Raw genomic sequence first — 55,005 nt, forward strand, 5'->3', positions numbered from 1 at the left:
AGTCCAGCACCAGATCGGCCAGCACCGCGCGCATCAGGGGCTGGTCGATCAGCCGGCGCTGAAAGACCCTGCGATGGGCGGTCCAGTGATGCGCCTCGCGTAGCGCGGCCCGCATCAACCCCACCGGAGCCATGGCGGTATCGAGCCGGGTGTGATGCACCATCTGGAGGATGGTTCGGATACCGTCGCCCTCGCCGCCGATGCGCCACGCCAGGGCGCGGTGATACTCGATCTCGGCCGAGCCGTTCGAGCGGTTGCCGAGCTTGTCCTTGAGCCGCAGGATGCGGATCGCGTTGCGGTCCTTGTCCAGCCAGCGCGGCACCAGAAAACAGGTCAGCCCGCGCCCGGTCTGCGCCAGCGTCAGAAAGCCGTCCGACATCGGCGCCGAGCAGAACCATTTATGCCCGGTCAGCCGCCATGCCGTGCCGTCCGGTTCTGCCCGCGTCGTATTGGCGCGCACGTCCGAACCGCCCTGTTTTTCCGTCATCGCCATGCCCAGCGTCGCACCCGTCTTGCCGGCCAGCGGAAGCACGGACGGATCATAGCGCCGCGACAACAGCGCTCCGCGCCAGTCCCCGGGCAAGTCTTCGGCCGCGGAAACGACAGGAACCGAGGCATAGGTCATGGTCAGCGGGCAGCAATGCCCCGGCTCGACCTGACTGGCCAGATAGACCATCGCGGCATGGGTCAGATGACCGGCCTGCCCGCCCTCCCACGCGACCGAATGATAGCCGGCACCGATCGAATCGCGCATGAAACGATGGTAGGCGGGGTGAAAGCGCAGCTCATCCAGCCGCCTGCCACCGCTGTCGAACAAATCCAGTTCGGGCGAGTGGCGGTTTGCATCACGCGCGGCCTGACGCATTTCCGCCCGGCCCAGCAACGCTCCATAGCCGGCCAGCGCTTCGGTTTGCGCACCACCCGCCTGCATGATCGCCCGCAGCGCCGGATCGTCGCGCCACAGGTCGCGGTCGCCGGGGCTTTCGGGCTGGTTCATCACCTCATGCGTTTCCAGATCGGCCGTCGGATCAAGATGCATCACCCATCCCCTTTGCTGCATCGCTGCGCGATGTTAGCCCGGAACGGCGCCCTGCCGCGAATTCCGTTGCGGCAGGGCGTCAAGACACCGCCTATTCGGCGGCAATCTCGCTGCGGCCGGTATAGGCGTTGATCGCGGTCTGGAACGGCAGGTGGCCGATCACCTCGCCACCCTCGTTTTCGACACGCAGCGCCTGAACCTTGCCCTCGGCCATGCGCTTCAGCGCCTCGGCAATACTGGCCTCGGGGTCGATGGCGACATCCGGGACCGGCAGGGACGCACTGGCCGTGGCCATGATCGTGCCGACCTTCAGCACACGGCCCCGGTCCACATGCTGAACGAAATTCGCCACATAGTCGTCGGCCGGACGCAACACGATATCTTGCGCCGAGCCCTGCTGGATCACATCGCCGTCGCGCAAAAGCGCGATCCGGTCACCGATGCGCAGGGCCTCGTCAAGATCGTGGGTGATGAAGACGATGGTCTTCTTCACCTCGTTCTGAAGATCCAGCAGCACCGTCTGCATGTCATAGCGGATCAGCGGGTCCAGCGCCGAATAGGCCTCGTCCATCAACAGGATCGGCGCGTCGTTGACCAGCGCGCGCGCCAGCCCCACCCGCTGCTGCATGCCTCCCGAAAGCTGGCTGGGATAGCTTTTCTCATAGCCCAGAAGCCCCACCCGCTCGATCCAGCGCATGGCGGTGCGATAGCGCTCGGCCTCGGAAAGGCCCTGCACCTCAAGCCCGTAGGCGGCATTGTCCAGAACGGTGCGATGCGGCAGCAGGGCGAATTTCTGGAACACCATCGCGGTCCTGTGGCGGCGAAACTCGCGCAGGGCCTCGGGCGACATCTCCACGACATTCTGCCCCTCGATAATGATTTCGCCGGCGGTCGGCTCGATCAGGCGGTTGATGTGGCGGATCAGCGTCGATTTGCCCGACCCGGACAGCCCCATGATGACCTGGATGCTTCCCGGCGCGATCGAGATGTTGATGTCGCGCAAGCCCAGCACATGATGGTGACGCGCCTGCAGTTCCGCCTTGGTCATGCCGGCCCGGACCGCCTCGACATGCTTGGCGGGATATGGGCCGAAAATCTTGTAAAGATTGCGGATCTCGATACCGATTGGATCAGCCATGGCTTACCTCGCGATGCTTTTGCAGCCGCTTGCCCCATGCCTGACTGATGCGGTCGAACAGGATGGCGATACCGACGATGGCAAAGCCGTTGAACACGCCAAGCGTGAAATACTGGTTCGAGATCGCCTTCAGCACCGGCTGACCCAGCCCCTGCACCCCGATCATCGAGGCGATCACCACCATGGCCAGCGCCATCATGATCGTCTGGTTGATCCCCGCCATGATCGTCGGCAAGGCCAACGGCAGCTCGGCCTTCACAAGCTTTTGCCATGTGGATGAGCCAAAGGCGTCCGCAGCCTCCAGCACCTCGGGATCGACTTGCCGGATGCCCAGATTGGTCAGGCGGATCATCGGCGGGATGGCGTAGATCACCACGGCGATCAGCCCCGGCACACGACCGATGCCCAGAAGCATGACCACCGGGATCAGATAGACAAAGCTGGGCATGGTCTGCATGACGTCCAGCACCGGGTTCAGGATCGACTGCACCCGGCGCGACCGCGCCATCAGAATGCCCAGCGGCAGCCCGACGGCGATGGAAATCAGCGTCGCGGCAAAGATCATCGACACCGTCTTCATCGTGTCGTCCCACATGCCGAACAGACCGATCAGCACCAGCGTCACCACGCTGCCGATGACGATCCGCAGGCTGCGGCTGGCGCCCCACGCCAGAACAGCGACGACCAGCAGGATGATCGGCCATGGCGTATTGGTCAGCAGTCTTTCGGACCAGATCAGGAAACTCTGCAGCGGACTGAAAAAGCCCTCGATCATGTCGCCGTAGCTTCGGGTGAAGTTTCGAAAGCCTTCGTCGATGACCTTCTTGAGGTCGCGAAGATAGCCGTCATTTAGCTGGGGAAAGGAGGTTAACCATGTCATGGTGATCTCGTCCGCGCTGGTTCGGAAAGATAGGGGCAGGCAGCAAGAGCCGCCCGCCCGCCGGACAGGCTGCGCTTACAGCGCGGCCTTGATGCGTTCCGCCGCCTCGGGCGTGACCCACTGGGTCCACATCTCTTCGTTGTTGCGCAGGAACTCACGCGCCCCGTCTTCGCCGGTGGCCTGATTGTCGGTCATCCAGGCCATGAGCTTGTTGACCGTATCGTTGCTCCAGCTGCGTTTCGACAGATATTCGATGACGCCGGCATCGGCCTCATCCGCGAATTTCTTGGACACCAGCGTAAAGACGTTGTCGACCGGAAAGGCGTTCGGCTTGGGGTCCGAGCAATCCGCGACCGAGGTGCAGCGTTTCCATTCCTCGACATCAAGCGGCACGCCGAAATCCACCGCGACCATGTCATACTTGCCCAGAAGCGAGGTCGGCTCCCAATAAAAGCCCAGCCACGGGGCTTTTTGCTCGTAAGCGCGAGAGATCGAACCATCAAGGCCCGCGGCCGAGCCGGTATCGACCAGCGTGAAGCCATGCCCCTCGATATCAAAGCCTTTTGCAAGCTGCGTGGTCACGACCGTGCCACCCCAGCCCTGCGGTCCGTTGTATACCGCGCCTTTGGACGAATCCTCAGGGGCGGGGAACAATTCGGGATGGGCCAGGATTTCCTCGATCTTGTTCAGGTTCGGATGTTCATCCAGCATATAGCGTGGGATGAACCAGCCCTGCTGGCCGCCATCCGTCAGCGAGCGGCTGAGCGAGACGATCTTTTCATCCTTCAGCCCGGCATCGACGATCTCGGGCATCAGGTCGACCCAAGCCTCGGGCACAACTTCGGGCTGACCCTTTTCCACCAGCGAGGTGATGCTGGGCACGGTGTCGCCGACGATGATCTCGGCGCTGCAGCCATAGCCCTGATTCAGGATGAACTGGTCCAGATTGGCCAGAACCTCGGCGCTTTGCCAGTTCATGCTGGCAATGGTCAGGTTGCCGCAATCCGCCGACGCGCTTCCAGCCAATGCCATGAAGGGCAAAGCGAATGCGGTGCCAAGAAGTAATGATTTTTTCATGTTTTGTTTCCCTGTCGCGAACATTGGTGGTGGCAGCCCGTCCCGTCGCGTGAGGTTGGGCGCCTGTTTGGGTCAGGAAGTTCCTCCTGCCGGTTGTCGCCTCAGCATGCGGCCGCGTTCGACCGCCGCGTCCAAGGCAATTCGCATCGAGGATGAGAAACCCGCCGCATCCGCAGCATCAAGACCGGCGGCAGTCATCCCACGATAATCACGATAATCATGTAGCACCTGACACGCTTGGGCTATGCGCCCCTCAAGAAGCTGCGCGGCATTGCAGATCACGCCCTCGACGGCGCGGCAGGCGGTTTCGGGCGCAACCCCGGCCTGGGTCAGCCAGTCCAGCATGGCTTGCGCCATCAGCGCAGGATAGGCCGAGCCCGAGCCGGGAACCGCCGCCATAAGCTCCAGATGCGCCTCGTCATGCAATCGCTCGACGCTGCCAAGAACCGACAGGACGTTTTCAAGCGTGGCCGCATCTCCGGCCGTGACCAGCCCGTCGCCAATCCATGGCGTATAGGATTTCCCCAGCTCGGCCGCCGCGTTCGGCATGGCGCGGGCGCAACGGGCTCCTGTCTGGGCGAGATCGGACAATGTGATGCCTGCCATAAAGGAAATCAGCAGGCGGCCGGGGGCCGCCAATATGACATCTTCCCAGTCGTGCGGGCGCACCGATACGACAATAACGTCACATCTTGCGACAATATCGTCAGCGTCGCGCGCCCATGTCACCCCAGCATATCCTGAATAGAGCGGCTGGGAACGCGCGTCCCGGGTCAGCACCGCCAACCGATCCGGGGTCACGACACCGCTGTCCAGCAACCGCCTGCCCAGAATCGCCCCCAGCCATCCGTTCGCGCCGATGATCCCGACCCTCATGCCACCTGCCCCCCTGCCGGGGCCCCGGTGACGGGGATGAAGCGGGCATTGAAACGGGCGATCTCGCGCGGCTCCGGGCTCTGACCGGTATAGATCTCGACATAGGTCGGGATGCGCTCCAGCCGGGTTGGAATATCCTCTCGGGCCTGCATCGAGATATAGCCGATCTGCACCAGATAGACCGTCCGTGCCCGGACATCCGCCACGGCGGGGTCATGACCCCAGGCCACCAGCATCTCGACCAGCGCTTGCAGCCGCGCTGCATCCGCCACCTCGATCCGCTCGGCGACCTTACGGTCCTGCAAGGCCCAACTGCGGACCGCGAATTCCAGCCGGGAATCGAAGGCATCCGACAGCAAGCAGGTCAGGACGTTCAGCATCGCCTCGGTCTGGGTCTCGGCATATTGGCGGGTCGCGGCGACCAGCGGCTGGGTCGTCCGCGCCTCCCACCCTTCCAAAAGCGCGTTAAGCAGCGCCTCGCGATCTCCGAAAAACCAGTAAAAGCTTGTGCGCGACAGGTTCAACTGCTTGGCAAGCGGCTGAATTTTCACCGCATCGACACCGCTGTCGATCAGCGCCTTATAGCCGGCCTCCAGCCATCCCTCACGAGATCCGCGCCAGCCGGTTTCGGGGGCAACATTGTTATCCATGCCTCCATGATTAACCACAGGCCCGATTCGGCTCAACTTAATTGTTCATGGATGCATATCAAAGGATCATTGGTGTTTTTTTTATTGACACAAGTGAACATTCCTTACTTTCATATAGTAGCGACTCCACCGTCACAGGCAGATCCATGTCGAACGATCCTCTTTTGCAGCCCTATCAGTTGAAGCACCTGACACTTCGCAACCGGATCATGATCACCAGTCATGAGCCCGCCTACCCCGAGGACGGCATGCCGAAAGAGCGCTACCGCGCCTATCATGTCGAACGCGCCAAGGCGGGCGTGGCGCTGACCATGACGGCGGGATCGGCGGCGGTGTCGCGCGACAGCCCCCCGGTCTTCAACAATATCCTGGCATGGAAAGATGAGGTCGTCGGCTGGATGAAGCAACTGGTCGACGAATGCCACGACCATGGCGCGGCGGTAATGATCCAGTTGACGCATCTGGGCCGGCGCACGCGCTGGGACAAGGCGGACTGGCTGCCGGTGGTCGCGCCAAGCCACGAACGCGAGGCCGCGCACCGCGCCTTTCCCAAGCGGATGGAAGACTGGGACATGGCCCGCATCACCAGCGATTTCGCCGATGCGGCCGAGCGGATGAAGGCAGCCGGCGTCGACGGGATCGAGCTTGAAGCCTACGGCCATCTGCTGGAACAGTTCTGGTCGCCGCTGACCAACGACCTTGACGCGCCCTATGGTGGCAACCTTGAAAACCGCCTGCGCTTTACCTTTCAGGTGCTGAAAGCCATCCGTGATCGCTGCGGGCCCGAATTCATCACCGGCCTGCGCTATACCGGCGACCAGATGCAACCCGGCGGCATGATGGCGGATGAGGGCCTGCAGGTCTCGCGCATGCTCAAGGACAGCGGGCTGGTGGATTTCCTGAACGTGGTGCGCGGCCATATCGACACCGACGCCGGGCTGACCGACGTGATCCCGGTGCAAGGTATGCGCAACGCCCCGCATCTGGAGTTTGCCGGCCAGATCCGCAAGGCGACGAATTTCCCCACCTTCCACGCGGCCAAGATCCCGGACGTGCCCACCGCGCGCCATGCCATCGCCTCGGGGCTTTTGGACATGGTCGGCATGACGCGGGCGCATATGGCCGACCCGCATCTGGTGCGCAAGGTGATCGAGGGACGCGAGGATGACATCCGCCCCTGCGTCGGCGCGAACTATTGCCTTGACCGCATCTATCAGGGCGGCCTTGCCTTTTGCCTGCATAACGCGGCGACGGGGCGCGAGCAGACCATGCCCCATACCATTCCCGCCGCGCCCGCGAAAAAGCGCATCACCATCGTCGGCGCAGGCCCTGCCGGTATGGAGGCCGCCCGCGTCGCCGCCGAACGCGGCCATGAGGTCACCGTATTCGAGGCGGCGGATGCTCCGGGCGGCCAGATCCGCCTGACCGCGCTGGACGAGCGGCGGCGCGAGATGATCTCGATCATCGCATGGCGTATGGCTCAGTGCGAAAAGCGGGGCGTGAGTTTCAACTTCAACAGCTATGCCGAACCCGAGGACGTGTTGGCCACCAATCCCGACGATGTCATCATCGCCACGGGCGGCCTGCCCCATGTCGAGGTGCTGGCACAGGGCAACGACCTTGTCTGCTCGGCCTGGGACATCCTGTCGGGTGATGTGAAGCCGGGCCGCAACGTGCTGATCTTCGACGATGCCGGCGACCATGCAGCCTTACAAGCAGCCGACCTGATTTCGGCCAGCGGCGCGGCGGTCGAGATCGTGACCCCCGACCGCAGCTTTTCGCCCGAGGTCATGGCGATGAATCTTGTGCCCTATATGCGCAACCTGCAAAAGCGCGACACGACCTTTACCGTGACCTGGAGGCTGATGGCGGTGGCGCGCGACGGCAACCACTTGCGCGCCACCCTTGGCAGCGATTACGGCGATTTTACCCGCGAACGCATCGTCGATCAGGTTGTCGTCAACCATGGCACCAGACCGCTGGACGAGCTTTACTTCACACTCAAACCGCAATCGTCCAATCTGGGCGAGGTGGACTATGACGCCCTGATCGCAGGCGAAGCGCAGGGGATTCACAAGAACCCAAGCGGGCGCTTTCGCCTGTTTCGCATCGGCGACGCGGTTGCCGCCCGCAATACCCATGCCGCCATCTATGATGCGTTGCGGCTGGTAAAGGACCTGTAACCCCGAGGAGATGCCATGACTCGCCCCGAAACTTTGCAACATCTGCTTGATGTGGCCCTGCCTGCGATGCAGGCCCGCGCCCACGACGGCGACTCGCCCGCCTCGTTGGCCCGCATCACCGAGGCCAGCCGGACGGTCGGCAACCCCGGGGCGACTCCGGCCAGCCTGCCGGTTTGCAACTGGCTGGACCGGGCACTGGCACGCGAACCCGACGCATCCGACCTGGCCGCACTGTTCGCGGCCTTCCGCACGCTGTCGCCGCTGCTGCGCTGGCGGACCCGCACAGGCGACTCCACAGCCAGCGAGGGTTTTGCGGACAACCACGCCAACGCCATGCTGCTGGGTCCCGGCGGTCTCGAAGAGCGTCGCGACCTCTGGCTGGGCATCAGCCTGCTGGCGCCCGGCACGCGCTATCCCGATCATCAACATGCGCCCGAGGAAACCTATCTGGTGCTCTCGCCCGGCCAGTTCCGCAGAAACGGCTCGGACTGGTTCGAGCCCGGCGTGGGCGGCAGTTTCTTCGTCGCGCCAAACTCGGTCCACGCCATGCGGGCGACCAAGGATGCGCCGCTTTTCGCGCTCTGGGCGCTTTGGGCCTAGAGGGCGGACAACAAGCAGCCTGCGCCGCATATCCGGCGTGGGCTATGGCCGAAACTGCCCCGCCCCCGTTCCCACAGGATCGGCGGCCCGGGCCAGCCCAAGCGCCCGGGAGGGCATCAGCGCGAACAGGCCAGAGGAAATCACGATCACCGAACCTAGGATGGTCCAAAGATCGGGACGCTCGTGAAACAGCACGATTCCCGCGATCATTGCAAAGACCAGCCGCGTATATCTGAACGGCGTCACCGCAGCGATTTCGCCAGTGCGCATGGCAATGGTAAGCGCAGTATAGGCAACGACCCCCGCCGCAGAACCGGCCAGCAGACCCAAGGCCACCTCGACCCGCGGCCATTCAGGGCCCGAGCCGAACGGCAATGCGATCAACCCCGAGACAATGAGCATCAGGAACCCCAAAACGCCAAGCTGACGGTAAGACATCGTGTGCGGGGCAGCTCGGGTCGCCAGATCCCGGCCCGCAAAACCCAGCGTCGCAATGACGGCAAGCAGCGACAGGATGCCAAAACCCTCGGCGCCCGGACGCAGGATCATCACGACGCCCGCAAAGCCCACCAGCACGGAAATCCAGCGGCGAAGGCTTACCTTTTCGCCGAAAAAGATGCCCGCCCCGGCAATCACGACCAGCGGCGCGGCCTGAAGTATCGCCGAAGCCGTTGAAAGGGGCGTAAGCGCGATGGCCAGCATGAAAAACAGCCGGCCCGTCACCTCGAACGCCGAACGCGACAGCATCACCGGCGATACCATGGCCTTGGAAACCGGGGGTTCACCGGCATGCAGGGCAAGCGCCGAGAAAACCAGCACGCCAAACAGGCCGAATGACACAAGCACCTGCCCCACCGGCAGACTGGTCGCCGCGTACTTTAGCAGCGCATCCTCCATGGCAAAGCAGCCCATTGCCAGGATCATGAACATGGCGCCCCGAAGGTTCCAGGCAGAGCCACGCCTACCGTGCTGAGTGTTCATTCTACGTCTTCACCAATCTACGAGAGTTTTGCGGCTCTACCATCGTCGCTCGCGCGGCAGAAGACCAGCCATCGGTTTAGTGAAGTGGTTTCGCGGCTATCGTTGCCGATCCGCGAACATTTCTTGTTGCTTTCCTGCACTCTGAAAAGCGGCGAGGTTCCCCCCGCCGCCGGATCTGGTCGCTACCTGCCAAGGGCGTCGTATCGCTGCTCCCAAGACTGGACCCTGTGCGAAGCTGCCGCCAAGGGCAGGTCTTCGACTTCTGTCCTGTCGTCCAATACATCGGCCGCCCCTTTGAGCTTCTGGCGCTCATCGAACACGGCCCGCCTCACTTCGCGCATGCTAGGCTTGCTGGTCATAGCAGTTCCTCCATCGGGCGACGCGATATCCGCGCAGCAAGATAAAGATAACATAGCCGGTCCATTTTTTCACGATAAATTCTATCGTCATTTACAGATATTTAGGGTTTCGGCGATCTCATCTACCGCTTTCCCGCAACCTTCCCATGCGCAGCCAGCACCGTTTTAAACCGCAGAAGGCAGGCATTGCCCGCGCGGATCGCGGGCGGATCAACGCCATGCGGGAACCCGACAGCATTTTGCTCCTTTTATAACTGTCGCGAACGTTGGTAGTGAGTATCGGGGCCCCGGTTACAGCCCAACGCACGGAGTTCCCGAAAATCGGGAGCAATCATACGGTCACACTGGAGAAAAGGGGCCGGTGGCCAAGCAGGCGGTTCGTCCCGCGCCAAGGTGGCCACTAGGTCATCTTGTGACAGCGTGTGGAAAATCGTCTGGCCATGTTGGGATGGCCTCGCCGCAGAACTGGCCAATCCGCCCTCAAGGCGGCGTGGGTTTTAGGGAGGAAATGGTAGCGGAGGAGGGATTTGAACCCCCGACACAAGGATTATGATTCCTCTGCTCTAACCAGCTGAGCTACTCCGCCACGGGTGCGTGCGATTTACGGTGCGTGGCGGGGGGCGTCAAGGGGCCGAAAGCAGCTTTGCCAAAGTTTTTGACGCGCCGGGAAAACCTTGGTCGTGCAAACTACCGCCGCGCCTGCCATAGGCAAAAAATACCTGCCTATACCCCTTCGGGACCAAGGCGGATGCCGCGCGTCTTTCACAGTCACGCACCCCGGAAAAGGGCATCTTACCCGCCGCCGCTTTATGTGAATAAAAGCCCGGCTCTCGTCAGACAGAGATGCCGTTGCGTCCAGCCAGATCGGTAAAGAACTGCCACGCCACCCGGCCCGAGCGCGAACCCCGCGTCGCCTGCCATTCGATGGCTTCGGCGCGCAACTGCTCTTCCGGGATCTGCAAGTCATAAGCGTCGCAATAACCGCGCGCCATGGCCAGATATTCGTCCTGCGAACAGGGGTGAAAGCCCAGCCACAACCCGAAACGATCCGACAGCGAAACCTTTTCCTCGACTGCCTCGCCGGGATGGATGGCGGTCGAACGCTCGTTGTCGATCATGTCGCGCGGCATCAGGTGGCGCCGGTTCGAGGTGGCATATAGAATCACATTGGCGGGCCGGCCCGAGATGCCGCCGTCCAGCACCGCCTTGAGCGATTTATATTGCGTATCGTCGTGACTGAAGGACAGGTCGTCGGAAAACAGCACGAAACGGCGATCCGCAGCGCGACCCAAAATCGCCAGCAACCGCCCGACCGAGCCCAGATCCTCTCGCGCGATCTCGACCAGAACCAATGGCAGGCCCTGACGCACGGCCTCGGCGTGCACCGCCTTGACCAACGAGCTTTTGCCCATCCCGCGCGAACCCCAAAGCAGCGCGTTGTTCGCCGCATGGCCGCGCGCGAATTGCAACGTATTCGCCAGCAACGTGTCGCGCGCCCGGTCGATGCCGATCAGTTGCACCAGATCGACGCGGTTGACCTCTTCGACTGGCTCCAGCCGGTCAGGGTCGGGTTGCCAGACATAGGCGGTCGCCTCGGCAAATGTCGGCTCGGGCGCGGGGGCCGGAGACATCCGTTCCAGCGCCGCGGCGATACGCAGCAAGGCTTCTTCAGACATCGGCTTCCTGTTCTTCCAGTTCTCGTTTCTTCTCGATCCGGCGCACGAGGAAAATCGACACCTCGTAAAGCCCGTAGATCACCGAAAACAACACGACCTGGCTGATCACGTCCGGGGGCGTGATCATGGCGGCCAGCACCAGAATCACCACGACGGCATAGCGCCGAACACTGGCCAGCCCCTCGGAGGACACCAGCCCGGCCTTGCCCATCAGCGTCAAGGCCACCGGCAACTGGAAGGACAGGCCAAAGGCCAGAATGAACTTGGTGGTCAGCCGCAGGTATTCCTCGACCGAGCCTTGGAAGACGATGCCGGCCCAAGGCTGAGCCGCCGTGGCAGGCGGAACGGCGTCCCCCCCTGCTTGCGCCACCGCCTGTGCCGCCAAGGTCGGATCGTCGGGCAGCGCCAACGGCCCTTGCTGAAAGCCCAGGAAAAAGTCAAAGGCCCAAGGCAGAATGATGTAATAGGCGAAGGCCGCGCCGATCAGGAACATTACCGGCGACGCGATCAGGAACGGCAGCAAGGCGTTCTTTTCACTGCGGTAAAGCCCCGGTGCAACGAAACGCCACAGTTGATAGCCCACGACCGGAAAGGCCAGCACGAAGCCACCGAAAAAGGCAATGCGCATGGCGACAAAGAACCCCTCCTGCAATTTCAGCAGGATCAGCCCACAGGTCTGGCCGCGCTTTTCCAGCGCATTGCAGATCGGCTGGGTCAGGAAATCGAAGATCGGATTCCAGATGAAATAGCAGGCCACCATCGCCACGACAAAGGCCAGCACGGACCAAATCAGTCGCGTGCGCAACTCGGCCAGATGTTCGATCAGCGGGGCAGAGCTTTCGTCGATATCTTCCGGCTTGGCAGATTTCATCGCCACGGAACGACCTTTCCTGTCAGTCTTGTCAAGCGCGGTCCGAGCGGCGCACGGCATGCAGCCGGCGGCGGCCCTCGGCGGTGTCGAGCGGCTCGGCCTCTTCTGGGGCCGGCGGGGCAGCGACGCCCGGCGCGGGGGGGAGGGCTTCGGACGCATCGCCGCCATTTGCCACGGGTTCGGGCGGCAAGGGGGCCGAGGGATCGGATACGGGGGCCTTGCGACCGGCTTCGTCCTTGGGATTCAGCGGATCCCATTTCTCGAAACGTTCGGTCGCGCGCTCCAGCGCATCAAGGCCCAACGCACGCTTGGAAGTCAGCGCGTTCACGTCCTTGAGCGTCTTGGCCGCATCATCAAGTCCCGAGGCCTTCGCCGCATCCTCCATGGCGCCGCTGAATTCACGCGCCATTGACCGGGCACGCGCAGTGACCCGACCCAGCGTGTGAAACAGCTTGGGCAGGTCCTCGGGGCCGATGACGATCAACGCCACGACTCCGATCAGCAGTAGCTCACTCCAGCCGATATCGAACATGACCTTGGGGCCGGCGGATCAGAGCTTGGTCGTGTCGGTCGGCGTCACGTCACGCAGCGCGCCATCGGTCGCGGCGCGGGTGCGCTCGGCTTCCAGCTTGGCACGTTCGGCCGCGATTTCGGCGCGGGCGCGGTCGATATCGTCAGCGGTGCTCAGCGTCTCAAGTTCCTTGGTCTCGCTGCGGGCGGCGGTGTCGATATCCTCGGCACCCTCCTTTACGCCTTTCTTGAAGGCAGTGATTCCCTTGCCGACCTCGCCCATCAGGGACGAGACCTTGCCGCGACCGAAAAGAACCAGAACGACGATTGCGATAAGCAATAGCGCCATGGGTGAAGGTGCGTGCATCTGTTTACCTCCGTGGCAGGCCCCCCGGGCCTTGCGGTGCATCTATCCGTCCCGATATAGGTCGGGAACGCCACGTTCGAAACCCCCAAACGCGTGATTACACCGTTTGACACGCCGCCGCGCTTCCCCGCGCCAGATTTCCACGCAATACTGAAGGCAATGGAAAGCACTCAGATCATCAGCGCCTTCGTCACGCTGTTCGTCGTGATCGACCCGGTAGGGCTTGTACCGCTGTTCATCGCGCTGACACGCGGCATGTCGCCGCAGCGAACCCGGCGAATCGGCTGGCGGGCACTGGCCATCGCGGCAGTGCTGATGACCTTGTTCGGCCTTGCAGGCGAGGCAATCCTGACAGGCATCGGCATCTCGCTGTCCGCCTTCCGCGTCGCAGGCGGGCTGCTTTTGTTCCTGACCGCGCTCGACATGCTCTTCGAACGCCGCACCGAGCGGCGCGAAGGACAGCAGGCGCGCGACGAGGACGACGACCCATCGGTCTTTCCGCTGGCCACGCCGCTTCTGGCGGGTCCGGGGGCGCTGGCCTCGATGATCCTGCTGGTCGGGCAGGATCCGGGCCCGACCCATACGCTGATGATCCATCTGGTCATGCTGACTGTGCTGGGGATCGCGGCCGTGCTTTTCGCCATGGCCCGACCGATCGCCAATCTGCTGGGTCGCACCGGCACCATGGTGGTGACGCGCCTTTTCGGTATGCTGTTGGCAGCGCTGTCGATCCAGTTCGTCTTCGACGGGCTCAAGGGATCGGGATTGGTTGGATGAGCGAAGAATTCGGACGCGTCGCCTATCTGGTGCTGCTGCTGATCGCGGTCGGCGGCTTCCTGGTGGTGGAATTTCGGGTGCGACCGGGGCAAACGCTGCGGCAGGCGGCGGCCTGGGGATTGATCTTCCTGGGGGCCGTGGCGCTGGCCGGGCTCTGGGACGATATCCGAGGCGCGATCTCGCCCCAGGCGCGCATGCTCGAGGGCGGCCGGATCGAGGTGCCAATCGGGAATGACGGCCATTACCACCTGACGGCTCAGGTGAACGGGACACCGGTGCGCTTCGTCATCGACACCGGCGCAACCACCATCGCCCTAGGGCCGCGCGACGCCGCCCGCGTCGGCATCAACCCCGACGAACTCGTCTTTGCCGGTCAGGCTCGCACGGCGAACGGCATCGTTGAAACCGCCACCGTCCTGCTCGACTCCGTGGTCATCGGCGATATCCGCGACACCCGGGTTCCGGCGGTGGTGCTGCGCGCCGATCTGGACCAGTCGCTGATGGGCATGTCCTACCTGTCGCGCTTCGCCCGTGTCAGCATCGAGGGCAACCGCCTCATTCTTGAACGCTGATTCATTTCTTTCGTGTGGAAATATCCCGGGGGAGCGTGTTGCGCGCCCCGTCAAGGGGCGCGCAACAGGCGGGGGCAGAGCCCCCAATACGCGGCCCCGCGCTGCTACTGCTTGCGCTCCCAGCGCCCGCCGGCCTCGGACCAGTATTCCGCCGCCACACCCGCGGCCTTCAACGCGCGCCATTGCATCCGGGCGCGCTCCAGCGCCTCCGGATCATTGCCGTCAAAGACGATGCAGGCACGCTCCAGCGCCATGCATTCGGCCCCCGAAACCTCGGCGCCTTCCAGCGCGATCAGGCAGCGCGCGGTATTCCCCACCGCCTGTCCCTCGACGGTCAGCAGCACGGGTTGGCGCGCATCATGCGCGCCCCCGGCCAAACCGTGTGGCAGGAATCCTTCGCCCAGCCAAAGCCGCTCGTCCAAAGCCACTTGCCGCGCCCGGTCCCTGCCCCGCAGCTCGACCCGCCAACCCGCCTGCAAACTTTTGCCGATCAGCATCGGCAAAAGCTGCACCGGACCTGAACGGGTCAGGTGATAGAACAGGGCCGAACCCATCAGCCCCTCGTCTCGAAACGGTCGCGCACCAGCCGGTCCAGCGTCATCACGCCCCAGCCAGATGCCCCTTTGGGCGCCAGCCGGGTCTCCGAGGGCGGCAGGGCCACCCCGGCGATATCCAAATGCACCCAAGGCGTGTTGTCACGCACGAACCGCTGCAGGAACTGCGCCGCGGTGATCGAGCCCGCCGCACGTCCGCCGGTGTTCTTGATATCGGCCAGTCGCGAATCGATCAGCTTGTCGTATCCCGGCCCCAGCGGCAGGCGCCAGGCGCCCTCGCCCTCGGCCTTCGCAGCATCCAGAACCGCCGTGGCGAAGGCGTCGTCGTTCGAGAACACCCCGGCATTCTCGTGCCCCAGTGCGATAATGACGGCGCCGGTAAGCGTCGCCAGATCGACCATGGCCGCGGGCTTGAAGCGGTCCTGCGCATACCAAAGCACATCGGCCAGCACGAGCCGGCCTTCGGCATCGGTGTTGATGACCTCAATCGTGTCGCCTTTCATCGAGCGCACGATATCGCCGGGCCGCTGCGCCTTGCCGTCGGGCATGTTCTCGACCAGACCGACCAGCCCCACGACATTGGCCCGCGCCCGGCGCAAAGCCAAAGCACGCATGACACCGGCGACAACGCCCGCGCCGCCCATGTCCATGGTCATTTCCTCCATGCCGGCTGCGGGTTTGATCGAGATGCCGCCGGTGTCGAAGACGACGCCCTTGCCGATCAGCGCCAGCGGGGCGGCGTCGCCTCCGCCGTTCCAGCGCATGACGACCACCTTGGATGGGCTCTCCGAGCCCTGCCCCACGGCCAGAAGCGCGCGCATCCCCAGCTTGGCCAGTTCGTCCTGTTCCAGAACCTCGACCTCAAGACCCAGTTCGCGCATGGCCAGCAGGCGGTCGGCAAAATCGCTGGTGGTCAGCACGTTCGCCGGCTCGTTCACCAGATCGCGGGCAAAGAACACGCCCTCGGCCAGCGCAGCGCCATCCGCCGCCGCACGCGCCAGCGTCTCGGGGTTCTGGTGCATGAAGGTCACGCGCCCCCGTGGCGTGGCGCCCGGGGGCGCATCCTGCCCCGCCTCTACAGTGCCGGCCGCATCCGACAGTCGCGCATCCTCGGGCGCCCCGGTGTGGCTGGTGCTGGCGGCGGGTTCGGTCGGCGCCTCGTTTTCGACGGCCGTGCCGTTTTCGGATTTCTTCGTCTTATAGGCCGAGAAATCATAGGCCCGCAGCGCCAGCCCAAGCGCGACTTCGGCGGCGCGCGGGTGATTCCCGGCCAATACCAGCGTCTGCGCCTTGCCCAGCTTCGCACCGATGCTGGCGCCCGCGGTCCGGGCCGCCGTGACATCTGCATCTGCAGGCAGCAGCACCAGTTGCAGCGCCTCGGCCTTCAGCCCGGCGGGAAAGGCCAGTTCCAGCGCCTTGCCCGGCTTGACCGCCTTCCACGCATCCGAGGCGAGGGCGCGGGTCAGCGCCTCACGCGTCGGACGCGGCAGACCGGCCGGCAACCGCCCGGCCTTTGGCACCAGGATCGCGACGCGGCCGGGCCTTTCGGCCAGTCCCGCGACATCCGTCGCCGTAAAGGAAATTTCGACTGGATGAGTCATGCTCCTGCCCCTTCGCGTTGTCCTGTCATGGCGGAAACTAGTCACGCCCGCGCCGGTTGACCAGAGCCGGGGCTTTCCCAATGCCCGCACAGCAGCTAATCAGTCGATATCCGAGCCCCGCGAAAGCCCCAATGCCCCGCATCGATCGCTATATCCTGTCGCAGTTCATGACCCTGTTCGGGTTCTTTGCGCTGGTGCTGGTCTCGGTCTATTGGATCAACCGCGCCGTGTCGCTGTTCGAGCAGCTTATCTCGGACGGGCAGACGGCGCTGGTGGTGCTGGAATTCACTGCGCTGACGCTGCCCTTGGTGATCTCGGTCGTGCTGCCCATCGCGGCTTTCGCCGCCAGCGCCTATGGCACCAACCGGCTGTCCTCGGAATCCGAACTGGTGGCGATGCAGGCGACCGGCATGTCGCCTTGGCGGCTGGCGCGGCCGGTGCTGGTCTTTGGCGTGCTGGTGGGACTGATGGTCGCACTGCTGGTTCATGCCGTCGTGCCCATGGCGCGCGGCCGGCTGGCCGACCGGCAGGCCGAAATCGCCCAGAACGTCACGGCGCAATTCCTGCGCGCGGGTGCGTTCCAGTATCCCGTGTCCGGCGTGACGCTTTACATCCGCGACATAGCGGCGGACGGGCGGCTGATGGATTTCTTTCTCGAGGATGCCCGCGACCCGGACAACCAAAACATCTATACCGCGACCGAGGCGCTGTTGGTCAGGACCGACGAAGGCCCGCGTCTGGTGATGATGCAGGGCATGGTGCAGAACCTGCGCCATTCCGAAGGCCGGCAAAGCCTGTCGGTGACGCGGTTTTCCGAACTGGCCTATGACCTCGGCACGCTTATCGACGCGGGCGAAAGCCGCAAGCGCGACCTGCGCGCCTATTCGACGTTGCGCCTGCTGCAACCCGATGCCGAACTGCTGGAGGCGACCGGCGCCACCGCCGACCGCGCCCTGGCCGAGGCGCATGAGCGCTTGGCCAAACCCTTTCAGGCACCGGTCGCAGCCCTGCTGGGGTTCGGCATGCTGCTTTTGGGCGGGTTCAGCCGTTTTGGCGTCTGGCGGCAGGTGGTCTGGGCCGTGATCGCACTGATCGTCGTGCAATTCCTTAGCACCGCGGCCGAGAATCAGGTCGCCAGCAACGCCTCGCGCTGGCCGTTGATCTATGTCTCGCCCATGGTGGGGGCGGCGATCTGTCTGGCGGTATTGTGGCTGGCCACCAAGCCGCGCGGCCCCCGCAACAAGGCAACCACGGACACGGGGACGGGAACGGCGAAAGGGGGCGCGGCATGATCCTTTCCTTTTACGTCGCCCGGCGTTTCCTGCGCATGCTGCTGATGATCGCCGCGATCTTCGGCGCCATCCTGTTCCTGATCGACATTGTCGAGCAGATCCGACGGTTCTCGGACCAGAACATCGGCCTTACCGGCGCGGCTGCGTTGTCACTGCTGAACATCACCGCAAGCTTTTACTCCATCCTGCCGCTGATTACCGTGCTGGCGGGAATCGCGCTGTTTCTGAACCTGTCGCGCAGTTCCGAGCTGGTGGCGATCCGCGCCTCGGGACGATCGGGCATCCGGGTGCTTGCCGCCCCAGCGGTCACGGCGGCGCTGGCCGGCATACTGGCGGTCGCGGTGCTGAACCCGATCGTCGCGGCGACAACGAAACGCTATGACGACGCAGTCGCGCAGATGAAAACCGGCAGCAGCCAAACCGTCAGTGTCGGCGATGACGCGGTCTGGCTGCGTCAGGCGTTGCCGACACGGGACGAAAACGGTGACGAGACTTCGGGTCAGGTGGTGATCCGCGCCAATCGCGCCAGCCCCGACGCCACCACGCTTTACGATGCGACCTTCATGGTCTTTTCGCCCGAAACCGGACCAACCCGGCGCATCGACGCGGCCCGCGCACGCCTGACCGAAGGCGCGTGGGAGCTGACCGACACCAAGGAATGGCCGCTGACCCAGCCCAACCCCGAGGCGATGGCCCGCACCGCGCCGCGGCTGGAATTGCCGACCGACCTGACCGCGGCCCGCATCCGCGACAGTTTCGGCCGGCCCGAGGCGATTCCGGTCTGGCAATTGCCCGCCTTTATCCAAGGATTGGAGCGCGCGGGTTTTTCCGCCCAGCGGCATAAGGTCTGGTTCCATATGGAACTGGCGCGCCCACTGCTGATGGCGGCCATGATCGCCATCGCGGCGGTGTTCACCATGCGCCATATGCGCGGGCGCCGGATGGGGCTGCTGGTGCTGGGTGCGTTCGGCTGTGGCATCGGGCTGTTCTTTTTGCGCAACCTTGCGCAGGTGCTGGGCGACAATGGCGGCATCCCGCCGGCTTTGGCCGGTTGGGCGCCGCCCATCGTCGCGCTGCTCTTTGCCCTTGGGGCGCTCTTGCGGCTGGAGGACGGTTGATGGCGCGCAGGCACAACAAACGAGCGGCCGCAAAGGCGGCGCGTGCCGCGCTGCTGGCGGCCTTGCTGCCTAGCATGGCACTGGGTCAAAGCCTGACACCGGACGGCCAGACCCTGCCGGTCTATGACCAGCCCGAAGACGTGGTGCAGGGTCCGGCCGGCCCGGCGCTCGCCCCGACCGAAAGGCCCGATGGCAATGCCCGTTTTGCCGATGGCACCGAGGCATCGCACGCCCCCAGCCTGGCCAGCCGGCCCGGCGCGGTGCAGATCAACGGCAGCGGCGCGCCGGCCGAGGGCAGCCCGGCCACGCTTTTGGCCGATCAGGTCACGCTGGGCGGGGATAACCGGCTGGTCGCCTCGGGCGGGGTGGTGATCTGGTATCGCGGCGCCCGCCTGATCGCCTCGCGCGTGGTTTACGACAACCAGACCGGCGCGGCGGTGATCGAAGGGCCGATCCACCTGACCGAACCCTCGCGCACCGGCACCCAAAATGAAACCATCCTGATCGCCGACAGCGCGCAGTTGGACCCGAACATGCAGGACGGCATCCTGCACGGCGCCCGACTGGTGCTGGCACGCGAGATGCAGATGGCCGCACGCGAAATGCGCCGCAGCGAAAACGGCGCAGTCACGCGGCTGGACAATGTTGTCGCCTCAAGCTGCCAGATCTGTGCCGAGGACCCGATCCCGCTGTGGGAAATCCGCGCCCGCTCGATCACCCATGACGCCCGCACCAACAAGCTGCATTTCGACCGCCCGCAGTTCCGCGCGCTTGGCATGCCCATCGCCACCCTGCCCCGACTGACCGCGCCCGATCCCACGGTCGAGCGCATGACGGGCTTTTTGCGTCCGCAGTTCCGCACCACCTCGGGGTTGGGGTTCGGCATCAAGCTGCCCTATTTCGTGACGCTGGGCGATCATGCCGACATCACGCTGACACCCTATGTCGCCGCCTCGCGCACCCGGACGCTGGAACTGCGCTATCGTCAGGCCTTCAGCAACGGCGCGATGGAATGGAATGGCGCGATCAGCCGCGACGATATCGAGCAAGGTCGGACCCGCGGCTATCTGTTCGGCGGCGCGCGGTTCGAACTGCCGCGCGGCTATATGCTGGGCCTGCAGATCCAGATGGCCAGCAACCGCGCCTATCTGCTGGATTACGATATCTCGCAGGCCGACCGGCTGTGGAGCGGGCTGACGCTGGACCGCGTGCGTCGGGACCGCATGGTCATGGCGCGGCTTGGCAACTACGAATCCTTGCGTAACGACGAACCCGCAGGGTTTGCGCCCTCGGTCGTCGCCGATGCGCTGTGGAAGCGGCGCTGGACACCCAACCGGCTTGGCGGAATCGCCAGCATGGAATGGTCGCTGCACGCCCACCGCCGCTCATCCAGCGAGGATCGGCTGGGCCGGGACATGGCGCGCGGCTCGGTCATGCTGGGCTGGCAGCGCAGCGAGATCCTGCCCGGCGGTTTGGTGGGCGCCATCGATACGCAGGTGAACGCCGATTTCTATCGCATCAATCAGGACAGCGATTTCGAGGATTGGGTGCTGCGCGCCGATCCGGTGCTGGGGGCCGAACTGCGCTGGCCGCTGGCCCGCCATTCGGGCGGTGTCACCCATATCATCGAACCGGTGGCGCAGTTGATCTGGTCGCCCAAGCATGACGCGGAGGACGACGTCCCCAACGAAGACAGCCAGTTGATCGAATTCGACGAGGGCAATCTGTTCGCACTGAACCGTTTTCCCGGCAGGGACGCGCGCGAATCAGGCTTGCGGGCGAATCTGGGCATCGGCTGGACACGGATCGATCCGGCTGGCTGGTCCATCGGCCTGACTGCCGGGCGTGTGCTGCGCAGCAATGCCGACCCGGCATTTCAGGACAGCGGCCCCTTGGGCGGCAAGCGGTCGGACTGGCTGCTGGCGGCGCATTACTCGGGCGCGAACGGGCTGGCCATCGCCAACCGGGCATTGTTCGACGACAGTTTCTCGATCAGCCGCAACGAACTGCGGTTGGGCTGGTTCCGCCCGGACCTGCAGGTATCGGCCGGTTATCTATGGCTCGATTCGGACGAAAGCGAGAGCCGCGAGCAGGATGTCTCGGAACTGACCATGGCGGGGGGGTGGCAGATCGCAAGCGGCTGGTGGGCTACGACCGAAACGCGCTATGATTTCACCGCTGATCGCGCGCAAAAGGCGCAGTTGGGGTTGGAGTTCCGCAACGAATGCGTGACCGTGGAAATGTCGATCGAGCGACGCTTTACATCGCTGGGCGAGGTGCGGCCGGACACCCGCTTCGACCTGGGCATCCGGCTGGGCGGCTTTGGCCAGCAAAAGGCTGGTCCGGGAACGGTGGCGCGCCGCGCCTGCCTGCGCTAATGTCCGGCAAAACCATGCGGCGAGGGAGCTGATGCGGCGAATTCTTCTGGGGGCGGCCATGGCCGCAATGCTGGCGGGAAGCGGGGTTGCCCCGGCTTTTGCGCAGGGCAATCCGTTCCAGCCGTTGGTCTATGTCAACGATTCGGCCGTCACCCGTTACGAGCTGGAGCAGCGCATCCGCTTTCTGCAGATCCTGCGCGCACCCGACGGCGACCGCGCCTCGGCCGAACAGGCGCTAATCGACGACCGGTTGCGCATCTTTACCGCTGACCAGATGGGCATCACTGCCAGTGACGCACAGATCGACGCCGGCTTGGCCGAATTCGCCGGTCGCGCCAATCTGGGCGTCGAGGAATTCGTGCGCGCGCTGTCTCAGGCCGGGGTCGAACAGCAGACATTCCGCGACTTCATCGCCGCCGGCGTTGTGTGGCGCGAGGTCCTGCGCCAGCGCATCGTGCCGCAGGTCCGTGTCAGCGATGCCGAGGTCGATCAGGAATTGCAGCGCGTGATCGAGACGCCACGCATCACCCATATCGCGCTGTCCGAGCTGATCATCCCCGCCCCTCCCGGTCAGGAGGCGCAGGCCATGGGGCTGGCGGAATCGCTGGTGCAGAGCGTGCGCTCCGAAGCCGATTTCGCAGCGGCGGCGCGGCGCTATTCGGCGACACCTTCGGCCGAGGACAGCGGGCGACTGCCCTGGATGCCGCTGGAGAACCTGCCGCCCTCGCTGCGACCTATCATCCTGTCGATGAGCGCCGGCCAGATCAGCCAGCCGCTGAGCGTGGAGGGCGCGGTGGTGCTGTTTTTCCTGCGCGACACCCGTGGCTCGCTGCGGCCCGGTGCAAAGGAACAGGTACTGGACTATGTCCGCTTTCGCCTGGCCAGCACCGCCGACGCCAACCGGATCGCGGCACTTTCCGACACCTGCGCCGATCTTTTCGTCCATGCGCGCGGTTTGCCACCCGAGCAGATCCAGCGCCAGACCCTGTCGCAAAGCCAGATCCCAGCCGGCGACGCCATCCGGCTGGCATCGCTGGACGACAACGAAACCTCGGTCATCAACCTGGGCGGCACGGCCGACCTGCTGATGCTTTGCAGCCGCCAGCCAGCGCTGCTGGCAGGCACAGCCCAGAAACCGCCGGTCGCGGTGACCGCCGAGGGGGAAGAGGCGACCGCCCCGGATCCCAACGCGGTGCCCGATCGTGAAGAGATGCGTAACCAGATCTTCAGCCGCAAGGTCGGGCAAGCGGCCGACAACTATCTGGCCGAGTTGCGGGCCAATGCGATCATCCGGCGGCCGTAATTCTGAGGCGATGCGCCAGGGGCGCTTCGCCCCCCGGACCCCCAGAGGGTATTTGGAACAACGAAGAAGATGACTGAAGTTGGGCGGCCCATCATCCTGACCTGCGGAGAACCTGCGGGCATTGGACCGGAACTGGCGCCCAAGGCGTTAGCCTCGGCCGTGCCTTTCGTCTTTCTGGGCGATCCGCGTCACTTGCCCCCGGACACGGCCTGGACCGAGGTTACTACGCCAGATGAGCCGGTGGCGGACGGCGTTCTGGCAGTGCTGCGGCATGATTTTCCTGCACCCGCGACGCCGGGACGCCCCGATCCTGCCAATGCGCCGGCAGTGATCGAGGTGATCGCCCGCGCCGTCGATCTGGCCATGTCGGGCGCAGCCGGCGGCATCTGCACTTTGCCGATCAATAAAGAGGCGCTGAAGCGCGGCGCCGGTTTCCGCTTTCCGGGGCATACCGAATATCTGGCGCATCTGGCGGGCGATGTGCCAGTGGTGATGATGTTGGCCTCGACCTCGGTCGAACCGCCCTGTCGGGTGGTGCCGGTAACGATCCACATTCCGTTGGCCGAGGTGCCTCTGGCACTGACGCCGGCATTGCTGGAGCAGGCGATCCGCATCACCGATGCCGCCATGCGGCGTGATTTCGGCATCACCCGGCCTCGGCTGGCTGTAGCCGGGCTGAATCCCCATGCCGGCGAAAACGGCGTGATGGGCGACGAAGAAGCGAGCTGGATGGCCAAGCTGATCGAGCGGTTGCAGCGGGACGGTTTCGATCTGCGCGGGCCGCTGCCGGCGGACACCATGTTCCATCCGGCAGCACGAGCCCGCTATGACGCAGCGCTTTGCGCCTATCACGATCAGGCGCTGATTCCGATCAAGACGCTGGATTTCGCAGGCGGGGTTAATGTGACGCTGGGCCTGCCTTTCGTGCGCACCTCGCCCGATCACGGCACCGCCTTTGACATCGCGGGCGAGGGCGTGGCCGATGCAGCCAGCGTCATCGCGGCGTTGCGCATGGCCCATGAGATGGCGGGCCGGCGATGAGCGCAATCGACGGGCTGCCGCCGCTGCGCGAGGTGATCGCGCGGCATGATCTGCGCGCCAAGAAACAACTGGGCCAGAACTTCCTGTTGGATCTGAACCTGACCGCCAAGATTGCCCGTGCAGCGGGCGATCTGACGGGATGCGATGTGATCGAGGTTGGCCCGGGTCCCGGTGGCTTGACCCGCGGCCTGCTGGCAGAGGGCGCGCGGCATGTGCTGGCCATCGAAAAAGACGCCCGCGCCCTGCCAGCCCTGGCCGAGATCAGCGCCGCTTATCCGGGACGGCTGGAGGTCATCCACGGCGATGCGCTGGAAATCGATCCTCTGGCGCATCTGACGCCGCCGATCCGCATCGTCGCGAACCTGCCCTATAACGTCGGCACCGAGTTGCTGATCCGCTGGCTGACGCCGCCCGCATGGCCGCCCTTTTGGCAGTCGCTGACGCTGATGTTTCAGAAAGAGGTGGCCGAGCGGATCGTGGCGCAGCCGGGCGGCAAGGCCTATGGCCGGCTTGCGGTGCTGTCGCAATGGCGCACCGACGCGCGGATCGTCATGACCCTGCCCCCCGAGGCTTTCGTGCCCGCGCCCAAGGTGCATTCGTCGGTGGTGCATCTGACCGCACTCCCCGGTCCACGCTATCCGGCCGATCCAGCCGTGCTGAACCGGGTCGTGGCGGCGGGGTTCAATCAACGCCGCAAGATGCTGCGCGCCTCGCTGAAAGGGTTGCACCCCGAGATCGAGACGCTGCTGATTCAGGCCGGAATCGCCCCCACCGCGCGGGCCGAAGAGATCGGGCTGGAGCAGTTTTGCGCGCTGGCGCGGGGACTGGCCGCCGCGCCGCGCTGACATTCACTCGCCAGAAGCGTTTTCCGGCTGCGTTCCTGCGGCTTTGGCACCCTGTCCCCGGCCGGTCTTTTTCGCGGCAGGTGCGCTTGCACCTTCCTCGACGGGTTTTTTGCGGCTGCGCGGGGCTGCCGTGGTCGCGGTCGTCGTGCGGCTGCTACGGCGGCGAGGCGCCGGGGCAGGCTCAGCGACAGCCGGCGCTTCCGGAGCGGCGGCGGCAGGTTCAACTGGCGCCTCGGGCACAACGGCGGTGCTTTCAGGGGTCTCAATCGGGCCAGCAGCATCCTCGTCCCGGGCGATTACCGGCGGCAGGCCGGCTGCGACAGGCGCGGCGGGGGCAGGTTCAGCGCGCTCCTCGGTACGGGGGGCGGGCTGACGCTCTTCGCGGCGATCATCGCGACGTTCGTCACGGCGATCATCGCGCCGGTCCTGACGGTCATGACGTTCAGGGCGCTGGCCATTCTGGCCGTTCTGGCCACCGTTTTCAGTAGCGGAAAACTGGCCGTTGCCGTCCTGACCATCTTCGTCACGGTTAGGCTGCTGGTGGCTTTGACGCTCGGCCTGCTCGCGCTGCGCCTCGCCCAAAAGCCGGGTGTAGTGTTCGGCGTGTTGAAGAAAGCTCTGCTCGGCCACCCGGTCGTTGGAAAGCTGGGCGTCACGGGCGAGCGTGAGATATTTTTCGATGATCTGCTGGGGCGTGCCGCGCACCTTGCCCTCGGGTCCCGAGGAGTCGAAGACGCGGTTAACGATATTGCCCAGCGAACGCTGTCGGTTCGACTTGTTACGCGAACGGGATTTGGATGATCTCATCAGCTTGTTTGTCAGTTTATATCCAGCGAAGGCCGGCTGAGGTTGGGGTCATTCCTAAGGCGGATGTCAGCGCAGGTACGGCTATTCTTCCGCTTCCCGCGTTACCAGTGAAAATCTGGATTATCTGAGTATGATTGACCCGTGCGTGGGCGGCGCGCCCCCGTCACAAGAGCGAATAAACACGCCACAGCGTCGCTTACAAGCAAAAATTTCGTCAAAAGGCGCAAAAGACGCGGATCATTGCCGGATCAAAGCGGCTTGCGAGCGGTAACAACCCGATCCCGCCCATCCAGATCGGGCAGAATCCGAGGGGCGATCAGCCCGGCCGCGCACATCAGGGACACCACGGCAGCGCCTTGCGTGGGGCCGATTTCGACCATCAACCGCCCCCCCGGCAGCAGATGCGCAGGCGCGCCGGCGGCGATCACGCGATAGGCGGAAAGCCCGTCAGCGCCGTCGGTCAGGGCCTGATGCGGCTCCCATTCTCGAACCTCGGGGTTTAGCTGCGCCATCTCTTCCAGCGCAATATAGGGAGGGTTCGACACGATCAGATCGAACCGGCCCCGGACCGAGCTGAACCAGTCAGATTCCAGAAAATCTGCGCAAACACCTATTCTGCCTGAATTTTCCTGAGCCACCTTAAGGGCTGCAGACGAAATGTCAGTGCCTGTACCGCGCACGCCCGGCCGTTCCGCCAGCAGCGAGATCAGGATGGCCCCCGTCCCGGTGCCCAGGTCCAGCACCGAAGAAAACGGCTCGGCCAGCGCAGCCTCGACCAGCGTTTCCGTCTCGGGGCGTGGATCGAGCGTGTCGCGCGTCACGCAAAAATCGTGCTTCCAGAATGCGCGGCGGCCAAGGATCTGGCTGACCGGCTGGCGCGCGGCGCGTGCGACAAGCCCCGCGTCGAAACGTCGCAGGGCTTCGGGTGGCAGCGGCGCGGCCAAGGCGGCGGCAAGATGGTGGCGCGGCAGCTCCAGCGCATGGGCCAAAAGCAGCCGGGCATCATCGGCAGCGCCCGGCACACCCGCCGCGGCAAGTCGTGCGGCACCCTGACGCAGCGCCTCGGCCCCGGTCATCGGATCACTCTCCCTGTGCGGCCAGACGCGCGGCCTGGTCGTGGGCCGTCAGCGCATCGGCGATCTCGCCGATCTCACCCTGCATGATGCGGTCCAGCGAATAAAGCGTCAGGCCGATACGATGGTCCGTCATCCGGCCTTGCGGAAAATTGTAGGTACGGATGCGTTCGGACCGGTCGCCCGAGCCAACCTGGCTTTTGCGATCCGCCGCACGTTCGGCATCGGCGCGCGTGCGTTCCATGTCGTAAAGCCGCGCGCGCAGCACCGCCATGGCATTGGCCCGGTTCTGGTGCTGCGATTTTTCCGAACTCGTCACCACGATGCCGGTCGGCAGGTGGGTGATGCGCACTGCCGAATCGGTGGTGTTGACGTGCTGGCCGCCCGCCCCGCTGGCGCGCATGGTGTCGATGCGGATATCGCTGGCGGGGATGTCGATATCGACCCCCTCGGCCTCGGGCAGCACGGCGACGGTGGCGGCGCTGGTGTGGATGCGCCCGCCCGATTCCGTCTCGGGCACGCGCTGGACGCGGTGAACACCGGATTCATACTTCAGCCGCGCGAAAACCCCCTCGCCCTCGATTCGCGCCACGGCCTCGCGCACGCCGCCAAGATCGGATTCGGCCAGTTCCAGCAACTGGAACTGCCATCCCTGCGATTCGGCAAAGCGGCGATACATGTTGAGCAAATCGCCGGCGAAAAGCGCCGCCTCTTCGCCGCCGGTGCCGGGTCGGATTTCCAGAATCGCCGGGCGGGCGTCAGCCGCGTCACGCGGCAGCAGGGCGATGCGCAGCGCCTGTTCCTGATCGGGCATGGCGGCACGCAGGCGCAACAGCTCGTCCTGCGCAAGTTCGCGCATCTCGGGATCGGCCAGCATGGCCTCGGCTTCACGGATGCCGTCCTGTGCGGCGCGCCAATGGGCGATCTGCGCGACAACGGGCCTGAGTTCGGCATATTCGCGGCTGATGGGGGCGATTTCGTCGGCCGAAGGCCCGGCATTCAGCCGCGCCTCGAGATATTCGAAACGCTCGACGATCTGGGTAAGGCGGTCTTCCGGCAACATTCGATGGCATTAACCGTTGCGCCAACAGGCAGCAAGGCGGAACCTGGTGAAACATCTGACCCAGATCAAAGTGCGGTCGGACTGAACGGTGCAGAATAACGCATGACCAGCCACCTAGCCAAAGGAAGCACAACATGAAACTCGTCCCCATTCTGACCGCGACGAGTCTTGCCCTCTCCGCGCTGCCGGCCATGGCACAGACCGAGCCCCTCGACGACAGCGCCCTGCGCGCGGATGCCCAAGACGTGTTCGAGGCGATCCCCGAAAAGATGGTCGCGATCAAGCAGACCGAAGAGAACCCCGAGGGCGTTCTGCTGACCCCCGAGCAGATCGAACTGGGCAAGGCATTGTTCTTTGATCCGCGCATGTCCGCCTCGGGCCTGATTTCCTGCCAGACCTGCCATAACGTCGGGCTGGGTGGCGTTGATGGATTGCCGACCTCGATCGGGCACGGCTGGCAGAAAGGGCCGCGCAACGCGCCCACCATGCTTAACGCGATCTTCAACGCCGCACAGTTCTGGGACGGCCGCGCCCCCGATCTGGCCGAGCAGGCCAAGGGGCCGGTTCAGGCCGGCGTCGAGATGAGCAACACCCCCGACCAAGTGGTCAACACCATCAATTCGATGCCGGAATATGTCGAATCCTTCAAAGCGGCCTTCCCCGGTCAGGACGATCCGGTCACTTTCGACAACTTTGCCGCCGCTATCGAGCAGTTCGAGGCGACGCTGATCACCCCCAACAGCGCCTTCGACCGCTTCCTTGCAGGTGACGACGCGGCGATGAGCGAACAGGAAAAACGTGGGCTGCAGGCATTCATGGAGACCGGCTGCACAGCCTGCCATTACGGTGTGAACTTGGGCGGGCAGGACTATCATCCCTTCGGCCTGATCGCCAAACCGGGTGCCGAGGTGCTGCCTGAAGGTGATACCGGACGCTTCGAAATAACCCAAACCGTGGATGACGAATATGTCTTCCGCGCGGCACCGTTGCGCAACGTCGCGCTGACCGCGCCCTATTTCCACTCGGGCGTGGTCTGGAATCTGGCCGAAGCGGTCAAGATCATGTCCTCGGCACAGATCGGCACCGAACTGACCGATCAACAGGCGGAGGACATCACCGCCTTCCTCGGCACGCTGACTGGCGAGCAACCGCAGATCGTGCATCCGATCCTGCCGGTGCGCACCGCCACCACTCCGCTGCCGGCACCGATGTAAGCCAACGCGCGGCATTAGACGAGAAAGGGGCCCCGACGGGCCCCTTTTGCTTGTGATCTTTGGCAGTTCAGTCCGCTTTTACGGCTTCGATCGTAATATTGATCTCGACCTCGTCCGCGATGGCCGGGGCGAACTTGCCCAGATTGAACTCGGACCGCTTGATCTTGGCTTCCGCATCGAAACCGGCAGCTTCCTTGCCGGTCATCGGATGAACGCCGCGCTGGTTCAGATCAACATCCAGCACGACCTGCTTTGTCACGCCGTTCAGCGTCAGATCGCCCGTGACCTTGGCTTCATCATCGTCATCAGGTTCGACCTTGGTGGACGTAAAGGTCGCGACCGCGTCGCTCGCATCGGTGTTGAAGAAATCCGGCCCGAACAGATGCTGGTCCAGTTCTTCCGAGACCGTGCGAAGTCCCGACAGCGGAATGGTCGCCTCGACGCTGGAATTGGCCGGGTTTTCGGCATCCAGCGTCAGCTTGCCAGTGACACCGTTGATGATGCCGGTGCTGGTCGAAAAGCCAAGGTGATTATATTCGAAAACGACCTGGCTGTGCGAAGGGTCGAATTCATAGACCACCGGCTCGGCCCACACAGAGGTGGCACCAACCAAAGTAAATGCGGCGACAGAGGCAAAGATGGATTTCATGCTGAACTCCCGATTGAAAAGATAATGAATGGTTCTGTCAGAAAATGCCCCAGCATCAACAAAGGTTTCCGACAAATACCCTGACATTTTCGTGTTTCGCCGCAGCGCAGAAACTGTGTCGCCGCAGCGGCGACTATCCAGCGATTTCCGGCGTTTTCCCTTGCACTCTCGGGCATGACCGCTATAAGGCCGCATCCTTTCCGCAAATGCGAAACCGGTGCAGCCTCTCGTGGCGGGGCGCGGAAGGGTTGTCCCGCCGTTGAAGTGCGCCCTGAACATAAGGTGCAGACATGCCGCTTTACGAGCATGTGATGATCGCCCGTCAGGACCTGTCGAATACGCAGGCCGAAGGTTTGATCGAACATTTCTCGACCGTGATCGCCGACAACGGCGGTAAGGTTCTGGAAAACGAATACTGGGGCGTGCGCACGCTCGCCTATAAAATCAACAAGAACCGCAAGGGCCACTACGCCTTCCTGCGTTCGGACGCGCCCTCGGCCGCCGTGCAGGAAATGGAGCGTCTGGCCCGCCTGCATGACGACGTCATGCGTGTGCTGACCGTCCGCGTGGACGAGCACAAAGAAGGCCCCTCGGTTCAGATGCAAAAGCGCGACGAGCGCGAGCGCGGTGATCGTGGCGAACGCCGCGAGCGTCGTGACCGCGACGACCGGAACTAAGGGAAAGGAACCAGAACAATGGCCAACAAACCCTTCTTCCGTCGCCGGAAAGTCTGCCCCTTCTCGGGCGACAATGCCCCCGCCATCGACTACAAGGACACGCGTCTGCTGCAGCGTTACATCTCGGAACGCGGCAAGATCGTGCCCTCGCGCATCACCGCAGTCTCGGCCAAGAAGCAGCGCGAACTCGCGCGCGCCATCAAACGCGCCCGCTTCCTCGCCCTGCTGCCCTATGCCGTGAAGTAAGGAGAGACGATCATGCAAGTCATCCTGCTGGAACGCGTGGCCAGACTGGGCCAGATGGGCGAGGTCGTGCGTGTCAAGGACGGTTTCGCGCGCAACTACCTGCTGCCGCAAGGCAAGGCGCTGCGCGCTTCGGACGCCAATATCCAGGCGTTTGAGGCCCGCAAGGCGGAACTCGCCTCGCGCAACGACGAAACCCGCACCGACGCCGAAAAGATCGCCGAGAAACTCGACGGTCAGATCTTCGTCATCATCCGCTCTGCTTCGGATGCCGGCGCGCTCTATGGTTCGGTCACGCCGCGCGATGCCGCCGATGTCGCCAATGCCGAAGGCTTCGCGATCGAACGCCGTCAGGTCGTCCTGACCGCCCCGATCAAGGACCTGGGCCTGCACGAAGTCCGTGTGCACCTGCACCCGGAAGTCGACGTGACGATCAAGCTGAACGTGGCCCGCTCGCCTGAAGAGGCCGAGCTGCAAGCCTCGGGCAAATCGATCCAGGAACTCGCCGCCGAAGAAGAAGCCGCCGCGGAATTCGAAATCGCCGAGCTTTTCGACGATATCGGTTCGGCCGGCCGCGACGACGACGAAGCCGCGAACTGATCGCATCTTCATCGAAGCATCGAAAACGCGCCGTAACCCGGCGCGTTTTATCATGACCAAATGACAGCACCCCTTGCCCGCTACGACGTGTTGGCGGAACATTCGCCGGATTGCGGGGTTGAATCGTAAAGCGACCCTTCGCCAAAGGATTTTCCCGAATGCGCCACCAGGACGACCTGCCCCCCGTCACCCCCACATCCGTCGAGGAAACCAGCCAGACACGCTTTGGCCCCCGCCCTGCATCCAAGGACTATCGCCGCGCTCCGGGGCCAGTGGAATCGCGCCGAATCCCGCCGCATGGCGATGTCTCGCCCGATGGCGGCCGCCCGTGGCCACGGCCCTCGCGCCGGGCGAAATGGCTGGTGCTGGGCGGCACAGGTCTGGCGGCCGCAGCGCTTACCGCGGGGACGGTGATCGCTGTGCGCCATGTGCTCGACCTCGTGTCCAATGACGAACCCTCACCCAACCGCGATCCCGTGCCGCCCCGGCCCGCCAATCCCCACAGCCTGCAGTCGCCCCCCCGCCAGCAGGAACCGGAAACTCCCACGCCACCCAAGACAAAGCCGCAGCCGACGTCTCGCCCCTCCCGGGACCTCCCACGCCAAAACATACTGCAAGAGGTTGAAGCCAACACGGCCAGCCTCACCAACGCCGTGGAAAATGTGATGCACACATTCACCGCCGCCTTGACCGGCTTCCGCACCGTCGCGGGACAGGCCAGCACCATCGTGCAAGAATTCGGCGATGCTGCAGCCATGGTGCGCGACATTATCGACCGCAAACCCACGCGTCCTCAGCCTCCCAGCCGCTCGCAAGCGCCCTATCCCGACGACCGCCACGGCGCCCATATGCCAGACCTGCACGACGATCCGTTGCTGCATGACCCAATGGATGGCCCCGACCCCGGCGGCCCGGCCGACCACAACCCGCGCATACATCGCCTCTAAACCCGGATCTCCCTGTAAACAGGTGGCGCCAACAATATCCCACCTGCACGACTTCTGCGTTGCCCAAATACCCATCCGCAACCACTCCACCGGCCCATCCGGGCCAATCCCATCCGGGCAGCGCAACGAAAAAGGCCGCCCCGACGGGACGGCCCTTATCCTTTGATCGAGGTGGCGGATCAGAGCTGATCCAGCGCCTCGATGGCTTTTTCCAGCTCGTCCTTGGTCACGGTCTTCTCAGCAACCTTGGCGCCTTCGACGATATGGTCCACGACCTTGTCTTCGAAGATCGGCGCGCGCAGTTGCTGCTGCGCCTGCGGATTCTGCTGGATGAACTCGAAGAAGGCGCGTTCCTGGCCCGGGAACTGGCGGGCCTGACGCATCACCGCCTGGGTCATCTCCTGGTCGGAAACGGTGATCTCGGCTTTTTGGCCGATTTCAGCCAGAAGCAGGCCCAAGCGAACGCGACGCTCGGCCAGCGACTTGTGCTCGTCGGTCGTCTCGATCTCACCATGGTTATGGCCGTGCTCTTCCGGGTGCTCTTCGTGCCACAGTTGATGCGCGATCTGATTCGCCTCGGCCTCGACCAGCGATTCGGGCAGATCGAACTTGACCAACTCGTCCAGCTTGTCCAGCAGCGCGCGCTTGAGCACCTGACGCGAGGCGCCATTATACTCGGCTTCCAGCCGCTCGCGGATCTGGCCCTTCAGCGCGTCCAGGCTTTCGGCACCGAATTTCTTGGCCAGTTCGTCGTCAATCTCGGCCGGCTTCGGCGCTTTCACCGCTTTGACGGTGGTTTCAAAGATCGCGTCCTTGCCCGCAAGCGTGGGGTGACCGTAATCCTCGGGGAACTTCACCTCGACCTTGACCTCGTCACCGGCCTTGGCGCCAACAAGCTGCTCCTCGAAACCGGGGATGAAGCTTTTCGAGCCCAGCACCAGCGGATAATCCTCGGCGGTGCCGCCTTCGAATGCCTCGCCGTCGACCATGCCCTTGAAGTCGATCACGATCTGATCGCCGTCCTTGGCTTTGGTGCCCTTTTTGCGGTCTTCAAAGTTCTGGACGTTCTTGGCAAGATTTTCCAGCGCCTCGGTCACCTGCTCTTCGCTGGCCTCGACCACCAGCCGCTCCAGTTCGACACCTGACAGATCGGTTTCCGGGATGGCCGGCAGCGCCTCGTAGGCGACGGTCACGACGACATCGTCACCCTCTTTCCAGGACTCGCCATTGACCATTTCGATCTTGGGCTGGACAGCGGGACGGTCGCCGGATTTTTCCAGATGGTTGCGCAGCGCGGTATCGATCGCCTCTTGCATGGCATCGCCCAGCACGCGTTGGCCGAACTGCTTTTTCAGCAGCGCCATGGGCACCTTGCCCTTGCGGAAGCCCTTCATCTCGACTTCGGGCTGGGCCTCTTTCAGCTTCGCATCCACCTGCGCCGCCAGATCGGCCGCGGGCAGGGTGAACTCATAGCCCCGCTTCAGCCCTTCGTTCTGGGTTTCCTTGACCTGCATTTGTCTTCCTTCATCCACAAACCATCGCGCGGGCAGAGGCATTGCAGCCTCACCGACGCCCGAACCTGCCGTCCCGCGCCCCCGCCTGTTTCAGCGCGCTTGCTATGGGATTTCGCCCCCCATAGCAAGAACGAAGGCGGGATTCGTCACGTGGGACGCGCCTTTCACAGCCTGCTTTGCACAGCATCGCCAGCCCAGGCGTCCGATGCCCGCTTACCCTTCGGAAGCGAGAAGCGGCAGCCTTATCGCCCTTTGGTTGAAATGAACATTATAGTTTCATTTTCCTCAATGAGCCCGCCGGAACCCATGAGTTGCGATGAACTACGCTCGGCAATCTTTCGCTGATATACAATAACTTGCATCCGCAGGTTGTAGGTTCCGAAAAATCAAGGCACTGCCTTTATTAGGTCAGCAAATGCAACCTAACTTATGGACATATTCCCTTTCTCGTCACAGGGGTGCATACAGACAACGTTCCGTAAGCGGTTGTTTGTTAACCTTGGTAAGCGTTATTTTGGTTGTTTGTTCAAACCTGACCGGGCGGGTGCCCAGACTTGTTCTCGCCCGGTTGTGAATCTGCAAAATCCCCTCGGATTTTCTCCTGCCATCGCCATTCGTTCATAGGCAAGAACTGGCCGAACTCGCGTCTGGCGATTCCTTTGCGCCTGCATCTTTCAGACAAATTATCTAAATTCAGTCTTTGATGCAGCTATATGCCACACGGAAAAGGCCGCCTCTTGGGCGGCCTTTTCGCATCTTTCCCGCAGCCAAGGATCAGTCGCGCGCGCGCACGACCTGCAACAGCGGCATGACCTCGGACATATCCGGCCCATGAGCCTGCCCGGTCAAAGCCTTGCGCAGCGGCATGAACAGCCCCTTGCCCTTGCGTCCGGTCGCCTCCTTGACCTTGGCGGTAAACTCACCCCATGTCGCATCGGTATAGGGTGGAGGCGGCAACAGCTTCATTGCCTGTGCGATGAACTCGGCATCCTCGGGCTCGATCTGCGGCTCCGCACCATTCGCGAAGATCTGCCACCAATCGGCCAGGTCATCCAGCTTGGTGATGTTTTGCGAGGCGACGCGCCAGAACCGCTCGGCCAGTTCGTCGGGCACACCAAGCGCGGCGATACGATCCTTGACCGCCGCAAACGGCCGCGACTGGTTGGCCTCTCGCGTCAGGGGCCACAGATCCTCGGCGTCGAACTTGGTGGGCGAGGCACCGAATTGCGACAGATCGAAGCCCTCGGCCAGTTCGTCCAGCGACATCTTCAACTCAACCGGCTGCGACGAGCCCAGCCGCACCATCAGGGACAAAAGCGCCTGCGGCTCGACTCCGCTTTCGCGCAGATCCCGGATCGACAGGGTGCCAAGACGCTTGGAAAGCTCTTCGCCCTTAGCGCCCGTCAGAAGGCTGTGGTGGGCGAAAGCCGGCGGCTTGGCCCCCAGCGCGCGGATGATCTGGATCTGCGTCGCTGTATTGGTCACATGATCGGCGCCGCGCACGATATGGGTCACGCCCATGTCGGCGTCATCGACGGAACTGGCAAAGGTATACAGCACCTGCCCGTCGGCGCGGATCAGCACCGGGTCCGAAACGCTGGCCGCATCGATGGAGATATCGCCAAGGATTCCATCGGACCACTCGATCCGCTCCTGATCCAGTAGGAAACGCCAGTAGCCGGCCCGACCCTCGGCGCGCAGCTTGTCCTTTTCCTCGGCAGAGAGCTTCAGGCCAGCGCGGTCATAGACCGGCGGCTTGCCCATGTTCAGTTGCTTCTTGCGCTTGAGGTCCAACTCGGTCGGGGTTTCGAAGACCTCGTAAAGCCGGTTCGCGGCGCGCAGTCCGTCGGCCGCTTCGGCATAGCGGTCCAGCCGGTCCGACTGCCGCTCGATCCGGTCCCAGGTCAGGCCCAGCCACTCCAGGTCGCGCTGGATGCCGTCGGCATATTCCTGCTTCGACCGCTCGCGGTCGGTATCGTCCAGCCGCAGGATGAAGGTGCCGCCCGCCTTGCGCGCGATCAGATAGTTCATCAGCGCCGTGCGAAGGTTGCCGACATGGATATGGCCGGTGGGCGAAGGGGCGAAACGGGTGATGGTCATGGAAGTTCTCCTGTCGGCTTCGCTCTTTCACAAACGGCGGTTTTTGTCCATATCGGGACCAAAGCGAGGATTGCCGATGTTTGACTGGAAGAATGCGGAGGCGCCGGACGCGGCGTTGATCGAGGAACTGGCACGCGAGGCCATCGCCGGTCTGCCGCCGGAATTCGCCGGCCCCGCCGCGCAGGTCGTCCTGCGGGTCGAGGATTTTGCCAGCGAGGAATTCCTTGACGAACTGGAAATCGACGACCCGCTGGAGCTGACCGGGCTTTATGACGGCGTGCCGATGACCGAGAAATCGACCAGCGACCCGCAACATTTTCCCGATACGGTCTGGCTGTTCCGCCGCGCCATCCTGGACGAATGGGCCAGCCGTGGCGACGTGTCCCTAGGCGCACTGGTTGCCCATGTCGTGGTACATGAATTCGCCCATCATTTCGGCTGGTCCGACGACGATATTGCAGCCATCGATCGCTGGTGGGAATGATGGATCAGGCGCCGATCCTGACCATAACGCTGAACCCGGCGCTGGACCTTACCACCGCCTGCACCCGTGTGGTGCCCGACATCAAGCTGCGTTGCGAAGCGCCGCGTTTCGATCCCGGCGGCGGCGGCATCAACGTCAGCCGGGCGATCCGTGCCATGGGCGGGGAAAGCACGGCGCTGGTCGCCCTTGGCGGCGCAACCGGCCAGCGCATCTGCGAACTGCTGGCCGAAACGGGAATTCCGCTCCAGACGCTGCCTGCCCCGGGCGAGACACGGCAGTCCGTGACCGTGGACGACCAGACCATCCGCCAGCAATACCGTTTCGTCATGCCCGGCCCTGAATGGTCCAAGACCGATGTTCAGGCTGCGCTGGAGGCTACCGCCGATGCCGCCGCGCCCGGCGCGCTGGTGGTGCTGTCCGGCTCCAGCCCGCCGGGGGTGCCTGCCTGCTTTGCCGCCATGCTGGCTGACCGGCTGCGCGGAACCGGAGCGCGGCTGATCGTGGACACCTCGGGTCCGGCGCTGGCCGAGGTCGCCGCCGCCACCGACCGCCGCGTCGAAATCCTGCGCATGGACGACGAAGAGGCCGAAGGGCTGGCCGGCCGCCCCCTGCCCTATCGCGCCGATACGGCGGCTTTCGCCGCGGGGCTGGTCGCCTCGGGCGCTGCGCATGGAGTGATCGTGGCGCGCGGGCGCGACGGCAATATCATCGCCACAGACGATGGCATCTGGCATGCCGAGGCCGCGCGGGTGCAGATTGTCAGCAAGGTCGGCGCAGGCGACAGCTTTCTTGCGGGGTTCACGCTGGGCCATGCGCGTGACTGGCCGGTGGCCGATGCACTGGGGCTGGCAGCCGCAGCAGCCTCGGCCACGGTGCAGACCCCTGCGACAGAACTCTGCCACGGCCCGGATGTCGAGCGGCTGTTCGCCGCCCGCATGGTGACGCGGATGCAGGCTTAGTCGCGCCCGTCCATCCGCACGAAATCCAAGACGCTGCCCTGAGCCTGCCCCACGGCTGACCAATCACCGATCTGGAAATCGACGACCAGAGTCGCCGCCGTCGGATAACGGCGGAAATCCGGGTCCAGCGGCACGCGCGCCGGCAACATGGCCGCAAAGGCGGCGATACCGGGGTTGTGCCCGATCATCATCACCGTCGGGGCCGAGGCGCTGCGCAGGATCTCCAGCATCTTCTCGGGGCCGGCCTGGTAAAGCGCCGCCTCGTAACGGATATGCGGCCGCACCTCTAGGGGGGCCATGGCGATACGCTCCCAGGTTTCGCGCGTGCGCTCCGAGGTCGAGCACAGCACCTCTTCGGGCTCATAGCCGCGGCTGGCCAGCCAATCGCCCAGTTCGCGTGCCGAACGGCGGCCGCGCGCATTCAGCGGGCGGGCGTGATCGTCCTGCGCCGGGTCGTCCCAGGACGATTTGGCATGACGGGTCAGAATCAGACGGCAGTGTCCGAGTGGGGTCATAGAATTGCCTTTTCGGCCATGCGGTTAAATTGAGGCGGCGTCGCCGAGCCTGCCATAGCTTCTGGCGCGCGGGCAAGTCTTCTCTTTGTGGCGGGATGTCGCGCGCATCTCAAAGCCCGCTGTCACCCTGACGCAGGCCGCGCGGCTTGACCCGCGGATCGGTCGAGCGGATCAGCGATCCCGCGCCATGTTCGGTAAAAAGCTCCAACAGGCACGCGTTAGGCACCCGCCCGTCCAAGATCACGACCGCGCGCACGCCTTCGTCCAGCGCCTTCAGCGCGGTTTCGGTCTTGGGGATCATGCCCCCGGCGATGGTGCCATCGGCGATCATCGCGCGGACCTGATCGGGGTGGATCTGGGTCAGCACCTCGCCCGATCCGCCCTTCACGCCCGACACGTCGGTCAACAGCAGCAACCGGTCGGCCCTGAGCGCACCGGCAATTGCGCCCGCAGCGGTATCACCGTTGACGTTGAAGGTCTCGTTATCCTCCATCCCGGTGGCGACCGGGGCGATGACCGGGATCAGCCCGGCGTTATAGAGGTCGCGGATGATCTGCACGTTCATCTCGACCGGGCGGCCGACGAAGCCCAGTTCGGGATCGTCCGGTTCACAGACCATCAGGTCGTCGTCCTTGCCCGAAATGCCCACGGCGCGCCCGCCGGCGTCGTTGATCGCCTGCACGATCCGCTTGTTGACAAGGCCCGACAGCACCATCTCGACCACCTCGACGGTTTCGCGGGTGGTGACGCGCTTGCCACGAACGAAGCGGCTTTCGATGCCCAGCTTACCCAGCAGGTCGTTGATCATCGGGCCGCCGCCATGGCAAACTACCGGATGGATGCCGACCTGCTTCATCAGCACGATATCGCGGGCGAATTCGGCCATGGCATCGTCGTCGCCCATGGCATTGCCGCCGAATTTCACCACCACGACCGCCCCGGAGTAACGCTGCATATAAGGCAGGGCTTCCGAGAGGGTGCGGGCGGTGGCAATCCAGTCACGGTTCATTTTCTGCTTTCTCATCAGAAGCCCCTGTTCGTCGCGCCCGACCCTAGGACGCGGGCGCTAATCAGTCCAGACCGCCTTAGCCGAGACTGGCGATGATGGCGCGCAGGGTGGCAATGCCCTGTCCTTTTTCCGAACTTGTAATCACCAGCTCGGGATAGGCGGCGGGGTGCTTTTGCAGCGCCTCCCGCACCTGTTCGACCGTGTCGGCCATGGCTTGGGAACCGATCTTGTCGGCCTTGGTCAGCACGACCTGAAAAGGCACGGCCGAGCGGTCCAGCAGCCGCATGATCTCGTGATCCACGTCCTTCACGCCGTGGCGCGAATCGATCAGGGTAAAGGCGCGGCGCAGCGTCGGCCGGCCAGCCAGGTAGTTTTTCAAAAGCGCCTGCCATTTCGCCACCACCGCAACCGGCGCCTTGGCAAAACCATAACCCGGCAGGTCGACGAGGTAGGCGCGCTCGCCCAGTTCGAAATAGTTGATCTCTTGCGTGCGGCCCGGCGTATTCGAGGCCCGCGCCAGCCCTTTGCGCCCTGTAAGCGCATTGATAAGGCTAGATTTTCCTGCATTCGAGCGCCCGGCAAAGCAAACCTCCGGCCGGTCGGCGGGCGGCAACCCGTCCATGGCCACCACGCCTTTCAGGAAATCCACCGGGCCTGCGAAAAGCAGGCGCGCGGCCTCGGCGATTTCGGCTTCAGGCTCGGGGGCAAGTGGGAATGCGACTTTCATGCGAGCACCTCGTCACCTAATGCGATTTCACCGCCGGACACCACCTCGGCATAAATGCCGAAGTTGCGGTGGCCGAATTGCGCCTCAAGTGCCTTGGGCATGTCAATGTCGATGCGGCCGGTAACCGTGTCAGCACTTGTCGCCGGGCAACGACCGATGGATTCGGTCACGCGCAATTCGACCGCGCCCACGGTCAGGATACGACCGATGAGATCACGTTCGGCATAAGGCTCCCAACCGTCCAGCCAGATGTTTCCCCGCCAGCGTTCGATCCCAAGGGGCTTGCCAAGCCGCCCTTCAAGATCGGCAAGGCTCGACAAGGACAGGATCGAGACCCAAGGCTGGCTCACGTCGGTCCAGCCGGTCGGTCCCTGAACCAGCCGGGTCGGGGCAGGTTTGTCGGCGGACCACAGCGGGCGCAGCCAGTCGACCAGACGCGCACCTTCGGTCGCGGGATCAAAGTCAAGATCGGGCAGATCGGGATGAGTCAGACAGATGCGCCCGTCAGCCATCCCATCACCCCAACCGCCCTGCACGGCCTGCAGCCCGGCCGAGGCCGCGCCCCGAAGAAAGCAGGATTTCGGCAGCCAACGTTGCGGTATCTCGCCCGCATGCCGCTCACCCATCTCGGTCAGAAGTGCCCAGAGCCGGTCGCCCGGCAAGCGCCGCGCCGCATCCAACCGGGTGCGGCGCAGATCCTCGCCCCCGATCGCCTTGATCGGGTACCGGCGTATCCGGGCGACGCGGGCGGTCATTTTCCGCCCTTATCCTCGCCCTTGTCCTTTGCCTTGGTCCGCGTTGGCAGGCTGGCCCGGATATTGCCGAACATGTCCGGCCGGTGACCATGCATGCTCATGATAGTGTATTGCTGCATGATGGTGATGGTGTTGTTGGTGATCCAGTAGAGCACCAGCCCCGAGGCAAAACCGCCCAGCATCAGCATGAACACCCAAGGCATCCAGGCGAAGATCATCTTCTGTGCCGGATCGGCAGGAGCCGGGTTCAGCTTTTGCTGCATCCACATCGAAATACCCAGCAGGATCGCCAGCACCGGCAGGGTGAAGCTGTGCAGGAAGCTGCCCTGGCCCGGCGCCGCCCATGGCATGAGGCCGAACAGGTTCCACAAGCTGGACGGGTCGGGTGCCGCAAGGTCGCGGATCCAGCCGATCCAAGGCGCGTGACGCAACTCGATGGTGACAAAGATCACCTTGTAGAGCGCAAAAAAGATCGGGATCTGCAACAGCACCGGCAAACAGCCTGCTGCTGGGTTCACCTTCTCGCGCTTGTAAAGCTCCATCACCTCTTTTTGGAACTTAGTCCGGTCATCGCCCGTGCGCTGCTTCAGGGCCTCCATTTCTGGCTGGAGTTCCTTCATCTTCGCCATCGAGATGTAGGATTTGCGCGCCAGCGGGAAGACCAGCAGCTTCAGCACAAAGGTCAGCGCGATGATCGCCCAGCCCATGTTGCCGATCATGCCATGCAGCCAGTGCAGCAGGCGGAAGATGGGTTTGGTCAGGAAATAGAACCAGCCCCAGTCTATGGAGTCCACGAAACGGTCGATGCCGGGATCGGTCTGATAACCATCGATGATCTCCCACACCTTGGCACCGGCAAAGAGATAGCTGGCACTGGTGCCGGTCGCGCCAGCGGCGACAGTCTGCACCGGCATTCGCGTCTCTGTCTGGTAGATTTCGGCACCCGGTGCATATTTCACCACCGCGGTAAATGGTTGGCCGGGTGTCGGAGCCAGCGTTGTCATCCAGTACTTGTCGGTGAAGCCGATCCAGCCGTTCTCTTGCACCTCGATCAGTTGGGCCGGGCCTTCGCCCGCCAGCGGATCGAGCTTGGCCATATCCTTATATTTCTTTTCCAGAAGCTTGCCATCGGTCATGCCGACCGCGCCCTCGTGCAGGACGAAGAAGTTCTGGGTATCGGGCCGACCGTGGCGCGCCAGAATACCATAGGGCGCGGCCGAGAAAGGCGCGGCACCGGTATTTTCCAACGTCTGCGTCACGGTGAACAGGAACTTGTCGTCCAGTTCATATGTACGGCGGAAGATCTGGCCGGCGCCATTGTCCCAGCGCAGCGTGACCGGCTGACCGGGCGCGAGGGTTGAACCGGATTCGATCTCCCATACGGTTGCCGGGCCGGGGACCAGAGCGGGATCGGTCCCGGCAGCGGGCATCCAGCCATAGACCGCATAATAGGGCTTGTGTTGAGCAAGCTGCACCTCTCCTCCGGGCGCGACCGGAGTGCCCCCCGCACGGATCGTGGTTTGCGTCGTCGGCGACAGCAGGCGCACGAAGGGCGAGTCCGGATCTAACGTCTCGCGATAGCCGGTCAGCTCCAGATCGTCGATGCGTCCACCCGCCAGAGAGAGCGTGCCTGCCAGCGAAGGGGATTCGATCTGCACCCGTCCGGCATTGGCCGAAGGATCGCTGCTGGTCGCCGTCGCATCGAGTTCCGGTGCCGCGCCCTGCGACGCCGCACCTGGCGTAGCGGGGGCGCCCGTCTCGGGGGCGGCAGCGTTTTGCGTGCTGGCCGGCGCTGTATCCTGTGCGGAAGGCACCGGCTCGGGGGCGAAAAAGATCGACCAGACGAGCATGACGAGGGCGGAAAGCACCATCGCCAGGATGAGGTTGCGGTTGTTGTCTTGCATTCAGGACCAGCCCTTCGTCGTCACCCAGTCTGAGGGTTCGGGCCGCTTCAACAGAAGCGACCGGCAAAGGTCAAGGGAATTTGCCCGAAAACCGGCTCGGTTTCCTTCTGGAACCGACGCGCTGTCATGTCGCAACCCTGCTCTGCCAACCCCTTTCAAGTGCCTGGCGCACCAGAACCTATGCCCGATTTCATGCCTTACGACGCAGGTCAAGCGGCGCTGGCAGGAAATGGTCATGATGCAGCAGGAAGTCATCGACTGCGGCAGCATCCAGCGGCGGCGCCACGATCGGGCCCTGCACCGAATTGACGCCGATCTGTGCCAGAAAGGTGTTCTCATCTTGAGTCGCCACGCCATCGGCCAGGGTGGCAAGACGCAGATGTTCCGCCAGCGCCAGAATGGCCAGGATCATACGCTGCTGATCCGCGCAGTGGTCACAACCAGAGATGAATTCGGGCGCGATCCGAACCCGACCGATTCCGAAACGGCGCAGGTCGTCCAGCCCCGCACTACCGGCCCCGAATTCACCCAAGGCAACGGTGCAACCCGCCGCAATCAGACGCTGCAGGCTGGCAGTTACCGGTATCCGGCCGCCGCCACGACCAATCGGCTCGCTCACTTCGATTTCCAGCCGTTCCGGGGACAGGTCGTGGCGGTCCAGTTCCCACAAAACCGCATCGACCGTTGAGGCATCACCCAACACCCTCTCGGCCAGCGGCAACGACAGCCGGGGCACCCGCGCACCCATGCGATCCCAGCCACGCAGGTCGGCGAAGGCCTGACGCAGCACGTTCCCTACGATCCGTCCCAGCGTCGTATCATCAAGCCGGGGCTGTAGCTCGGCCAGATCGCAACCGTCGTGATCGTCCATGCCAATCCAAGGCAAAACCCGCAGCGCGGCCACTTGCCCCGTATCGCAGCAAAGCTGGGGCTGAAACAGCAGTCCGACCCGATCAAGCGCCAGAGCAGGCGGCACCAACGGCTGTGCCAAAGGCGCAATCTCGACAAAGCGAATCTGTCCTGTGGCCGAAAATGGACCGCAACCCCGCAAGGCGTCGCGCCCATGGGCGTAAAGCGTCGAAGGATCCTGCTGCCCTGTTTCGTCGCTGACGATCACCGCGTTCACCACCGGCCTGATGCGCAGATCCGCCAACTCGATCTGATCCGAGCAGATAGTCTGTAATCGCGCCAGCAGTCCGGGCACCGCCTGAGAACGCCCTATGGAGAAAAGACCACGGATTTCCCCGCACCCGCGGCTGCGCGCCTGCGGCAGCAGCCTGAGTTCCGACACCAGCCGCGACAAGAGCCGGTCCAGCATCTGCTCCAACGTCGTCGGGCCGATACTGGCGCGCAGCATATCGACATTTTCGACCCGCAGGACCAGCGCGAGCCTGACCCTGCCCTGCACCGCCCCTTTGTCCCTGACAAGCTTTGCCAGCCGTGACGCAGCCGCCGCGATTCCATAAGCCATTGCCTGATCCGAATCATGTTCCACGGATCGCAGCCTAAGCTTATGAAGCTTTTTGTTCCGTTAATGTTCGCGCAGAATCGGAACTTCTTTTTCACTAAAATCCAACATATTCGGCGCCAGCGCGGCGAAATCGAACAGTTTAGGATCCGGCAGATGCGAAGGGCGTACATTCATCAACGCCCGGAACATGACCTGGCGGCGTCCCGGGCTACGCGTTTCCCAGTCGTCGAGCAGCTTCTTGACCTGCATGCGCTGCAACCCTTCCTGACTGCCGCACAGGTCGCAGGGAATCACGGGGTATTTCATCGCACGGGCAAAACGCTCGCAATCGGCCTCGGACACGAAGGCCAAGGGGCGCAGGACGTTCAGGTCCCCCTCTTCGTTCAGCAGCTTGGGCGGCATCGTAGCCAGCCTGCCGCCGTGAAACAGGTTCATGAAAAACGTTTCCAGAATGTCGTCGCGGTGATGGCCCAGCACGATGGCCTGACACCCCTCTTCCCGCGCGATACGGTAAAGATTGCCCCGGCGCAAACGCGAACACAGGCTGCAATAGGTCCGGCCCTCGGGCACCTTTTCCTTCACGATGGAGTAGGTGTCCTGATATTCGATGCGATGCTGCACCTGCCGTTCGGTCAGGAATTCCGGCAGAACGGTCGCGGGAAAACCCGGCTGGCCCTGATCAAGATTGCAAGCCAGCAGCTCGACCGGCAACAGCCCGCGCCATTTCAATTCGTGCAACACCGCCAGCAAAGTATAGCTGTCCTTGCCGCCCGACAGGCAGATCAGCCAGCGATCGCCAGGGCGAACCATGTCATAGGTTTCGACCGCGGCGCGGGTCTCTCGCACCAAGCGCTTGCGCAGCTTGCGGAACTCGGTCGAGCTGGGCGCACCGTGGAACAGTGGATGGATGTCCTCTGCCTCGAACTCTCCGGTTTCGCCGATCTCATCCCGCATCTGTCGATCCTCGTTGCGCCTTTGGCACCCTGATTAGCATGAAAGCGCCGCCTTAGTCCTGCGGCGTTTGCTTGGCCCCGGGCACCGGGTCAAAGCCATGCCCGCCCCAGGGGTGGCAGCGGCAGACCCGACGCGCCGTCAGCCAACCGCCCTTGATCCCACCGTGCCGCTCCAGCGCCTCTAGCGCATAGGCCGAGCAGGTGGGCTGAAAGCGGCAACCATGCCCGACCCAAGGGCTGGCCACCATCCGATAGGCCCGGACCGGCAGCGCCAGAACATGCGCCAGCGGGCTCATTTCACATCGCCCCGCGAGGCATGGACCCGGACAAGAGCCGCGGCAAGGTCGGCACGCAGTTCGGCAAAGCCACGCTCGACCGTGGCACCGGGGCGTCCGACCAGCACATAATCCCAACCCGGCCGCGCGATGCCCGGCATGATCTCGCGCGCCAAGGCCCGCAACCGGCGCTTGGCACGGTTGCGCGTCACGGCATTGCCAAGTTTTTTCGAACAGGTGAAACCAACGCGAATCGCCTGGCCCGCCTCTGCCTCGGGCCGGCAGCGGGCCTGAAGCAGAAACCCCGGCATGCCTTGCCGGCGAGCCGATGCCGCGCGCAGAAAATCCGCCCGCTTGCACAGGGTTTCCAATCGCCCCCCCGAAACGGCAGAAGCCGCCCTTTCCGGCGTCGTGTTGGCGACGGCCCGGTCAGCGGCGGCGGCTTTGGTGGTGCTGTCCATTATGGCAAGCCCACGCCCTGCGGCGCTAGGACTTACGCGCTAAGGGTCTTGCGGCCCTTGGCACGGCGGGCGTTGATCACGCGGCGGCCGCCTTTGGTCGCCATGCGCGCACGAAAGCCGTGGCGGCGGGCGCGAACCAGGTTCGACGGCTGGAAAGTGCGTTTCGACATCTTCAAACTCCGGGTCAGGGCGTGTCAGGGTATGGGCCATAGGCCCACGCAAGACGCGCCGGTCTATTCGAGGCCCGCTGGATAGTCGCACCCGCCGATCAAGTCAACCACGTTGCAAGGTTTTTGCCGCCTGCACGAAGGTTTGGGAACCGGAACATGTCACGCAGGTTTGAACTGCATAATATCAACCACTATGTGAAGCAGCAGCGGCGCGAAAAAGGGAATAGCAAAACTCACCATGTCCCTGAATAGTTTATCCGGCCGATTCGCGCTGATCACGGGTCTTTTCGTGCTTCTGGCCGAATTATTGATCCTGTTGCCCGCGATTTCGAATTATCGGTTGGATTTCCTGGAATCGCGGCTGGAGCGCGCGCAGATCGCCAGCCTTGCATTGCTTGCGACCGACGAATCGCTGGCCACGGATCTGGAATCCGAACTGCTGGAGAATGCCGGCGTCTTCAACGTCGTCCTGCGTCGCAACGACGTGCGGCAGCTGGTGCTGTCTTCGCCGATCCCGGGACCGATCTCGGCCACCTACGATCTGCGCGACCAGCCCTTTTGGACCTCGATTCGCGACGCGCTGGTGCAGTTGGCCGATCCGCAGAACCGGGTGATCCGGGTGATCGGCGCGCCCGTCAATCAGGCCGGCCAGCTGATCGAGATCACCACCGACACCGAACGGCTGCGAACCGGGATGATCGACTATGGGTTGCGGCTGCTGCTGATCTCGGCCGCCTTCTCGATCCTGACTGCGCTGTTGCTGAACCTGGCGGCACAGCGGCTGCTGCTGGTGCCGATCCGGCGCGTCATCAACCACATGACCGCCTATGCCAGCGCGCCCGAGGACGCGCGCGCGATCATCACCCCAAACGCACGACTGACCGAGTTGAACGAGGCCGAAACCGCACTGGCCGCCATGCAGCGGACCGTCACCTCGGCGTTGAAGCAAAAGGACCGGCTGGCGCAATTGGGTCAGGCCGTGGCCCGTATCAGCCATGACCTGCGCAATATCCTGACCACGGCGCAGATATTCGCCGACCGGCTGGAAACCAGCGCCGACCCTGCCGTGCGTCGTGCAGCGCCCAAGCTGGTCAATTCGATCAGCCGCGCGGTGAACCTGTGCGAGACGACGCTGGCCTTCGGCAAGGCCGAAGAACCGGCACCGTCGCTGTCACGCTTCAACCTCTCGGCGCTGGTCTCCGAGGTGACCGAGGGCGAGGCGCTGGCCTCTGACCAGCCCGATGGCGCCCAACCCATCGAATTCCTGACCGACATCCCGCCCAGCCTGATGATCCGCGCCGACCGCGACCAATTGTTCCGGGTGCTGTCCAATCTGGTGCGCAATGCGCGTCAGGCCATCGAGGCCACGCGCCAACCCGGCACCATCGAGATCGGCGCCGGCGAGGACGAGCAGGAATGGTGGATCCGCATCGGCGACACCGGCCCCGGTCTTCCACGCAAGGCGCGGGATTTCCTGTTCCAGCCCTTCTCGGGCGGCTCGCGCAAGGGGGGCACGGGGCTTGGTCTTGCCATCGCGGCGGACCTGGTGCGCAACCACGGTGGTCGGCTGGAGCTTTTGCGCAGCGACGAAGAGGGCACGCAGTTTATCCTGCACCTGCCGCGCGAGTTGGCCGGGCTCGCCTCGCAGGCCGAGGCGGTGGCGGGATAGGCGTTCAAGTCGATTTCAGAAAAAGATTTCTCAGAAGGTCATTTTGGCCTTGCGCGCCCCCGACGCTCACTCTAAATCACCGCCTCACAGCGGACCCGTAGCTCAGCTGGATAGAGCACCAGACTACGAATCTGGGGGTCGGGCGTTCGAATCGCTCCGGGTCCGCCATTTATCCAGAACATTGTCTTTCAGAGAAATTCGGCCTTTTGGCCAGTTCTTTGATAAGGCATTTCGCAGCCCATCCCGATGATGGCTCCCGGCGGAAACCCTCTTGCCGCGGTCGAAGATCACCGGTTTTGCGCGTTTCAGGATTTCGCTTGTCCGGGGAAAATCGGCCCGGCAACCGGCAACCCATCGGACGACAGGCTGCCGGCTTTTCGCCTACATGCAGCTTTCAAACAGCGCGCGGGTGTTTTCGCGGGTCATCTCGACCGGGTTGCCGCCGCAACTGGGATCTTCCAGCGCCATCTCGGTCAGTTCATCCAGCCGGTCGGGCTGGACCCCCATCTCGGTCAGATTCGCGGGGATGCCCAACTCGTGGCGCAGCTCCATGACACGGGCGAGGAAGCCGTCGAAGCCGCCCTTGATGCCCAGATAATCGGCGGCACGGGCCAGACGGTCTTCGACAGCCGGACGGTTGAAGTCCAGCACCATCGGCATGACCACGGCATTCGTGGTGCCATGGTGGGTGCCATAAACCGCGCCGATTGGGTGGCTGAGGCTGTGTATCGCGCCCAACCCTTTCTGGAAGGCGACGGCGCCCATAGCGGCGGCGCTCATCATCTGCGCACGGGCCTCGATGTCGTCGGGGACGGCATAGGCGCGCGGCAGGTTCTCGTTCACGAGTCGCAACCCCTCAAGCGCGATGCCCTGCGACATGGGGTGGTAGTGGGGCGAACAGAACGCTTCCAGACAATGGGCGAATGCGTCCATGCCGGTGCCGGCAGTGATAAATTTCGGCATGCCGACGGTCAGTTCGGGGTCGCAGATGGTGACGGCGGGCATCAGCTTCGGGTGGAAGATGATCTTTTTCTTGTGGGTTTGGGAATTCGTCAGCACCCCTGCCCGTCCGACCTCGGACCCCGTGCCGGCAGTCGTGGGAACCGCGATGATCGGGGCGATCTTGCTGGCGTCGGCACGCGTCCACCAATCCCCGACATCCTCGAGATCCCAGACCGACACCGATTGATCCGCCATCAGCGCGACCATCTTGCCCAGATCCAGCGCGGAGCCACCGCCAAAGCAGATAACCCCGTCATGTCCCCCGGCTTTGTAGACAGAGATCCCCGCCTGCATATTGCCTTCGTTCGGGTTCGGATCGACATCGGAAAAGACCGCCCGGCTCAAGCCCGCCGCATCCAGTATATCCAGCGCCTGCGCGGTGATCGGCAGACCCGCCAGCGCCTTGTCCGTCACCAGCAGGGGCCGCTTGATCCCCACGGCCTTGCAATGCTCGGCCAGTTCGGAAATCCGGCCCGCGCCGAATTTGATAATGGTCGGATAGGACCAGTTCGCACGGAGCGTCATTTCGTCCCCTTCTTGAGATGATAGGATTTCGGCCGGGTCACGGCCAGATAACCAAGGTTCGACAGCGCGGCCCCGCGTCCGGTATCCTTGCAGCCGGTCCAGCAAAGCGCCGGGTCCAGATAGTCGCAACGATTCATGAAGACGGTGCCGGTCTGAAGCTGGCTGCCGATTTCGTCCGCGGCATCCGGGTCCATGGTCCAGATCGAAGCGGTCAGGCCATAGTCGCAGTCATTCATCAGCGCGATTGCCTGGGCATCGTCGCGAACCGGCATGATGCCGACGACGGGGCCAAAGCTCTCCTCGCGCATGACGCGCATATCATGGGTCACATCAACCAGGATTTGCGGGGCAAGATAGGCACCGCCATCGTCGGCGGGAAAGCGCGCGGGGTCGATCAGGGGTTTCGCGCCCTGGGCGACCGCCTCTGACACCTGGGCGCGGACGACATCGGCAAAGCGCCGATGCGCCATCGGACCCATGGTGGTTTCGGGGTCGTGCGGGTTTCCCAGCCTTTGGGCGTTCACCCATGCGACGGCCTTTTCGACGAAAGCGTCATAGAGGCTTTCGTGGACATAGATCCGCTCGATCCCGCAGCAGCATTGGCCACTGTTGAACATCGCCCCATCCATCAGCCCATCGACCGCGGCATCCAGATCAGCATCAGCGCGGACGTAGCCGGGGTCCTTACCGCCCAGTTCAAGCCCTATCGCGGTAAAGGTGCCGGCGGCGGCCCGTTCGATCGCCTGCCCGCCCCTGACCGAGCCGGTGAAATTCACAAAGCCGAAACTGCGTTCGGCGATCAGCGTCTCAGTCGTGTCGTGGTCCAGGACAATATTCTGGATGATTTCGGCCGGAACGCCGCCTTGCTGCAGGGCGGCAACCAGACGCTCGCCCGCCAGCAGGGTCTGGCTGGCATGTTTGAGGATGACGGCGTTGCCGGCGACCAACGCCGGAACCACCGTATTGACGGCGGTCAGGAAGGGATAATTCCACGGGGCGATCACAAAGACGACACCCACCGGCTCGCGCCTGATCTCGCGGATAAACCGGTCGCTGCATTCGACCTCGGTCGGGGCGAGGGCGTCCGGCGCGATCTTCAGCATGTGGCCAGCCCGCTCGTTCACGCCGCCAAACTCGCCGCCATAGCGCACCGGACGGCCCATCTGATCGGCGAGTTCGGAAACCACATCGTCCTTCATCGCGTTCAGCGCCTCGATCCCGGCGCGGACCTTGGCGATCCGCTCGGCCAGCGGCAACGCGGCCCAGGCGGGCTGCGCCGCATATGCGCGGGCAACTGCCTCGCGCGCCTGATCGGGGCCAAGCGCCAGCCTTTCGATATATGTCTCGCCGTTCACGGGCGATATCAGTTTGATGATCGTGCTCATCTGTTCCTCGTAGGGCCGGATGCACCGGCAAATTTCCTCAGGCGCGCTCAAAACCACGGGCCAGTTCCCAGTCGGTAACGACGCGGTTGAACTCCTCGGTTTCCCAGTTCGCGGCGCGGACGTAATGGTCGACCACCTCGTCGCCCATCGCCGCACGCAACATGGCCGAGCCGTTCAGTTCCTCTGCCGCCTCACCCAGAGTTTTCGGGACCTGCCGCACGTCCTGCGCCGCATAGGCGTCACCCGCAAACTCGGGCTCCAACTCCAGTTTCTTTTCGATCCCCTCAAGCCCCGCTGCCAGCAGCGCCGCACAGGCCAGATAGGGGTTTAGGTCCGAACCGCCGATCCGGCATTCGACCCGCACCCCCTTGGTGCCGTCCCCGCAGACCCGGAACCCGGCAGTCCGGTTGTCGACGGACCAGATCGCCTTGGTCGGGGCAAACAGCCCGGTCACGAAACGCTTGTAGCTGTTCACATAGGGCGCGAGGAAATAGGTCAGTTCACGCGCATATTGCAACTGGCCCGCCATGTAGTGGCGCATCAGGGCAGACATGCCGTATTCGGCATCCGCATCGTAAAAGACGTTCCTGCCGTCCTGGAACAAGGATTGATGGACGTGGCTGGACGAGCCCGCCTGTCCATGGGCGAATTTCGCCAGGAATGTCGCGGATTGGCCGTAGCTATAGGCGATCTCTTTCGTGGCCCCCTTGACCACCACATGCATGTCCGCGGTGTCCAGCGCGTCTGAATATTTGACGTTGATCTCGTGCTGGCCGGCATTGGCTTCGCCTTTCGAGTTCTCGACCGGAATGCCCGCGCCATACAACCCGTTGCGCAAGGCACGCATGACCGGCTCATCCGGGAATGTGCTGGTGATCGCATAATCGACATTGTGGCGCGCGGTGGGAACAAGGCTGCGATAGCCGGTATCGAAATGGGTCTTGAAGCTTTCCTCGAAGAGATAGAATTCCAGCTCGGTCGCCATCATCGGATCAAAGCCCATGGCGGCGGCCCGCGCGATCTGGCGGCGCAGGATGCTGCGCGGGGCATGCGGCACAAGCTCGTGGGTCTTGTGGTCGTAAAGATCGCACATGCAAAGCGCGGTGCCCGGCGACCATGGCACGCGCCGCAGGGTCGAAAGATCGGGCTTCATGACATAATCGCCATAACCCGTCGCCCAGCTTGCGGCGGCATAGCCCTGAACGGTGTTCATTTCGAAGTCGGTCGCCAGCAGGTAGTTGCAGCAATGCGTCTCGTCAGGGTTTTCAATGAAATGGGCTGCGTGGAAACGCTTGCCCATCAGACGGCCCTGCATGTCGACAAAGGCGACCGTTACGGTGTCGATCTCGCCGGACTGGACGGCTTTCTTCAAAGTGTCAAAGGTCAGGTTGGCAGGCATTGAACGCTCCGGATCGAGATGGGCGCACCAATCCGGTGCGCCCGGTCAGGACATTGATCTGTCAGGAATAGCGATAAGGCGGGCCGGCTTTCTCCATAGCCTCGTTATAGGCCTTGATCTGCGCCACGACCTTGGCCTTGACCTCGGATTCTGCGGCGATTTCGTCCCAGAATACCTTGGCGGCGGCTTCGACGGTGGCCCATTCCTCGGCCGGGATGGTGGTCAGCTTCATCTTGTCACCACCGGTGCGCAACTGCGCCTCGCCCGCCCAATACCAGTGCTGGCGATAGTAATGCGACTGATCGAAGACCGCCTTCATCAGCTCTTTCAGGTGTTCGGGCACTTCGTTCCAGCGATCCTGATTGGCGAAGAAATGGCCAATCCACGCGCCAGAGATGTTGTTGGTCAGGAAATTCCCGGTCGCGCCCGCCCAGCCGACGGTGTAATCCTCGGTGATGCCGCACCATGCGACGCCGTCAAGTTCGCCGGTCTGCAGGGCGACCTCGATATCCTCCCATGGCAGGGTGACGGGCACGACGCCGAATTGCGTCAGGAACCGGCCCGCCGTCGGGAAGGTGAAGACGCGCTTGCCCTGCAGATCGGCCAGACTGTTGATCGGCTGCTTGGTCGCAAAGTTGCACGGGTCCCAAGCCCCCGCCGAGATGTGCTGGATGCCGTGCTTGGCGTATTCTTCCTTCCAGATCTCATCGAGACCATAGTGGTTGAACAGCGCCGGCACATCCAGGGAATAGCGCAGGGCAAAGGGAAAATACCCACCGAAAACCGTTACTTCGGTGGGTGAGGCCATGCTGTCGTCATCCGATTGCACCGCGTCGATAGTGCCGTTCTGAAGCGCGCGGAACAGCTCTCCGGTGGGGACGATCTGGTCGGCGTAATACAGTTCGATCTCCATCTCGCCATTGGCGATCTTGTTGAAGGCCTCGACGGCAGGCTTGCAGACATGCTCGCCCAATGCCGCGCCGGCATAGGTCTGCATCCGCCATTTTCGGGGTGCGGCTTGCGCTATGGCCGGGGCGGCAAGGGCGCTGGCGCCCGCCGCCATCGCGCCGCTGGTCAGGAACTTCCGTCTGGTCGTGGACATGCTATTTCCTCCCGTTTGTTATGGTTTCATGTTCCGTAGATCAAATTCGGCAGCCACATCGCGATATCGGGAAAGGCAATGACCAGACCCAGCGTCAGCAGCATGATCAGCACGAAAGGCAGAACCGAGCGATAGATCACACCGAGCGTGAAATCGCGCGGCGCCATCGCCCGCATCAGGAACAGGTTATAGCCGAAGGGCGGCGTCAGATAGGCGATCTGGCAGGTGATCGTATAAAGGATTCCATACCAGACCAGATCAAAGCCCAGCGACCGCGACAGTGACACATAAATAGGCGCGACGATGACCAGCATCGCGGTGTCGTCCAGAAACATCCCCATGATCAGGAACGAAGCCTGCATCAGCAACAGCACCTGCAAAGGGGTCAGGGCCATGTCGCGCAAAAACAGGTTCTCGATCGCCCGGCCAGCACCCAACCCATCAAACACCGCGCCAAAGCTTAGCGCGGCCATGATGATCAACATGAACATGCAGGTGATCGCCAGCGTGCTGCGGGTCGCAACCTCCAATACATGCCAGGTGAAGCGGCCTTTCAGCACCGCCGCAATCACCGCCGCCAGCGCGCCCACCACGCTGCTTTCGGTCAACGAGGTCCAACCGCGGATAAAGGGCACCATCATCACCGCAAAGATGATCATCGGCAGAAAGCCCGCGCGCAGCAGCCGGAACCGTTCGCCCCAGGTGATCGCGGCGCGCTCCGCGGCCGGCATGGGTGGTGCGAGCGAGGGGTTCAGCCAGGTACGGATCAGGATATAGACGATGAACAGCGCCGCCATCAGCAACCCCGGCCCGATCCCCGCCAGCCACAATTGGCTGACCGGCTGGCGCGCGATCAGCGAATACAGCACCAGCACGACCGAGGGTGGCAGCAGGATGCCAAGGCTGGAGCCCGCCTGGATCACACCCGAGATCATTGGCTTGTCATAGCGGTGCTTGACCAGTTCCGGCAGCGCAATGGTCGCACCGATGGCCATGCCCGCGACCGACAGCCCGTTCATTGCCGAAATCATCACCATCAGCAACACCGTGCCGATGGCAAGCCCGCCCGGCATCGGCCCGAACCAGACGTGAAACATCCGGTAGAGGTCCGAGGCCAGCCGCGATTCCGACATCACATAGCCCATGAAGACGAACATCGGCAGCGTCAGCAGTGCGTTCCACTTCATCACCTTGATGACCGCGGAAAAGCCCATGTCGGTGCCGCCCGGCCCCCACAGCAGCAGCGCCGCCGCCACCGCGACAAAGCCGATCGCGCCAAAGACCCGCTGTCCCGTGACCATCATCAGCAGCATGGTCGAGAACATCAGGATGGCGATCCATTCATAGCTCATCGGTTGACCTCACCGGCAAAGGCGCGGGGAATGTCGATGCCCCGGATGATGGCGATGTCGCGGATCAGATGGGCGATGGCTTGCAGGACCATCAGTCCGAAACTGGTCGTGATGATGACCTTGATGGGCCACAGCGGCGGCCTCCACGCGGTTGGCGCACGCTCGTTGATGCGGAAACTGTAGGCGGTCGAATCCACCGCCCCCCACAGCATCACGCCCAGATAGAACAGCAGGAAAAAGATGGTGAGGATATCCCACGCCGCCTGCCGCCGGATCGGCATCCGATCATACAGCAGGTCCATGCGGACGTTCGCACCCAGTTGCATCGAATAGGGCGCGCCCAGCAGGTAATAGGCGACCAGCGTGAACTGCGCCATCTCCAGCGTCCATAACGAGGGCACCCGGAAAGCCTTGGTGATCGAGGACCAGATCAGGATCGCCATGATCACGAACAGCAGATACATGGCAAAGCGGCCGATGCGGTAGTTTACCCTCTCGACCCCCCGCACATAAGAGATGGCCCAGTTCGGCATCAAAGAACCTCCTCGACTGCGCCGCGGATCACCGGTGCAAGGCGTTCGGCCATGGCCTGCTGCGCTTCAGGCGTCGCGATCAGATCATTGCGGATTTCCAGCATCGCATGCGCCAGCCCCAGGGGCGTCGCATGCAGCGCCAACGTATGGGCAACGCCATCGGCGGCGCTGTAGGGTTCGTTCAGCCGGGTTATAAGGCCGGTGTCGCGTGCCGCGATCCCCTGCGCCAACCGGTCGTCGACGTCGTGGATAATGCCGAATTCAACCTCACGCAGGGCACCGAAATAAACGGGCGTAAAGCTATGGACGGTAATCAGCGCGGTTGGTTTGCCGCTGGCCAGCCGGCGCGACAGCAGGGCAAACAGCGCCGAATGAAAGGGAATGTAATGCGCCTCGGTCCGGCTCAGGCGCTGGTGGGCCGACAAGGCGCGGTTGCCGGGGATGTCATGCGTCTCGCTGCGCGCGGGCATCGCGCCTTGCGAATGAGGCGGTCGGTTCAGGTCGTAGACCAGCCGCGAGGCCGTGGCGCGGATCAGTGGCGCATCCAATGCGCGCGACAACCCTTTTGCCACGCCCAGCGCACCGGGGTCCCACGCGATATGTGCCTGCCACTGGTCCCTGTTCAGGCCCAGACCCCCGGTCGTTGATGCAAAATCATTCGAAGCGTGTTCGCACACGATGACGGTGTTTCCATCGCCCGCCGCGTTTTCGATTTCGAAAAATGGCGCAAGATCAGACATGCACGTCTCCCCGTACCTGAACAGGTTGAAACGCGGGGAA

At 63.6% G+C, this 55,005-nt stretch carries 53 protein-coding genes, 2 tRNA genes and 1 pseudogene (1 of these 56 only partly in view); 19 read left to right on the forward strand and 37 right to left on the reverse strand.

The window, feature by feature from the left end:
- From JWJ88_RS07495 to JWJ88_RS07520, 6 genes are all read right to left on the reverse strand, one after another.
- A protein-coding gene (locus JWJ88_RS07495; RefSeq protein ID WP_205293494.1) for an acyl-CoA dehydrogenase family protein crosses the window boundary here: on the reverse strand, positions 1–1,039 show its 5' portion. It extends 593 nt beyond the left edge of the window; 1,039 of the gene's 1,632 nt are visible here — the first part of the coding sequence; its start codon is at positions 1,037–1,039; its stop codon lies beyond the left edge, outside the window.
- A gap of 91 nt (positions 1,040–1,130) precedes the next feature.
- On the reverse strand, positions 1,131–2,177 hold the full coding sequence (locus tag JWJ88_RS07500; RefSeq protein WP_205293495.1) for a quaternary amine ABC transporter ATP-binding protein: 1,047 nt from the start codon (positions 2,175–2,177) through the stop codon (positions 1,131–1,133).
- Complete coding sequence (locus JWJ88_RS07505) at positions 2,170–3,057, reverse strand: ABC transporter permease (RefSeq protein ID WP_205293496.1); 888 nt, start codon at positions 3,055–3,057, stop codon at positions 2,170–2,172. Before JWJ88_RS07505 ends, JWJ88_RS07500 begins: the two co-directional genes overlap by 8 nt.
- A gap of 75 nt (positions 3,058–3,132) precedes the next feature.
- Complete coding sequence (locus tag JWJ88_RS07510; RefSeq protein ID WP_205293497.1) at positions 3,133–4,134, reverse strand: ABC transporter substrate-binding protein; 1,002 nt, start codon at positions 4,132–4,134, stop codon at positions 3,133–3,135.
- Between the two features lie 72 nt (positions 4,135–4,206).
- Entirely contained in the window at positions 4,207–5,010 is an 804-nt protein-coding gene (locus JWJ88_RS07515) for a pyrroline-5-carboxylate reductase family protein (RefSeq protein ID WP_205293498.1), read from the reverse strand.
- Complete coding sequence (locus tag JWJ88_RS07520; protein ID WP_205293499.1) at positions 5,007–5,660, reverse strand: TetR/AcrR family transcriptional regulator; 654 nt, start codon at positions 5,658–5,660, stop codon at positions 5,007–5,009. The genes JWJ88_RS07515 and JWJ88_RS07520 overlap by 4 nt, the downstream gene beginning before the upstream one ends.
- A 146-nt stretch (positions 5,661–5,806) precedes the next feature.
- Here JWJ88_RS07520 and hpbA point away from each other — a divergent pair, with 146 nt between their 5' ends.
- On the forward strand, positions 5,807–7,843 hold the full coding sequence (gene hpbA, locus JWJ88_RS07525; protein ID WP_205293500.1) for an N-methyl-L-proline N-demethylase HpbA: 2,037 nt from the start codon (positions 5,807–5,809) through the stop codon (positions 7,841–7,843).
- Between the two features lie 15 nt (positions 7,844–7,858).
- Positions 7,859–8,443 carry a dimethylsulfonioproprionate lyase family protein gene (locus tag JWJ88_RS07530; RefSeq protein WP_205293501.1) on the forward strand — a complete coding sequence of 195 codons (585 nt, stop codon included), beginning with the start codon at positions 7,859–7,861 and terminating at the stop codon, positions 8,441–8,443.
- A 42-nt stretch (positions 8,444–8,485) separates the two neighbouring features.
- Here JWJ88_RS07530 and JWJ88_RS07535 read toward each other — a convergent pair whose 3' ends face one another.
- The 6 genes and pseudogenes from JWJ88_RS07535 to tatA all read right to left on the reverse strand — a co-directional run.
- Positions 8,486–9,424 carry a DMT family transporter gene (locus JWJ88_RS07535; protein ID WP_205293502.1) on the reverse strand — a complete coding sequence of 313 codons (939 nt, stop codon included), beginning with the start codon at positions 9,422–9,424 and terminating at the stop codon, positions 8,486–8,488.
- A gap of 868 nt (positions 9,425–10,292) precedes the next feature.
- A tRNA-Met gene (locus tag JWJ88_RS07540) sits at positions 10,293–10,369 on the reverse strand.
- A gap of 247 nt (positions 10,370–10,616) precedes the next feature.
- Complete coding sequence (locus JWJ88_RS07545; protein ID WP_205293503.1) at positions 10,617–11,459, reverse strand: ATP-binding protein; 843 nt, start codon at positions 11,457–11,459, stop codon at positions 10,617–10,619.
- Complete coding sequence (gene tatC, locus JWJ88_RS07550) at positions 11,452–12,330, reverse strand: twin-arginine translocase subunit TatC (RefSeq protein ID WP_205295157.1); 879 nt, start codon at positions 12,328–12,330, stop codon at positions 11,452–11,454. Before tatC ends, JWJ88_RS07545 begins: the two co-directional genes overlap by 8 nt.
- 31 nt (positions 12,331–12,361) lie before the next feature.
- On the reverse strand, positions 12,362–12,862 hold the full coding sequence (gene tatB / locus JWJ88_RS07555; protein ID WP_205293504.1) for a Sec-independent protein translocase protein TatB: 501 nt from the start codon (positions 12,860–12,862) through the stop codon (positions 12,362–12,364).
- Between the two features lie 194 nt (positions 12,863–13,056).
- A pseudogene (gene tatA, locus JWJ88_RS22135) lies at positions 13,057–13,207 on the reverse strand (twin-arginine translocase TatA/TatE family subunit); the annotation flags it as partial.
- Between the two features lie 159 nt (positions 13,208–13,366).
- On the opposite strand from tatA, the gene JWJ88_RS07565 reads away from it, so the two are divergent.
- Together JWJ88_RS07565 and JWJ88_RS07570 are read left to right on the forward strand one after the other, a co-directional pair.
- Positions 13,367–13,984 (forward strand): MarC family protein, encoded by a 618-nt coding sequence (locus JWJ88_RS07565; RefSeq protein ID WP_205293506.1) that lies wholly within the window; start codon positions 13,367–13,369, stop codon positions 13,982–13,984.
- Positions 13,981–14,556: a retropepsin-like aspartic protease family protein gene (locus JWJ88_RS07570; protein ID WP_205293507.1), complete on the forward strand. Its 576-nt coding sequence runs from the start codon at positions 13,981–13,983 to the stop codon at positions 14,554–14,556. Before JWJ88_RS07565 ends, JWJ88_RS07570 begins: the two co-directional genes overlap by 4 nt.
- A 104-nt stretch (positions 14,557–14,660) precedes the next feature.
- Here the strand turns inward: JWJ88_RS07570 and JWJ88_RS07575 are convergent, their stop codons facing one another.
- Positions 14,661–15,110 carry a DNA polymerase III subunit chi gene (locus tag JWJ88_RS07575; protein ID WP_205293508.1) on the reverse strand — a complete coding sequence of 150 codons (450 nt, stop codon included), beginning with the start codon at positions 15,108–15,110 and terminating at the stop codon, positions 14,661–14,663.
- Positions 15,110–16,711 carry a leucyl aminopeptidase gene (locus JWJ88_RS07580; protein ID WP_205293509.1) on the reverse strand — a complete coding sequence of 534 codons (1,602 nt, stop codon included), beginning with the start codon at positions 16,709–16,711 and terminating at the stop codon, positions 15,110–15,112. The genes JWJ88_RS07575 and JWJ88_RS07580 overlap by 1 nt, the downstream gene beginning before the upstream one ends.
- Positions 16,712–16,842: 131 nt before the next feature.
- Between JWJ88_RS07580 and lptF the strand changes: the two genes are divergently transcribed.
- The 6 genes from lptF (at position 16,843) to rsmA (ending at position 24,688) form a co-directional block, all read left to right on the forward strand.
- Complete coding sequence (gene lptF, locus JWJ88_RS07585) at positions 16,843–18,003, forward strand: LPS export ABC transporter permease LptF (RefSeq protein WP_205293510.1); 1,161 nt, start codon at positions 16,843–16,845, stop codon at positions 18,001–18,003.
- A complete protein-coding gene (gene lptG, locus JWJ88_RS07590) occupies positions 18,000–19,121 on the forward strand; it encodes an LPS export ABC transporter permease LptG (protein ID WP_205293511.1) in 1,122 nt (373 codons plus the stop codon). Before lptF ends, lptG begins: the two co-directional genes overlap by 4 nt.
- Entirely contained in the window at positions 19,121–21,499 is a 2,379-nt protein-coding gene (locus JWJ88_RS07595) for an LPS-assembly protein LptD (protein WP_205293512.1), read from the forward strand. Before lptG ends, JWJ88_RS07595 begins: the two co-directional genes overlap by 1 nt.
- 31 nt (positions 21,500–21,530) lie before the next feature.
- Entirely contained in the window at positions 21,531–22,802 is a 1,272-nt protein-coding gene (locus JWJ88_RS07600; RefSeq protein ID WP_205293513.1) for a peptidylprolyl isomerase, read from the forward strand.
- Positions 22,803–22,871: 69 nt separating this feature from the next.
- Positions 22,872–23,843 carry a 4-hydroxythreonine-4-phosphate dehydrogenase PdxA gene (gene pdxA, locus JWJ88_RS07605; protein ID WP_205293514.1) on the forward strand — a complete coding sequence of 324 codons (972 nt, stop codon included), beginning with the start codon at positions 22,872–22,874 and terminating at the stop codon, positions 23,841–23,843.
- Positions 23,840–24,688 carry a 16S rRNA (adenine(1518)-N(6)/adenine(1519)-N(6))-dimethyltransferase RsmA gene (rsmA, locus tag JWJ88_RS07610; protein ID WP_205293515.1) on the forward strand — a complete coding sequence of 283 codons (849 nt, stop codon included), beginning with the start codon at positions 23,840–23,842 and terminating at the stop codon, positions 24,686–24,688. Before pdxA ends, rsmA begins: the two co-directional genes overlap by 4 nt.
- A gap of 3 nt (positions 24,689–24,691) precedes the next feature.
- Here rsmA and JWJ88_RS07615 read toward each other — a convergent pair whose 3' ends face one another.
- From JWJ88_RS07615 to prfA, 3 genes are all read right to left on the reverse strand, one after another.
- Entirely contained in the window at positions 24,692–25,495 is an 804-nt protein-coding gene (locus JWJ88_RS07615) for a DUF4167 domain-containing protein (protein WP_205293516.1), read from the reverse strand.
- Positions 25,496–25,743: 248 nt separating this feature from the next.
- Positions 25,744–26,571, reverse strand: coding sequence for a peptide chain release factor N(5)-glutamine methyltransferase (gene prmC / locus JWJ88_RS07620; protein WP_205293517.1), 828 nt, complete (start codon positions 26,569–26,571; stop codon positions 25,744–25,746).
- Positions 26,572–26,575: 4 nt separating this feature from the next.
- Positions 26,576–27,631 (reverse strand): peptide chain release factor 1, encoded by a 1,056-nt coding sequence (prfA, locus tag JWJ88_RS07625; protein ID WP_205293518.1) that lies wholly within the window; start codon positions 27,629–27,631, stop codon positions 26,576–26,578.
- A 134-nt stretch (positions 27,632–27,765) separates the two neighbouring features.
- Here prfA and JWJ88_RS07630 point away from each other — a divergent pair, with 134 nt between their 5' ends.
- On the forward strand, positions 27,766–28,845 hold the full coding sequence (locus JWJ88_RS07630) for a cytochrome-c peroxidase (protein ID WP_205293519.1): 1,080 nt from the start codon (positions 27,766–27,768) through the stop codon (positions 28,843–28,845).
- Positions 28,846–28,912: 67 nt separating this feature from the next.
- Here the strand turns inward: JWJ88_RS07630 and JWJ88_RS07635 are convergent, their stop codons facing one another.
- Positions 28,913–29,773 (reverse strand): YceI family protein, encoded by an 861-nt coding sequence (locus JWJ88_RS07635; protein WP_322983880.1) that lies wholly within the window; start codon positions 29,771–29,773, stop codon positions 28,913–28,915.
- Positions 29,774–29,784: 11 nt separating this feature from the next.
- On the opposite strand from JWJ88_RS07635, the gene rpsF reads away from it, so the two are divergent.
- The 4 genes from rpsF to JWJ88_RS07655 all read left to right on the forward strand — a co-directional run bounded on the left by rpsF (position 29,785) and on the right by JWJ88_RS07655 (position 31,961).
- Positions 29,785–30,171 carry a 30S ribosomal protein S6 gene (rpsF, locus tag JWJ88_RS07640; RefSeq protein ID WP_205293520.1) on the forward strand — a complete coding sequence of 129 codons (387 nt, stop codon included), beginning with the start codon at positions 29,785–29,787 and terminating at the stop codon, positions 30,169–30,171.
- Between the two features lie 18 nt (positions 30,172–30,189).
- A complete protein-coding gene (gene rpsR / locus JWJ88_RS07645) occupies positions 30,190–30,417 on the forward strand; it encodes a 30S ribosomal protein S18 (RefSeq protein ID WP_011747229.1) in 228 nt (75 codons plus the stop codon).
- Positions 30,418–30,429: 12 nt separating this feature from the next.
- Positions 30,430–31,014 (forward strand): 50S ribosomal protein L9, encoded by a 585-nt coding sequence (gene rplI, locus JWJ88_RS07650; RefSeq protein WP_205293521.1) that lies wholly within the window; start codon positions 30,430–30,432, stop codon positions 31,012–31,014.
- A 158-nt stretch (positions 31,015–31,172) separates the two neighbouring features.
- On the forward strand, positions 31,173–31,961 hold the full coding sequence (locus JWJ88_RS07655; RefSeq protein WP_205293522.1) for a hypothetical protein: 789 nt from the start codon (positions 31,173–31,175) through the stop codon (positions 31,959–31,961).
- 179 nt (positions 31,962–32,140) lie between these two features.
- Here the strand turns inward: JWJ88_RS07655 and tig are convergent, their stop codons facing one another.
- A complete protein-coding gene (gene tig / locus JWJ88_RS07660; protein ID WP_205293523.1) occupies positions 32,141–33,475 on the reverse strand; it encodes a trigger factor in 1,335 nt (444 codons plus the stop codon).
- 774 nt (positions 33,476–34,249) lie between these two features.
- A complete protein-coding gene (gene gltX / locus JWJ88_RS07665) occupies positions 34,250–35,575 on the reverse strand; it encodes a glutamate--tRNA ligase (RefSeq protein ID WP_205293524.1) in 1,326 nt (441 codons plus the stop codon).
- A gap of 76 nt (positions 35,576–35,651) precedes the next feature.
- Between gltX and JWJ88_RS07670 the strand changes: the two genes are divergently transcribed.
- Together JWJ88_RS07670 and JWJ88_RS07675 are read left to right on the forward strand one after the other, a co-directional pair.
- Positions 35,652–36,059 (forward strand): metallopeptidase family protein, encoded by a 408-nt coding sequence (locus tag JWJ88_RS07670; RefSeq protein WP_205293525.1) that lies wholly within the window; start codon positions 35,652–35,654, stop codon positions 36,057–36,059.
- A complete protein-coding gene (locus JWJ88_RS07675) occupies positions 36,059–37,018 on the forward strand; it encodes a 1-phosphofructokinase family hexose kinase (RefSeq protein WP_205293526.1) in 960 nt (319 codons plus the stop codon). The genes JWJ88_RS07670 and JWJ88_RS07675 overlap by 1 nt, the downstream gene beginning before the upstream one ends.
- On the opposite strand, the gene JWJ88_RS07680 is transcribed toward JWJ88_RS07675, so the two are convergent.
- The 10 genes from JWJ88_RS07680 to rpmH all read right to left on the reverse strand — a co-directional run bounded on the left by JWJ88_RS07680 (position 37,015) and on the right by rpmH (position 45,258).
- On the reverse strand, positions 37,015–37,533 hold the full coding sequence (locus tag JWJ88_RS07680) for a SixA phosphatase family protein (protein ID WP_205293527.1): 519 nt from the start codon (positions 37,531–37,533) through the stop codon (positions 37,015–37,017). The genes JWJ88_RS07675 and JWJ88_RS07680 overlap by 4 nt on opposite strands.
- A 109-nt stretch (positions 37,534–37,642) precedes the next feature.
- Positions 37,643–38,542, reverse strand: a complete 900-nt coding sequence (argB, locus tag JWJ88_RS07685; protein WP_205295159.1) for an acetylglutamate kinase — start codon at positions 38,540–38,542, stop codon at positions 37,643–37,645.
- 76 nt (positions 38,543–38,618) lie between these two features.
- A complete protein-coding gene (yihA, locus tag JWJ88_RS07690; RefSeq protein WP_205293528.1) occupies positions 38,619–39,269 on the reverse strand; it encodes a ribosome biogenesis GTP-binding protein YihA/YsxC in 651 nt (216 codons plus the stop codon).
- Positions 39,266–40,024 (reverse strand): MOSC domain-containing protein, encoded by a 759-nt coding sequence (locus tag JWJ88_RS07695; RefSeq protein WP_205293529.1) that lies wholly within the window; start codon positions 40,022–40,024, stop codon positions 39,266–39,268. The genes yihA and JWJ88_RS07695 overlap by 4 nt, the downstream gene beginning before the upstream one ends.
- On the reverse strand, positions 40,021–41,928 hold the full coding sequence (gene yidC, locus JWJ88_RS07700; RefSeq protein ID WP_205293530.1) for a membrane protein insertase YidC: 1,908 nt from the start codon (positions 41,926–41,928) through the stop codon (positions 40,021–40,023). Before yidC ends, JWJ88_RS07695 begins: the two co-directional genes overlap by 4 nt.
- Before the next feature lie 190 nt (positions 41,929–42,118).
- On the reverse strand, positions 42,119–43,399 hold the full coding sequence (locus tag JWJ88_RS07705; RefSeq protein WP_205293531.1) for an EAL domain-containing protein: 1,281 nt from the start codon (positions 43,397–43,399) through the stop codon (positions 42,119–42,121).
- A gap of 60 nt (positions 43,400–43,459) precedes the next feature.
- Positions 43,460–44,353: a tRNA 2-thiocytidine(32) synthetase TtcA gene (gene ttcA / locus JWJ88_RS07710; RefSeq protein ID WP_205293532.1), complete on the reverse strand. Its 894-nt coding sequence runs from the start codon at positions 44,351–44,353 to the stop codon at positions 43,460–43,462.
- A 52-nt stretch (positions 44,354–44,405) separates the two neighbouring features.
- A complete protein-coding gene (gene yidD, locus JWJ88_RS07715) occupies positions 44,406–44,648 on the reverse strand; it encodes a membrane protein insertion efficiency factor YidD (RefSeq protein ID WP_205293533.1) in 243 nt (80 codons plus the stop codon).
- On the reverse strand, positions 44,645–45,088 hold the full coding sequence (gene rnpA / locus JWJ88_RS07720; protein ID WP_205293534.1) for a ribonuclease P protein component: 444 nt from the start codon (positions 45,086–45,088) through the stop codon (positions 44,645–44,647). The genes yidD and rnpA overlap by 4 nt, the downstream gene beginning before the upstream one ends.
- A gap of 32 nt (positions 45,089–45,120) precedes the next feature.
- Positions 45,121–45,258, reverse strand: coding sequence for a 50S ribosomal protein L34 (gene rpmH / locus JWJ88_RS07725; protein ID WP_205293535.1), 138 nt, complete (start codon positions 45,256–45,258; stop codon positions 45,121–45,123).
- Between the two features lie 238 nt (positions 45,259–45,496).
- Here rpmH and JWJ88_RS07730 point away from each other — a divergent pair, with 238 nt between their 5' ends.
- Together JWJ88_RS07730 and JWJ88_RS07735 are read left to right on the forward strand one after the other, a co-directional pair.
- The gene (locus JWJ88_RS07730) at positions 45,497–46,927 is read left to right on the forward strand and encodes a sensor histidine kinase (protein ID WP_205293536.1); all 1,431 of its coding nucleotides are present in this window, start codon (positions 45,497–45,499) and stop codon (positions 46,925–46,927) included.
- Between the two features lie 91 nt (positions 46,928–47,018).
- Positions 47,019–47,095: transfer RNA gene (locus tag JWJ88_RS07735), tRNA-Arg, on the forward strand.
- Positions 47,096–47,308: 213 nt separating this feature from the next.
- Here the strand turns inward: JWJ88_RS07735 and JWJ88_RS07740 are convergent.
- The 7 genes from JWJ88_RS07740 to JWJ88_RS07770 form a co-directional block, all read right to left on the reverse strand.
- Entirely contained in the window at positions 47,309–48,454 is a 1,146-nt protein-coding gene (locus JWJ88_RS07740) for an iron-containing alcohol dehydrogenase (RefSeq protein ID WP_205293537.1), read from the reverse strand.
- Positions 48,451–49,839 carry an aldehyde dehydrogenase family protein gene (locus JWJ88_RS07745; protein WP_205293538.1) on the reverse strand — a complete coding sequence of 463 codons (1,389 nt, stop codon included), beginning with the start codon at positions 49,837–49,839 and terminating at the stop codon, positions 48,451–48,453. Before JWJ88_RS07745 ends, JWJ88_RS07740 begins: the two co-directional genes overlap by 4 nt.
- Positions 49,840–49,876: 37 nt before the next feature.
- Positions 49,877–51,238, reverse strand: coding sequence for a glutamine synthetase family protein (locus JWJ88_RS07750; protein ID WP_205293539.1), 1,362 nt, complete (start codon positions 51,236–51,238; stop codon positions 49,877–49,879).
- A gap of 61 nt (positions 51,239–51,299) precedes the next feature.
- Positions 51,300–52,340 carry a TRAP transporter substrate-binding protein gene (locus JWJ88_RS07755; RefSeq protein ID WP_205293540.1) on the reverse strand — a complete coding sequence of 347 codons (1,041 nt, stop codon included), beginning with the start codon at positions 52,338–52,340 and terminating at the stop codon, positions 51,300–51,302.
- A gap of 26 nt (positions 52,341–52,366) precedes the next feature.
- Complete coding sequence (locus JWJ88_RS07760; protein WP_205293541.1) at positions 52,367–53,692, reverse strand: TRAP transporter large permease; 1,326 nt, start codon at positions 53,690–53,692, stop codon at positions 52,367–52,369.
- A complete protein-coding gene (locus JWJ88_RS07765) occupies positions 53,689–54,225 on the reverse strand; it encodes a TRAP transporter small permease subunit (protein WP_205293542.1) in 537 nt (178 codons plus the stop codon). Before JWJ88_RS07765 ends, JWJ88_RS07760 begins: the two co-directional genes overlap by 4 nt.
- Positions 54,225–54,965, reverse strand: a complete 741-nt coding sequence (locus tag JWJ88_RS07770; protein WP_205293543.1) for an N-formylglutamate amidohydrolase — start codon at positions 54,963–54,965, stop codon at positions 54,225–54,227. Before JWJ88_RS07770 ends, JWJ88_RS07765 begins: the two co-directional genes overlap by 1 nt.
- Between the last annotated feature and the right edge of the window lie 40 nt (positions 54,966–55,005).

The sequence above is a fragment of the Paracoccus methylovorus genome, from assembly GCF_016919705.1.
GTDB classification, from domain to species: Bacteria; Pseudomonadota; Alphaproteobacteria; order Rhodobacterales; family Rhodobacteraceae; genus Paracoccus; species Paracoccus methylovorus.

Excerpts from the sequence above, each read along its gene's own strand:
- JWJ88_RS07570 (WP_205293507.1), top strand. The coding sequence starts at position 13,981 with ATGAGCGAAGAATTCGGACGCGTCGCCTATCTGGTGCTGCTGCTGATC.
- argB (WP_205295159.1), bottom strand. The coding sequence starts at position 38,542 with ATGAACCGTGACTGGATTGCCACCGCCCGCACCCTCTCGGAAGCCCTG.
- JWJ88_RS07705 (WP_205293531.1), bottom strand. The coding sequence starts at position 43,399 with ATGGCTTATGGAATCGCGGCGGCTGCGTCACGGCTGGCAAAGCTTGTC.
- yidD (WP_205293533.1), bottom strand. The coding sequence starts at position 44,648 with ATGAGCCCGCTGGCGCATGTTCTGGCGCTGCCGGTCCGGGCCTATCGG.
- JWJ88_RS07615 (WP_205293516.1), bottom strand. The coding sequence starts at position 25,495 with ATGAGATCATCCAAATCCCGTTCGCGTAACAAGTCGAACCGACAGCGT.
- JWJ88_RS07695 (WP_205293529.1), bottom strand. The coding sequence starts at position 40,024 with ATGACCGCCCGCGTCGCCCGGATACGCCGGTACCCGATCAAGGCGATC.
- JWJ88_RS07545 (WP_205293503.1), bottom strand. The coding sequence starts at position 11,459 with ATGTCTGAAGAAGCCTTGCTGCGTATCGCCGCGGCGCTGGAACGGATG.
- lptG (WP_205293511.1), top strand. The coding sequence starts at position 18,000 with ATGATCCTTTCCTTTTACGTCGCCCGGCGTTTCCTGCGCATGCTGCTG.
- JWJ88_RS07505 (WP_205293496.1), bottom strand. The coding sequence starts at position 3,057 with ATGACATGGTTAACCTCCTTTCCCCAGCTAAATGACGGCTATCTTCGC.
- JWJ88_RS07670 (WP_205293525.1), top strand. The coding sequence starts at position 35,652 with ATGTTTGACTGGAAGAATGCGGAGGCGCCGGACGCGGCGTTGATCGAG.
- JWJ88_RS07750 (WP_205293539.1), bottom strand. The coding sequence starts at position 51,238 with ATGCCTGCCAACCTGACCTTTGACACTTTGAAGAAAGCCGTCCAGTCC.
- pdxA (WP_205293514.1), top strand. The coding sequence starts at position 22,872 with ATGACTGAAGTTGGGCGGCCCATCATCCTGACCTGCGGAGAACCTGCG.
- yihA (WP_205293528.1), bottom strand. The coding sequence starts at position 39,269 with ATGAAAGTCGCATTCCCACTTGCCCCCGAGCCTGAAGCCGAAATCGCC.
- rnpA (WP_205293534.1), bottom strand. The coding sequence starts at position 45,088 with ATGGACAGCACCACCAAAGCCGCCGCCGCTGACCGGGCCGTCGCCAAC.
- JWJ88_RS07655 (WP_205293522.1), top strand. The coding sequence starts at position 31,173 with ATGCGCCACCAGGACGACCTGCCCCCCGTCACCCCCACATCCGTCGAG.
- JWJ88_RS07630 (WP_205293519.1), top strand. The coding sequence starts at position 27,766 with ATGAAACTCGTCCCCATTCTGACCGCGACGAGTCTTGCCCTCTCCGCG.
- JWJ88_RS07730 (WP_205293536.1), top strand. The coding sequence starts at position 45,497 with ATGTCCCTGAATAGTTTATCCGGCCGATTCGCGCTGATCACGGGTCTT.
- JWJ88_RS07675 (WP_205293526.1), top strand. The coding sequence starts at position 36,059 with ATGGATCAGGCGCCGATCCTGACCATAACGCTGAACCCGGCGCTGGAC.
- JWJ88_RS07500 (WP_205293495.1), bottom strand. The coding sequence starts at position 2,177 with ATGGCTGATCCAATCGGTATCGAGATCCGCAATCTTTACAAGATTTTC.
- rpmH (WP_205293535.1), bottom strand. The coding sequence starts at position 45,258 with ATGTCGAAACGCACTTTCCAGCCGTCGAACCTGGTTCGCGCCCGCCGC.
- tig (WP_205293523.1), bottom strand. The coding sequence starts at position 33,475 with ATGCAGGTCAAGGAAACCCAGAACGAAGGGCTGAAGCGGGGCTATGAG.
- JWJ88_RS07635 (WP_322983880.1), bottom strand. The coding sequence starts at position 29,773 with ATGTTCAGGGCGCACTTCAACGGCGGGACAACCCTTCCGCGCCCCGCC.
- JWJ88_RS07565 (WP_205293506.1), top strand. The coding sequence starts at position 13,367 with ATGGAAAGCACTCAGATCATCAGCGCCTTCGTCACGCTGTTCGTCGTG.
- JWJ88_RS07600 (WP_205293513.1), top strand. The coding sequence starts at position 21,531 with ATGCGGCGAATTCTTCTGGGGGCGGCCATGGCCGCAATGCTGGCGGGA.
- rpsR (WP_011747229.1), top strand. The coding sequence starts at position 30,190 with ATGGCCAACAAACCCTTCTTCCGTCGCCGGAAAGTCTGCCCCTTCTCG.
- JWJ88_RS07765 (WP_205293542.1), bottom strand. The coding sequence starts at position 54,225 with ATGCCGAACTGGGCCATCTCTTATGTGCGGGGGGTCGAGAGGGTAAAC.
- tatB (WP_205293504.1), bottom strand. The coding sequence starts at position 12,862 with ATGTTCGATATCGGCTGGAGTGAGCTACTGCTGATCGGAGTCGTGGCG.
- JWJ88_RS07530 (WP_205293501.1), top strand. The coding sequence starts at position 7,859 with ATGACTCGCCCCGAAACTTTGCAACATCTGCTTGATGTGGCCCTGCCT.
- JWJ88_RS07770 (WP_205293543.1), bottom strand. The coding sequence starts at position 54,965 with ATGTCTGATCTTGCGCCATTTTTCGAAATCGAAAACGCGGCGGGCGAT.
- JWJ88_RS07680 (WP_205293527.1), bottom strand. The coding sequence starts at position 37,533 with ATGACCCCACTCGGACACTGCCGTCTGATTCTGACCCGTCATGCCAAA.
- JWJ88_RS07520 (WP_205293499.1), bottom strand. The coding sequence starts at position 5,660 with ATGGATAACAATGTTGCCCCCGAAACCGGCTGGCGCGGATCTCGTGAG.
- lptF (WP_205293510.1), top strand. The coding sequence starts at position 16,843 with ATGCCCCGCATCGATCGCTATATCCTGTCGCAGTTCATGACCCTGTTC.
- JWJ88_RS07595 (WP_205293512.1), top strand. The coding sequence starts at position 19,121 with ATGGCGCGCAGGCACAACAAACGAGCGGCCGCAAAGGCGGCGCGTGCC.
- ttcA (WP_205293532.1), bottom strand. The coding sequence starts at position 44,353 with ATGCGGGATGAGATCGGCGAAACCGGAGAGTTCGAGGCAGAGGACATC.
- JWJ88_RS07740 (WP_205293537.1), bottom strand. The coding sequence starts at position 48,454 with ATGACGCTCCGTGCGAACTGGTCCTATCCGACCATTATCAAATTCGGC.
- JWJ88_RS07755 (WP_205293540.1), bottom strand. The coding sequence starts at position 52,340 with ATGTCCACGACCAGACGGAAGTTCCTGACCAGCGGCGCGATGGCGGCG.
- JWJ88_RS07760 (WP_205293541.1), bottom strand. The coding sequence starts at position 53,692 with ATGAGCTATGAATGGATCGCCATCCTGATGTTCTCGACCATGCTGCTG.
- hpbA (WP_205293500.1), top strand. The coding sequence starts at position 5,807 with ATGTCGAACGATCCTCTTTTGCAGCCCTATCAGTTGAAGCACCTGACA.
- yidC (WP_205293530.1), bottom strand. The coding sequence starts at position 41,928 with ATGCAAGACAACAACCGCAACCTCATCCTGGCGATGGTGCTTTCCGCC.
- JWJ88_RS07510 (WP_205293497.1), bottom strand. The coding sequence starts at position 4,134 with ATGAAAAAATCATTACTTCTTGGCACCGCATTCGCTTTGCCCTTCATG.
- prmC (WP_205293517.1), bottom strand. The coding sequence starts at position 26,571 with ATGACCGGGGCCGAGGCGCTGCGTCAGGGTGCCGCACGACTTGCCGCG.
- rpsF (WP_205293520.1), top strand. The coding sequence starts at position 29,785 with ATGCCGCTTTACGAGCATGTGATGATCGCCCGTCAGGACCTGTCGAAT.
- JWJ88_RS07515 (WP_205293498.1), bottom strand. The coding sequence starts at position 5,010 with ATGAGGGTCGGGATCATCGGCGCGAACGGATGGCTGGGGGCGATTCTG.
- prfA (WP_205293518.1), bottom strand. The coding sequence starts at position 27,631 with ATGTTGCCGGAAGACCGCCTTACCCAGATCGTCGAGCGTTTCGAATAT.
- JWJ88_RS07580 (WP_205293509.1), bottom strand. The coding sequence starts at position 16,711 with ATGACTCATCCAGTCGAAATTTCCTTTACGGCGACGGATGTCGCGGGA.
- rsmA (WP_205293515.1), top strand. The coding sequence starts at position 23,840 with ATGAGCGCAATCGACGGGCTGCCGCCGCTGCGCGAGGTGATCGCGCGG.
- tatC (WP_205295157.1), bottom strand. The coding sequence starts at position 12,330 with ATGAAATCTGCCAAGCCGGAAGATATCGACGAAAGCTCTGCCCCGCTG.
- JWJ88_RS07745 (WP_205293538.1), bottom strand. The coding sequence starts at position 49,839 with ATGAGCACGATCATCAAACTGATATCGCCCGTGAACGGCGAGACATAT.
- JWJ88_RS07535 (WP_205293502.1), bottom strand. The coding sequence starts at position 9,424 with ATGAACACTCAGCACGGTAGGCGTGGCTCTGCCTGGAACCTTCGGGGC.
- rplI (WP_205293521.1), top strand. The coding sequence starts at position 30,430 with ATGCAAGTCATCCTGCTGGAACGCGTGGCCAGACTGGGCCAGATGGGC.
- JWJ88_RS07575 (WP_205293508.1), bottom strand. The coding sequence starts at position 15,110 with ATGGGTTCGGCCCTGTTCTATCACCTGACCCGTTCAGGTCCGGTGCAG.
- gltX (WP_205293524.1), bottom strand. The coding sequence starts at position 35,575 with ATGACCATCACCCGTTTCGCCCCTTCGCCCACCGGCCATATCCATGTC.